45 protein-coding genes (1 of these 45 running past the window's edge) are annotated in these 57671 nt (G+C 74.0%); 24 read left to right on the plus strand and 21 right to left on the minus strand.

The window, feature by feature from the left end; genetic code table 11:
- The coding region (locus tag ACERUN_RS17225) for an aldehyde dehydrogenase family protein (RefSeq protein WP_370291277.1) at positions 1 to 579 on the plus strand (579 nt) is incomplete at its 5' end.
- 27 nt (positions 580 to 606) lie between these two features.
- Here the strand turns inward: ACERUN_RS17225 and ACERUN_RS17230 are convergent.
- From ACERUN_RS17230 to ACERUN_RS17240, 3 genes are read right to left on the minus strand one after another with little or no spacing between them, the layout of a single operon-like run.
- Complete coding sequence (locus tag ACERUN_RS17230) at positions 607 to 1926, minus strand: glycoside hydrolase family 6 protein (RefSeq protein ID WP_370291278.1); 1320 nt, start codon at positions 1924 to 1926, stop codon at positions 607 to 609.
- A gap of 57 nt (positions 1927 to 1983) precedes the next feature.
- Positions 1984 to 2913: a 2-hydroxyacid dehydrogenase gene (locus ACERUN_RS17235; protein ID WP_370291279.1), complete on the minus strand. Its 930-nt coding sequence runs from the start codon at positions 2911 to 2913 to the stop codon at positions 1984 to 1986.
- 34 nt (positions 2914 to 2947) lie between these two features.
- Positions 2948 to 3847 carry a phenylalanine 4-monooxygenase gene (locus ACERUN_RS17240; protein WP_370291280.1) on the minus strand — a complete coding sequence of 300 codons (900 nt, stop codon included), beginning with the start codon at positions 3845 to 3847 and terminating at the stop codon, positions 2948 to 2950.
- Positions 3848 to 3937: 90 nt separating this feature from the next.
- On the opposite strand from ACERUN_RS17240, the gene ACERUN_RS17245 reads away from it, so the two are divergent.
- A complete protein-coding gene (locus tag ACERUN_RS17245) occupies positions 3938 to 4363 on the plus strand; it encodes an Lrp/AsnC family transcriptional regulator (RefSeq protein ID WP_370291281.1) in 426 nt (141 codons plus the stop codon).
- A 21-nt stretch (positions 4364 to 4384) separates the two neighbouring features.
- Here the strand turns inward: ACERUN_RS17245 and ACERUN_RS17250 are convergent, their stop codons facing one another.
- Positions 4385 to 4570 (minus strand): hypothetical protein, encoded by a 186-nt coding sequence (locus ACERUN_RS17250; RefSeq protein WP_370291282.1) that lies wholly within the window; start codon positions 4568 to 4570, stop codon positions 4385 to 4387.
- A gap of 356 nt (positions 4571 to 4926) precedes the next feature.
- On the opposite strand from ACERUN_RS17250, the gene ACERUN_RS17255 reads away from it, so the two are divergent.
- On the plus strand, positions 4927 to 6135 hold the full coding sequence (locus ACERUN_RS17255; protein ID WP_370291283.1) for an NAD(P)/FAD-dependent oxidoreductase: 1209 nt from the start codon (positions 4927 to 4929) through the stop codon (positions 6133 to 6135).
- A gap of 152 nt (positions 6136 to 6287) precedes the next feature.
- On the opposite strand, the gene ACERUN_RS17260 is transcribed toward ACERUN_RS17255, so the two are convergent.
- A complete protein-coding gene (locus tag ACERUN_RS17260) occupies positions 6288 to 7169 on the minus strand; it encodes a DICT sensory domain-containing protein (RefSeq protein WP_370291285.1) in 882 nt (293 codons plus the stop codon).
- A 61-nt stretch (positions 7170 to 7230) separates the two neighbouring features.
- Here ACERUN_RS17260 and ACERUN_RS17265 point away from each other — a divergent pair, with 61 nt between their 5' ends.
- Both ACERUN_RS17265 and ACERUN_RS17270 read left to right on the plus strand, forming a co-directional pair.
- On the plus strand, positions 7231 to 7827 hold the full coding sequence (locus ACERUN_RS17265) for a hypothetical protein (RefSeq protein ID WP_370291287.1): 597 nt from the start codon (positions 7231 to 7233) through the stop codon (positions 7825 to 7827).
- Positions 7824 to 8183: a sigma factor gene (locus ACERUN_RS17270; RefSeq protein ID WP_370291288.1), complete on the plus strand. Its 360-nt coding sequence runs from the start codon at positions 7824 to 7826 to the stop codon at positions 8181 to 8183. Before ACERUN_RS17265 ends, ACERUN_RS17270 begins: the two co-directional genes overlap by 4 nt.
- Positions 8184 to 8223: 40 nt before the next feature.
- Here ACERUN_RS17270 and ACERUN_RS17275 read toward each other — a convergent pair whose 3' ends face one another.
- Both ACERUN_RS17275 and ACERUN_RS17280 read right to left on the minus strand, forming a co-directional pair.
- Positions 8224 to 8877, minus strand: a complete 654-nt coding sequence (locus ACERUN_RS17275; protein WP_370291289.1) for an alpha/beta hydrolase — start codon at positions 8875 to 8877, stop codon at positions 8224 to 8226.
- A 40-nt stretch (positions 8878 to 8917) separates the two neighbouring features.
- On the minus strand, positions 8918 to 10285 hold the full coding sequence (locus ACERUN_RS17280; protein ID WP_370291290.1) for a deoxyribodipyrimidine photo-lyase: 1368 nt from the start codon (positions 10283 to 10285) through the stop codon (positions 8918 to 8920).
- Positions 10286 to 10395: 110 nt separating this feature from the next.
- Here ACERUN_RS17280 and ACERUN_RS17285 point away from each other — a divergent pair, with 110 nt between their 5' ends.
- The 5 genes from ACERUN_RS17285 to ACERUN_RS17305 all read left to right on the plus strand — a co-directional run bounded on the left by ACERUN_RS17285 (position 10396) and on the right by ACERUN_RS17305 (position 16773).
- The gene (locus ACERUN_RS17285) at positions 10396 to 10935 is read left to right on the plus strand and encodes a GXWXG domain-containing protein (RefSeq protein ID WP_370291291.1); all 540 of its coding nucleotides are present in this window, start codon (positions 10396 to 10398) and stop codon (positions 10933 to 10935) included.
- A 193-nt stretch (positions 10936 to 11128) separates the two neighbouring features.
- Positions 11129 to 12586, plus strand: a complete 1458-nt coding sequence (locus ACERUN_RS17290) for a DUF1800 domain-containing protein (protein ID WP_370291294.1) — start codon at positions 11129 to 11131, stop codon at positions 12584 to 12586.
- Positions 12583 to 13896: a DUF1501 domain-containing protein gene (locus ACERUN_RS17295; protein WP_370291295.1), complete on the plus strand. Its 1314-nt coding sequence runs from the start codon at positions 12583 to 12585 to the stop codon at positions 13894 to 13896. The genes ACERUN_RS17290 and ACERUN_RS17295 overlap by 4 nt, the downstream gene beginning before the upstream one ends.
- Before the next feature lie 77 nt (positions 13897 to 13973).
- Positions 13974 to 15419: a DUF1800 domain-containing protein gene (locus ACERUN_RS17300; RefSeq protein ID WP_370291297.1), complete on the plus strand. Its 1446-nt coding sequence runs from the start codon at positions 13974 to 13976 to the stop codon at positions 15417 to 15419.
- Between the two features lie 7 nt (positions 15420 to 15426).
- Positions 15427 to 16773, plus strand: a complete 1347-nt coding sequence (locus ACERUN_RS17305; RefSeq protein WP_370291298.1) for a DUF1501 domain-containing protein — start codon at positions 15427 to 15429, stop codon at positions 16771 to 16773.
- Between the two features lie 15 nt (positions 16774 to 16788).
- Here the strand turns inward: ACERUN_RS17305 and ACERUN_RS17310 are convergent, their stop codons facing one another.
- From ACERUN_RS17310 to ACERUN_RS17330, 5 genes are all read right to left on the minus strand, one after another.
- Positions 16789 to 17685: an SDR family oxidoreductase gene (locus ACERUN_RS17310; protein ID WP_370291299.1), complete on the minus strand. Its 897-nt coding sequence runs from the start codon at positions 17683 to 17685 to the stop codon at positions 16789 to 16791.
- Between the two features lie 9 nt (positions 17686 to 17694).
- Entirely contained in the window at positions 17695 to 21075 is a 3381-nt protein-coding gene (cydD, locus tag ACERUN_RS17315) for a thiol reductant ABC exporter subunit CydD (RefSeq protein WP_370291301.1), read from the minus strand.
- Positions 21072 to 22187 carry a cytochrome d ubiquinol oxidase subunit II gene (gene cydB, locus ACERUN_RS17320; protein ID WP_370291302.1) on the minus strand — a complete coding sequence of 372 codons (1116 nt, stop codon included), beginning with the start codon at positions 22185 to 22187 and terminating at the stop codon, positions 21072 to 21074. Before cydB ends, cydD begins: the two co-directional genes overlap by 4 nt.
- A 56-nt stretch (positions 22188 to 22243) precedes the next feature.
- The gene (locus ACERUN_RS17325) at positions 22244 to 23704 is read right to left on the minus strand and encodes a cytochrome ubiquinol oxidase subunit I (protein ID WP_370291303.1); all 1461 of its coding nucleotides are present in this window, start codon (positions 23702 to 23704) and stop codon (positions 22244 to 22246) included.
- A 152-nt stretch (positions 23705 to 23856) separates the two neighbouring features.
- On the minus strand, positions 23857 to 24924 hold the full coding sequence (locus ACERUN_RS17330) for a hypothetical protein (RefSeq protein WP_370291304.1): 1068 nt from the start codon (positions 24922 to 24924) through the stop codon (positions 23857 to 23859).
- Between the two features lie 132 nt (positions 24925 to 25056).
- On the opposite strand from ACERUN_RS17330, the gene ACERUN_RS17335 reads away from it, so the two are divergent.
- On the plus strand, positions 25057 to 25743 hold the full coding sequence (locus tag ACERUN_RS17335) for a response regulator (RefSeq protein ID WP_370291306.1): 687 nt from the start codon (positions 25057 to 25059) through the stop codon (positions 25741 to 25743).
- A 59-nt stretch (positions 25744 to 25802) separates the two neighbouring features.
- Positions 25803 to 27464, plus strand: a complete 1662-nt coding sequence (locus ACERUN_RS17340) for a GAF domain-containing protein (RefSeq protein WP_370291307.1) — start codon at positions 25803 to 25805, stop codon at positions 27462 to 27464.
- Between the two features lie 24 nt (positions 27465 to 27488).
- Here ACERUN_RS17340 and ACERUN_RS17345 read toward each other — a convergent pair whose 3' ends face one another.
- The 3 genes from ACERUN_RS17345 to ACERUN_RS17355 form a co-directional block, all read right to left on the minus strand.
- Positions 27489 to 29498, minus strand: a complete 2010-nt coding sequence (locus ACERUN_RS17345) for an FAD-dependent oxidoreductase (RefSeq protein ID WP_370291308.1) — start codon at positions 29496 to 29498, stop codon at positions 27489 to 27491.
- A complete protein-coding gene (locus ACERUN_RS17350) occupies positions 29495 to 30103 on the minus strand; it encodes a PadR family transcriptional regulator (protein ID WP_370291309.1) in 609 nt (202 codons plus the stop codon). The genes ACERUN_RS17345 and ACERUN_RS17350 overlap by 4 nt, the downstream gene beginning before the upstream one ends.
- 170 nt (positions 30104 to 30273) lie before the next feature.
- Complete coding sequence (locus tag ACERUN_RS17355) at positions 30274 to 30891, minus strand: hypothetical protein (RefSeq protein ID WP_370291312.1); 618 nt, start codon at positions 30889 to 30891, stop codon at positions 30274 to 30276.
- 497 nt (positions 30892 to 31388) lie between these two features.
- Here ACERUN_RS17355 and ACERUN_RS17360 point away from each other — a divergent pair, with 497 nt between their 5' ends.
- The 3 genes from ACERUN_RS17360 to ACERUN_RS17370 all read left to right on the plus strand — a co-directional run bounded on the left by ACERUN_RS17360 (position 31389) and on the right by ACERUN_RS17370 (position 35529).
- A complete protein-coding gene (locus tag ACERUN_RS17360) occupies positions 31389 to 33545 on the plus strand; it encodes a DEAD/DEAH box helicase (RefSeq protein WP_370291314.1) in 2157 nt (718 codons plus the stop codon).
- Positions 33546 to 33961: 416 nt separating this feature from the next.
- Positions 33962 to 35227, plus strand: coding sequence for a DUF445 domain-containing protein (locus ACERUN_RS17365; RefSeq protein ID WP_370291315.1), 1266 nt, complete (start codon positions 33962 to 33964; stop codon positions 35225 to 35227).
- A complete protein-coding gene (locus ACERUN_RS17370; protein ID WP_370291316.1) occupies positions 35224 to 35529 on the plus strand; it encodes an RNA-binding S4 domain-containing protein in 306 nt (101 codons plus the stop codon). Before ACERUN_RS17365 ends, ACERUN_RS17370 begins: the two co-directional genes overlap by 4 nt.
- A gap of 27 nt (positions 35530 to 35556) precedes the next feature.
- On the opposite strand, the gene ACERUN_RS17375 is transcribed toward ACERUN_RS17370, so the two are convergent.
- Positions 35557 to 35925 carry an FKBP-type peptidyl-prolyl cis-trans isomerase gene (locus ACERUN_RS17375; protein WP_370291317.1) on the minus strand — a complete coding sequence of 123 codons (369 nt, stop codon included), beginning with the start codon at positions 35923 to 35925 and terminating at the stop codon, positions 35557 to 35559.
- An 87-nt stretch (positions 35926 to 36012) separates the two neighbouring features.
- Here ACERUN_RS17375 and ACERUN_RS17380 point away from each other — a divergent pair, with 87 nt between their 5' ends.
- The 8 genes from ACERUN_RS17380 to ACERUN_RS17415 all read left to right on the plus strand — a co-directional run bounded on the left by ACERUN_RS17380 (position 36013) and on the right by ACERUN_RS17415 (position 52185).
- Positions 36013 to 36882 carry a PP2C family serine/threonine-protein phosphatase gene (locus ACERUN_RS17380; protein WP_370291320.1) on the plus strand — a complete coding sequence of 290 codons (870 nt, stop codon included), beginning with the start codon at positions 36013 to 36015 and terminating at the stop codon, positions 36880 to 36882.
- A complete protein-coding gene (locus ACERUN_RS17385) occupies positions 36879 to 38138 on the plus strand; it encodes an FHA domain-containing protein (RefSeq protein ID WP_370291321.1) in 1260 nt (419 codons plus the stop codon). The genes ACERUN_RS17380 and ACERUN_RS17385 overlap by 4 nt, the downstream gene beginning before the upstream one ends.
- On the plus strand, positions 38135 to 39574 hold the full coding sequence (locus ACERUN_RS17390) for a serine/threonine-protein kinase (protein ID WP_370291322.1): 1440 nt from the start codon (positions 38135 to 38137) through the stop codon (positions 39572 to 39574). Before ACERUN_RS17385 ends, ACERUN_RS17390 begins: the two co-directional genes overlap by 4 nt.
- A gap of 66 nt (positions 39575 to 39640) precedes the next feature.
- A complete protein-coding gene (locus ACERUN_RS17395; RefSeq protein WP_370291323.1) occupies positions 39641 to 45889 on the plus strand; it encodes an Ig-like domain-containing protein in 6249 nt (2082 codons plus the stop codon).
- A gap of 44 nt (positions 45890 to 45933) precedes the next feature.
- Positions 45934 to 46902 (plus strand): AAA family ATPase, encoded by a 969-nt coding sequence (locus ACERUN_RS17400; RefSeq protein WP_370291324.1) that lies wholly within the window; start codon positions 45934 to 45936, stop codon positions 46900 to 46902.
- Positions 46902 to 48191: a DUF58 domain-containing protein gene (locus ACERUN_RS17405; protein WP_370291325.1), complete on the plus strand. Its 1290-nt coding sequence runs from the start codon at positions 46902 to 46904 to the stop codon at positions 48189 to 48191. Before ACERUN_RS17400 ends, ACERUN_RS17405 begins: the two co-directional genes overlap by 1 nt.
- Positions 48188 to 50677 carry a transglutaminase-like domain-containing protein gene (locus ACERUN_RS17410; RefSeq protein ID WP_370291326.1) on the plus strand — a complete coding sequence of 830 codons (2490 nt, stop codon included), beginning with the start codon at positions 48188 to 48190 and terminating at the stop codon, positions 50675 to 50677. The genes ACERUN_RS17405 and ACERUN_RS17410 overlap by 4 nt, the downstream gene beginning before the upstream one ends.
- Positions 50678 to 50775: 98 nt before the next feature.
- On the plus strand, positions 50776 to 52185 hold the full coding sequence (locus ACERUN_RS17415; protein ID WP_370291327.1) for a lipase family protein: 1410 nt from the start codon (positions 50776 to 50778) through the stop codon (positions 52183 to 52185).
- Positions 52186 to 52468: 283 nt separating this feature from the next.
- Here ACERUN_RS17415 and ACERUN_RS17420 read toward each other — a convergent pair whose 3' ends face one another.
- From ACERUN_RS17420 to ACERUN_RS17440, 5 genes are all read right to left on the minus strand, one after another.
- Entirely contained in the window at positions 52469 to 52900 is a 432-nt protein-coding gene (locus tag ACERUN_RS17420) for a CBS domain-containing protein (RefSeq protein ID WP_370291328.1), read from the minus strand.
- A gap of 67 nt (positions 52901 to 52967) precedes the next feature.
- Positions 52968 to 53897 (minus strand): inositol monophosphatase, encoded by a 930-nt coding sequence (locus ACERUN_RS17425; RefSeq protein WP_370291330.1) that lies wholly within the window; start codon positions 53895 to 53897, stop codon positions 52968 to 52970.
- A 70-nt stretch (positions 53898 to 53967) separates the two neighbouring features.
- On the minus strand, positions 53968 to 54978 hold the full coding sequence (gene rsgA, locus ACERUN_RS17430; protein ID WP_370291332.1) for a ribosome small subunit-dependent GTPase A: 1011 nt from the start codon (positions 54976 to 54978) through the stop codon (positions 53968 to 53970).
- 12 nt (positions 54979 to 54990) lie between these two features.
- On the minus strand, positions 54991 to 56319 hold the full coding sequence (gene aroA / locus ACERUN_RS17435) for a 3-phosphoshikimate 1-carboxyvinyltransferase (protein WP_370291350.1): 1329 nt from the start codon (positions 56317 to 56319) through the stop codon (positions 54991 to 54993).
- Positions 56320 to 56399: 80 nt separating this feature from the next.
- Positions 56400 to 56921: a DoxX family membrane protein gene (locus tag ACERUN_RS17440; protein ID WP_370291333.1), complete on the minus strand. Its 522-nt coding sequence runs from the start codon at positions 56919 to 56921 to the stop codon at positions 56400 to 56402.
- Positions 56922 to 57035: 114 nt separating this feature from the next.
- Between ACERUN_RS17440 and ACERUN_RS17445 the strand changes: the two genes are divergently transcribed.
- Positions 57036 to 57671, plus strand: partial view of an SOS response-associated peptidase gene (locus ACERUN_RS17445; protein WP_370291334.1) — the 5' portion only. 177 nt of this gene lie beyond the right edge of the window; only the first 636 of its 813 coding nucleotides appear in the window; it begins with the start codon at positions 57036 to 57038; its stop codon lies beyond the right edge, outside the window.

Below are 57671 nucleotides of genomic sequence, written 5' to 3' on the forward strand. Positions count from 1 at the left end.
GGCCCCCGGGGGGGCGCCGCCGCCGACCTCTCCGCCGTCACCAGCGCGGTGATCGACCAGCGCGCCTTCGAGCGCCACGTGGCCGCCATCGCCCGCGCCCACGCCACTGACGGGCTGCAGGTCGTGGCCGGCGGCACCACCGACGACAGCGTCGGCTGGTTCGTGCGCCCCACCATCGTGCTCGCCGACGACCCCGCCGACGAGATGTTCCGCACCGAGTACTTCGGCCCGATCCTCGTCGTCCACGTCTACGACGACGCGCGCCCCGGCGCCTTCGAGGACGTCGTGCGCCAGGCCGAGTCGGCCGCCCCTTACGCGCTCACGGGGTCGGTGCTGGCCACCGACCGTGCCGCGATCGCGTGGGCGAGCGAGCACCTGCGCTTCGCCGCCGGCAACTTCTACGTCAACGACAAGCCCACCGGCGCCGTGGTCGGCCAGCAGCCCTTCGGTGGCGGCCGCGCCTCGGGCACCAACGACAAGGCCGGCTCGATGCTCAACCTGCTGCGCTGGACCTCGCCGCGCTCGATCAAGGAGACCCTCGTGCCTCCCACCAAGCACGGCTACCCGCACCAGCGCTGATCCGGCGCCGATTCCGGCGCCAGGCCCTCAGGGCGCGGTCGGCCCCGGGTCCTGCGACGGCGCGGGGTCGCCCGACGGGCTCGCGGTCGCGGACGGCGCGGGGTCCGTCGGCGACCCGCTGGGGTCCGGAGGTGCCGGTGCGGCCGGCGCCGTGGCCTGCACGAAGCGGGTGTAGAGCGCCATGCGCACCGAGCGCTTCGGCGTCTGCGCGTCGTTGCCGCCCTGCTGCATCCAGCGCCACCCGCGACCGAACCACAGGTAGGCGTCGACGTAGGCGAGCGCCTGGCGGCGCAGCTCGGGCTGGTCGGTGCCGAGGCCGAGCTTGGCCGCCTCACCGTCGAGCACGTTCCAGGTGGGGCGGTGGCCGAGGGTCTGGCAGATCTTCTCGGTCCTCGACCCGCAGGTGGGGGTGTTGTCGAAGAGGTAAGCCTCGCTGCGGGTGCGGTCGTAGGCGGCGCCCCAGCGCTGGCGCCACTGCAGCCAGGTGAAGGGGGTGCCGTTGTCGGCGGTGTCGATCACGGCCTTCTTGCCGGGCACGCCGGCCTTCGCCAGCGCCTGGCTGAGGCGAGCGGCATAGGCGACGTTGTCGGCCACCGAGTCGTAGTGGGTGGCGCCGAGTGCGAAGCCGCGCACGTAGCCGATGCCCGCGCGCCGCAGCAGGCGCGTGGCCTCGGGCAGGGTGAGCCAGTCGGCCGAGCCGGCGTCGAGGTAGATCGAGGCGCGCGGCAGGGCTCGCGAGAGGTAGGACGCCGCCCACGCGGTGTAGGAGATGCGCTGCGCGGCGCTGGGGTCGACCATGCCGCCGCGGTGGTTGGCCGAGATCGCGAGATCGGGCTCGAGCACGATCGCCGCCCGGGCGTCGCCGATGCCGAGCGCGATCTGCTGGATCCAGCCGCGGTAGCGGGCCGGCGTCCACGACATCTTCGGCCGCTTGCCCTTGACCACCTCGCCGTCGGGCCACAGGCCGAAGATCGCCAGCTGCACGAGGGTGTCGGGGTCGTTGCGCCGGGTGTCGGCGACGTAGGTGGCCACCTGGCGGCGGATGTCGGCCACGTTGCAGCTCTTGCAGTTGGCGAACCAGCGCGCCTTGGGGGTGAACGCGATGCGCGCCAGGGCGGCACGCGTTCGGGTGTCGCGCGCCGCGTTGTAGTTGCGCAGCTCGGGGTTCGCGCGCGTGGTGATGGTCGAGTGCGCCCACGGTCCGGCCAGGGGGCTCGCGGCGCGGGTCGCTGCCGCGGGAGTCACCCGCGCCTCGATCGGCGCCAGCGCGCCCACCCCACCGAGTGCGCCGGCGAGGCCGAGGGAGGCGAGCAGGAGGACCAGAACAAGGCGGACCGAGCGTCTCATCTCCACCTCATCGGTGCGGGCGGCGTCGTCCTGAGTGGTCGACACTCGCCGGGCACGCTAGTGCGATGCGAGCTCCGGCACCGGCGTAACGAGCGAACCCGTGCGCAGGAAGGTGTCGAGGTTGCGCAGGGTGAGCTCGCGCATCGCCGCGCGCGTGGGACGGGTCGCCGAGCCCACGTGCGGGAGCAGCACGACCTGCTCCATCGCCCGCAGCGCGGCGGGCACGTGCGGCTCGTCGGCGTAGACGTCGAGGCCGGCGGCGCCGAGGCGGCCCTCCGCGAGTGCCGTGATCAGCGCCCCCTCGTCGACCACCGAGCCGCGCGCGACGTTGACGAGGACGCCGTCGGGGCCGAGGGCGTCGAGCACCTCGGCGCCGACCAGGCCGGCCGTGCCCGGCCCGCCGGGCACCACCAGGACCAGTGCGTCGACCGCGGCCGCGAGGTCGACCAGGCGCGGGTGGTAGGTGAAGGGAGAGCCCGCCACCTCGCGCCGGTTGTGGTAGCCCACCGTGCAGCCCATCGCCGCGAGCAGCTCGGCCAGCGCGGTGCCGATCCGGCCCAAGCCCACGATGCCCACCCGCGAGCCCGAGACCTGCGCGGTGAGGGGGAAGGCGCCCTCGGCCCAGCGCTCCTCGCGCACGAAACGATCGGCCTGGGGCAGGCGTCGCACGGTCGCCAGCAGCAGCCCCAGCGCCGTCTCGGCCACGGCGGCGTCGAGCACCTCGGGCGTGTTGCTCACTGCGATCCCGCGGGCGCGGCAGGCCTCGAGGTCGATGTTGTCGTAGCCGACGCCGTGGTTGCAGATCACCCGCAGGCCGGGCAGGGCGGCGATCAGGGCGTCGTCCACGCGGCCGGAGTTGGTGCACACGATGGCCTCGACGTCGTCGTGCGGGGCGTCGACGGCCGTGTGGCGCTCGGCGACGTCGTCGTGCAGCTCGGCACCCAGCGGCGGCACCCGCAGGACGACGGTGGAGGAGGGCTCGCTCATGTCCGCCAACCTACGGGCGCCGCGGTGGGCCGCCTCAGCGGGAGTAGGACGGCGTGCGGGCCAGGAGCTCGGCGATGGAGTCGTCGGTGCACTCGGCCCAGAAGGAGCCGACGACGTCCTCGAGGTGGGTGAAGGAGTCGGCGACGTAGAGGACGTCCTGGTAGTCGGTGATGTCGTAGGTGGTGGTGCCCATCGCGGCGACGTCGAGCGGGCGCAGGGTCATGCCGCGGAAGGCCTCGATCTCGCCGGGGGAGGAGAGGATGCCGGCGCCGTAGGCCTTGAGGTCGCGCCCCTCCCACAGCACGCCGAACTCGAGGGTGAACCAGAAGACCTTGCTGACGAACTCCAGCGCCTCGGGCGTGCGCACGCGGCGCGACGCCTGACCGGCGAGCTCGTAGAGGGCGGTGAAGCGGCGGTCGGCGAGGGTGTTGCCGTGGCCGACGACCTCGTGGAGGACGTCGGGCTCCGGCGTGTAAAGCGGGACCGAGTGGTGACGGACGTACTGGGTGCTCCAGAACCCGCGGTCGGCCAGCGCGCCGTAGAAGTCGGCCAGGGGCACCAGCCCGGCGGCAGGGCGGTAGGAGAAGCCGGTGAGGGGGGCGAGGGCCCGGCTGACGTCGGCCAGCTGCGGCACGTGGTCGAGCGGCAGGGAGAGCGCCTCCTTGCCGTCGAGAAACTCCCGGCAGGCGTGGGCGCGGTGCTTGGGCACGAGCGCCTCGCTGACGACCTGCCACACCCGGTGCTCGGCGTCGGTGTAGTCAGCCACCGGGCAGGGGGCTCCCGGCGTCCACGACGCGGCCAGCGTGGCGAGGGCGTCGCGACGGGCGCGGTACTCGGGGTCGGCGAAGCCGGGGTGGTCCTGGCCCAGGTGCACCTGCAGCGAGCCGTCGTCGTCGGCGGTGACGGGGGCGAAGTACTGCGCTTCCTCGAACATGGGGGCAGTCTGCGCCGAACGTCCGTGTGACGGCCACGACACCGAGACATATGGCTCGCATCCCCAGAGGTGCGTGCCAGGATGTCCGACATGGACGCGACCGACCGCCAGATCCTGGACGTCCTGCGCCGCGACGCGCGCACCTCCGTGCGCGAGCTGGCCGCCCAGGTCGGCATCGGGCGCGCCACCGCCTACGAGCGTGTGCGGCGCCTGGTGGAGTCAGGGGTCATCCGGGCCTTCACCGTGGACGTCGATCCCGCCGCGCTCGGGCTCGGGCTCCCGGCCTACGTCCACGTGCGGATCAAGCAGAACTCGTGGAAGACGTTCCGCGCCAAGGTGTGGGCGCTGGAGGAGGCTGCGCACGTGGCGCTCGTGGCCGGCGACTTCGACGCCGTCATCCTCGTGCGCGCCCGCGATGCCGCGCACCTGCGCGAGCTCGTGCTCGAACGCATCCAGGCGCTGCCCGAGGTGGTGGCCACCCAGACGGTGCTCATCTTCGAGGAGCACGCGGGCTGAGTCGTCCGGCCGTGCCCGCGCTCAGGGCCCGTCGGTGGCCGGGGGCCGCGGGGCCCGCGGCCCGAACGGCGCGCGCAGCGCACCGGTGCGCTCGCTGACCTCGCGGATGACGGCGGCCAGCTCCGGCGGCAGGTGGCGTGGGCGTCGTCCACGCGTCGGGCTCGACCCGGGCCCGGGCCCGCGGCCGTCGTCGCTCGCTGATGTCACGGTGTCCCCCTCGTCGACCGTCCGGCCTCCGAGCGGCAGCGGCTCGGAGGGTGCGCCCCGAGCGCGTGTCCCGAGCATGGGTTCGGGCGGGGGTCCCGGGCAAGGGGCGGGACGGAGGTCCAGCCGATCGCCCCGTGTGGGACCGTCCGTCGTGGCTACCGGACGGGGACCCGCGGTCCCGGCGACCAGGGACGCCGACGCGCGCGCCCGGGAGGCCCGTCTCGGCTAGGCTGCAGGAACTTCAACAGGCTGTTGATGAACTTGTGGAAGAACGGCGACGGGAAGCGGGAACGGCCATGGCGGCAGGGCAAGCAGGCGGGCGAGCAGGGGGCGCAGCCCCTACATCGGCACCGGTCGTGGTGGTCGGAGCGGGTCTCGCCGGCCTGGCCTGTGCCCGCGCGCTGAGCGCCACCGGCGCCCCGGTGCTCCTGCTCGAGGGCGGCGACGCCGTCGGCGGGCGGATGCGGACCGACCGGGTGGCGGGCTTCGCCATCGACCGCGGCTTCCAGGTGCTCAACACCGGCTATCCCGAGCTGAGGCGCGCCGTCGACCTCGACGCCGTCGACCTGCGCTACCTGCCGCGCGGGGTGCAGGTCAGGCGCGACGGGCGCCTCGAGGACCTTCCCCACCCGCTGTCGGCGCCGTCGGCCCCGTGGCGCGCTCTGACCTCGGGCGCGACCGGCCTCGGGCAGAAGATCGCCCTCGCCCGCTATGCGGCGCCCCTCGTCCTCGGCTCGGCGGCGTCGGTGAAGCGGCGCCGCGACGTCCCTGCTCGGGAGGCGTGGAGCGAGCTGCCGCCCGAGGTCGTCGACCGACTGCTGGTGCCCTTCCTCACCGGCGTGGTCCTCGAGCGGGAGATCACCACGAGCAGGGTCTTCACCGACCTGATGATGCGCATGTTCGCCCTGGGTTCCTCGGCCGTGCCCGCCCTGGGCATGCAGCGCGTCCCGGAGTCGATGGCCGCGGCGCTGCCGCCCGGCGTCCTGCGCCTCGAGGCGCCCGTGGCCTCGGTGCAGGCCGACGGTGTCACGCTGCAGGACGGCACCTCGATCGCGGCCTCGGCGGTGGTCGTGGCCGCCGACCCGTGGACGGCGGCCCGCCTGGTGCCCGGCCTCGGCGCCCCGCCCGAGCCGCGCAGTGTCACCACGCACTACTTCGCCGCCCCGGCCTGGCGCGGCCAGTCGGGCACCCTCGTGGTCGACGCCGACGGCTCGCCCGTGGCGAACTCGGTGATCCTCACCGCCTCCGCGCCCGAGTACAGCAGTGACGGACGCTCGCTCATCGCCACCTCGGTGGTGACGACCGGTCGCACCGAGCCCGTCGACCCGGCGGTGGTGCTCGCCACCGCCCGGGCCATGCACGAGGCGCCAGCGGGGGAGTGGGAGCCGGTGGCCGTGCGCGAGATCCCGCACGCGCTGCCTGCGATGACCGCGCCGCACCCGATGCGGCGACCGGCGCGCGTGGACGGTGTCTACGTCGCGGGGGACCACCGCGACACCAGCTCGATCCAGGGTGCCCTGGTGTCCGGGCGCCGGGTCGCGCGGGCGGTGCTCACCGACCGCTGAGAGGCCGACGACGAGAACGAGGCCGCGAGCGGTGCTCGCGGCCTCGTTCTCCTTCTCCGACCGCTCGCGCGGTGGGAACCGGGCCCCGGCCAGCCCCCCGGTGACCGGGGCCCGGTGGTTCGTGGTGCCGCCTCAGGCGGCCTCGGGTGGCCTCACACGGCCAGCCGGTCGACGTAGGACACGACGCGGTTGAACAGCGCCGTGACGCCGGTGGGCGTCGTGGTGCGCGGCGGCGGGCTCTCGGCGAGCTCGTAGAGCAGCGGCCGGGCGGCGAGGACGCCGCTCGACTCGGCCACGCCGGCGGCCACGCGGGCGGCGTCGCGCACGGCGACGGGGTCGACGGTCCAGATCGCCTCGAAGAGTCGCTGGCGGTCCGGGACGTCGGTCTGGCCCGGGAGTTCCCAGGCGGTGAGGCAGGCGGTGGAGTCGGCGGCGTCGCACACCACCGCCCACTCGCGGCGCATCGGCGCGTCCTCCGGCAGCGTGGCGCGGATCGGCCCGGTGGCCTCGTCGGCCGACTCCGGCCAGGAGTCGGCGAAGACGACCGCGGCGCGCGAGACGCGGGTCAGCTCGTTCCAGCGCGGTGCCGAGGGCTTGTAGTAGGCCGCCTTCTGAAAGGCGCCGAAGAGGACCGGTCGTTCGGCCAGGGCGGCGCACTCGTCCTCGATCGCCCAGGACAGGGCGATGAGGGTGGACTTGCGCAGGCGGTGGGTGGCCAGCTGCGGGTGGCGCCGGCGCAGGTCGGCGTAGATGGAGGGGTTCGTGGGGGCCAGCGTGGCCAGCGCCTCGGCGATCGCGACCTCGAGGCGGATGCCGCCGGAGCGGCGCCGCACCACCTGGGAGACGAGGGAGGCGTCCTCCTCGGTGTAGCGCCGGTGGCCGCTCGGCAGCCGGTGCGCGATCGGGAATCCGTAGCGCTGCTCCCACATCCGGAGCACTGCGGTGGTCACGCCGGTGCGGTTCGCGAGGTCGCCGATCGTGAGGGTCGCCTCACTTGTCGCGGGGGCTTGCGTCGTCGCCATGTCGTGGTCCATGCTCACATCATAAAGTTCAACAAGCCGTTCAGGGAAGTTGTTGAAGTTAGGAAGTTTCGAGATGCAGCGCAGCACCACCGATCCAGCAGCGGGCGTCGTACCGATCCTCGACTGGGTGGACGTCGTCGACGCCCTCCGCCCTTTCCTGGCGCGCGAGCGCTCGGGGATGTCCTTCCGCTTCCGCGGCTCCCTGCACCCCGAGGGTGACGTGGCCGGCATCATCCGTGCCCACGACGGCCGGGTGGTGATCCGCTTCGACGACGAGCGCTGCCTCGCCACGCCCGACCGCTCGCTCGGCCTGCGTCGCCTGGCGGCGTGCCTGAGCGGCTGGGGTGTGACCGTCAGCGTGGCGGCCGGCGACGTCGTCCACCTGCAGGTGCCCGACGGTGGTCCGCGGCCCGGCTGGCAGCCGCGCGTGATCCGCGGCGGCGAGGACGACGAGGCCCGCCGATCCACGGCGACGACCCGCGCCGCGATCGAAGCCGCCATCGACCGCGCGCTCGACCCGGAGGGTCGCTACACCGGGGCGAATCGCATGCCGGAGCCGCGGCGGCTGCGGTTGACCTGGTGGGATGGCAGACTGAAGGCGCGAGGCGGGGCCCGACCCCGACTGCGACCCGTCGGACTGCGTTCCGTCGGAGAGGACGGCACCGCATGAGCACTGCCCCACGAACCTCGGACGACGGCCCCGACGGCCAACCCAGCACGGCCGGGATCGACGACCCCCTCGCTCCCGGCCCTGTCGACCACCACCTTCCCGAGCACCTGATCGACCGCATCGCGGCCGGCGACGAGACGGCTCTCACCGCCCTCTACGACGCCTTCGTCGGACGCGTCCACGCGCTGACCACGCTCATCGCCGGCGATGCCGACGTCGCTGCCACCGCGACCCGCGAGACCTTCGTCTCGGTGTGGCGCCTGGCGCACACCTACGACGCGTCGAGCGCGTCGCCGCTCGCCTGGGTGCTCGGCATGGCCCGCGCCACGGGCCGCGGCTTGTCGACAGCCGCCTGACGCCGGCCTGACGCCCGCGCTCCTCGCGGTCGGCCGGCGCTCAGCCGGCGGTCGCGAGGATCTCGCGCACGCCCGCGACCGCGAAGGCGTTCCAGCGCGGGATGCGGCGCAGCAGGTAGTGGCCCACCGGTCCCATGTCGGTGAACGAGGCGTCGCCCACGTGGGAGGCACGCTCGACGAAGCGCCGCGTCGCGGCCGCCGAGGTGATCTTGTCGCCGCTGCCGTGGGCGGCGCGGAGCAGGCGACCGCGCAGTGCGGTGACCGGTTCGCCGTCCGGGAACCAGGGGGCGAGGGCGACGACGCCGCGCACCGAGGGATCGTCCGCCACGGCCGCCGAGGTGCGTGCCCCCATCGAGTGCCCCACGAGGACGACCGGCACGTCGCCGAAGCGCGTGCGCACCTCCTCGAGCGCCCAGCGGGCGTCGGGCAGGGGCGAGGGCTGACGGCCCCCGCCGGCGTTCCAGCCCTTGACGCGGTAGCGCAGCACCACGACCCCCACGCCCTCGGGCCCGACCTTGCGGGCGATGGCGCGGGCGAGGGCGCGCGCGCGGCGCCACGACAGGCTGCGACCGTCGACCGGCTCGGTGGTGGCCTCGGCGCCGCCGTGCAGGACGAGCGCGATCGCGCGCACCTGTGCGGGCAGGTGGAGATCGGTGAGGGCCGGGGCGATGCCGGGAGTGGTCACGGTGCTCATCGGGAGGTGTTCGGCGCCGTCGCGGACAGCGGATGGGAGATCAGTCGCCCTGGCGGGCCCGGACGGCCTGGTAGGCCGCCAGCGCCTCCTCGCGGGCGACCTTGTGGTCGACGATGGGGGAGGGATAGCCCTCGGGCGGGCCGGACTTCCACGGCTCGTGCACCAGCGGCTTCGCGAGGTCGGAGAGCTCGGGCACCCAGCGGCGGATGTAGTCACCGGACGGATCGAACTTCGAGCCCTGGGTGATGGGGTTGAAGATGCGGAAGTAGGGCGCGGCGTCGGTGCCGCACCCGGCGACCCACTGCCAGTTGTGCTGGTTGCTCGCGAGGTCGCCGTCCACGAGGTGGCGCATGAAGTGGGCCGCGCCGTGCTGCCACTCGACCTGGAGGTCCTTGACCAGGAACGAGGCCACGATCATGCGCACCCGGTTGTGCATCCAGCCCGTGGCGAGCAGCTGGCGCATGCCGGCGTCGACGATGGGGAAGCCTGTGCGCCCCTCGGCCCAGGCGGCGAGACGCTCGCGGCGCTCGTCGCCCTCGGCGTAGGGCAGCCCCTTGAGCTCGGGGCGGAAGTACTCCCGTGCGCTCTCGGGCCACTCGAACAGCACGCTGGCGTAGAACTCGCGCCACGCCAGCTCCTTGCGGTAGGTCGCGTGGTGCGGCTTGCGCGCGTCGAGGTCGGCGAGCAGCGTGCGCGGGTGCAGCTGGCCCCACCGCAGGTACACCGACATGCGCGAGGTGGCGTCGAGGTCGGGGCGGTCGCGCACGTCGTCGTAGGCGGGATCGCTGGCGATCCAGCGCTGCCAGGCCTCGCGCGCCGCGGTCTCGCCGGCCGGGGGCAGGTCGATGCCGCCCGCGCCGGGGCCCTCGGGGATCGCCTGCGTCTCGGCGCCCGCCCAGGTGGTGCGCGCCGCGTCAGAGTCCGCCGGTGCGCGCCACCCGTGGTCGATCCACGCCTTCGAGAAAGGGGTGTAGACGCGGTAGGGCTGCCCGCCGCCGGTGCGCAGGCGCCCGGGTGCCACCGCGTAGGGCGAGCCGGTGCGGACGAGCTCGACCCCGTCGGCACCCAGTGCCTGCTCGACCCGCTCGTCGCGGGCGGCTCCGTAGGGGCCGTAGTCGGCACTGATGTGCACGTGGCGGGCGCCGACCTCGCGGGCCACCTCGGGCACGACCTCCTCCGGGCGGCCGTGGCGCACGACCAGCCCCGGGCCGTGGCGGCGCAGGTCGGCGTCGAGCGCGCGCAGCGAGTCCATGAGGAACTGCACCCGCGCCTCGCCGGAAGGGGCGAGGAGGGCGTCGTCCAGCACGAAGAGGGGGAGCACCGCGCCGTCCTGTGCGGCGGCCAGGAGGGCCGGGTGGTCGTGCAGGCGCAGGTCGCGGCGGAACCACAGGATGCTCGGGGTGCTCACGCCCGCCATGCTGGCAGGTCGCTCCACGCCGTGGCGGCCACCCGGGCCCGTGGGCGAGATCCCAGCCACGATCCCGTCCGATCGGACTGATCCTCTGCGATGATGGCCCCATGAGCACCCTCACCGCCGCCGACCGCCTCGCCGCGCTCGAGCCCGCCTGCGCGCTCGAGGACGCCCTCGCGCTCTTCGACTCCCTGCCCGCTGTCCGGGCCGAGGAGCTCACCGGCCGCTACCACGGTCGCGAGCTCGCGACGGGCCACCCGATGGACGGCCTGCTCGAGGCCTCCGGCTGGTACGGCAAGCAGTTCGACTCCGTCGACGAGGTGCACCCGCTGCTGTTCCGCAGCCCCCGGGGCTCGCTCGTGGTGGTCGACCCGCGGCGCATCCCGTTCGGCATGGTCGACAAGATCCCGGACGCCGTGGTCTCCCGCGGTCGGGGCGTGATGGGGGTTGCTCTCCCCGCGCTGCGCACCCGGCGTCACCGCGCGCGCCTGCGCAACGTGGAGTACCGCGGCGTCGTCACCGCCGGCATGAGCTACGACCACCTCCCGATCATCGACCTCTTCCGTCGCGTCGACGAGCGCACGCTGCTCGGGTGCATGGACCTGCGCGGCGCTCCGCCGTACTTCTTCGTGCTGGTGGCCGACTGACCGCGGCGCCCCCGCCGCTGGCGCCGCTGGCGCCGAGCGCCCGGACGGGACCGCGGCGCTCGTCCCGACCGTCCCGCTCGCGCTGGTCACCTCGGCGACCGTGGCGGCGGTCTCCGGTGCGCGGTCGTGGGACTTCGTCCTGATCTCGGCCAGCAGCGCTCACCTCGGGGCGTCCGCGGCGGATGCTCCTCCTGTGAGCTTCACGCCGCGCCCCTACCCCCGCACCCCCGTGCCGTCGGCAGCCACGCTGCACGGCATCCAGCGCTTCACCGCCGGCTACACCCCCGCCCTCAACGCCCAGGTGAAGGCGGCCGGCGGCTTCGCCCCCTGGTTCGACCGCCAGCTCGCCGACGGCTACGACGATGCCTGGGCGCTCACTACCGCCGGCTGGTGGACGTCGGTCAACGCCTCCTTCTCCACGATCGTGCAGCGCGATCGCGACGACGTCGAAGGCTTCTGGCGCGCCGACGCCAACTACCAGTGCTGGTCGATGGTGCGCGGTCTCGGCTCGCAGCGGCAGGTGCGAGAGACGATGACCGACTTCTGGGAGCACCACTTCCACATCCCGTGCATCGGGGCGGTCGGGCCCTTCCGCTCGGCCTACGGCCGGACCATCCGCAAGCTGGCGCTCGGACGCTTCGACGCGCTGCTCCCGGCCGCCGTGCTGCACCCCGCGATGGCGGTCTACCTCGACAACGCCAACTCGACCAAGGATGCCCCGAACGAGAACCTCGGCCGCGAGCTCCTCGAGCTGCACACCGTGGGTCGCGGGCGCTACACCGAGGACGACGTGAAGGTCTCGGCCCGCCTGCTCACCGGGTACGAGATCACGACCTACGAGGACTGGGCCTTCTCGTACAACCCCGAGGGCCACTGGACGGGCCCGGTGAAGGTGATGTCGTTCACCCACCCGAACAGCGCCCCGGACGGCCGCAAGGCCCTGGCGGCCTACCTCCGCTACCTCGCGCACCACCCGGCCACGGCCCGCCGACTCGCCACCAAGCTGGCCCAGCGCTTCGTGTCCGACACCCCGCCGCCCGCCCTCGTGACCCGGCTGGCTGGGGTCTACCTGGCCAACGACACCGCGATCGTGCCGGTGCTGCGAGCGCTCGTGCGCTCGAAGGAGTTCGCCGCCTCGGCCGGGCAGAAGGTCCGGACCCCCACCGAGGACGTCGTGGCGACCCTGCGCTCGCTCGGCGTGCGCCTGGCGAAGCCGCCGACCGGCGACGAGGAGTCGGCCGCCAACGCCATCCTGTGGCAGGCCTCCACGATCGGGCTCGCGCCGTTCGCCTGGCCCCGCCCCGACGGTCGGCCCGACGTCGCCACGGCATGGTCGTCCACGTCGCGCTTCCTGGCCTCGCTCGACGTCCACTACTCGCTCTCGGGTGGCTGGTGGCCCGAGAAGGGGATCACCTACCGCCGCCCCGCCGCCTGGCTCCCGGTGCCGCGGATCCGTTTCGACCAGCTCGTCGACCACCTGTCCCGCACCCTGCAGGGACGAGGGTCGACCGCGGCGCTGCTGCAGGCGGCCTGCGAGGCCACCGGCCAGCGGCCGGCCGACGTGATCACGGCCCAGAGCGACCTCGTGCGCTACAACCTGCCGCGACTGCTCCCCATCCTGCTCGACTCCCCGAACCACCTGACGAGGTGAGCGCCGTGATCCCCGCCAATCCCTCCACCTCGGCACCGGTGACCTGCTGCGACGAGTTCGCCCGCATGACCACGCTGAGCCGCCGCTCGTTGCTGCGCAGTGCGGCCGTCGTCGGCGGCCTCACCGCGGGCCTCACCACGGCGAGCACGATCGGCGACGCCTTCCTGCAGACCTCCTACGCCGCCACCCGCTCGGCACCCGCCGTCATGGTGGTGCTCTCGCTGCGCGGCGGAGCCGACGGCATGAGCCTCGTGGTGCCGCACGGCGACCCGGTGTACTACGAGGCGAGGCCCACCATCGGCATCCCCGCCGAGCGGCTGATCGCCAAGGACGCCTTCTTCGGGCTGCACCCGAACCTCGCGCCGCTGCTGCCCCTGTGGCAGGGCGGGAGGATGGCGAGCGTGCACGCCGCGGGACTGCCCGTGCCGAACCGCTCGCACTTCGATGCCATCGAGGAGATCGAGGACGCCGACCCCGGCACCAGCGCCCGCATCGGGTGGCTCAACCGCCTGATCGGGCGCGACGACTACACCAGCCCGCTGCAGGCCATCCAGTACGGCGACACCGTGCCCCCCACGGCCCTGCTGGGTCCGCAGTCCGTGGTGGCGACCTACGACATCGGCTCGGTGCGCCTGGCCGGCGCCGACGACGAGGACGGCGCCGCGCGCCGCTCGCGGTCGCTGCGCACGCTGTGGGCGCCGGCCCGCGGTCCGCTCGCGGCGGGGGTGCGGGCCTCGCTCGAAGCGATCGAGGACTACCGCGCCGTGCAGGCGAGCTCCGACGTGCCGGCCAACGGCGCCACCTACCCCGAGGGCGGCCTGGGGGCGGCGCTGGCCGCGACCGCCCGCACGATCCGCGCCGACGTGGGCGCAGAGGTCTTCACGATCGACTACGGCAGCTGGGACCACCACACCGACGTCGGCACCCTGGACTCGGGCGAGATGCAGGGCATGGCCACCGAGCTGGCCGCTGCCCTGGCCGCCTTCTTCACCGACCTCGGCGAGCTGGGCGACAAGGTCACCCTCGTGACGGTGTCGGAGTTCGGTCGGCGCCTGCGCGAGAACGACCAGCAGGGCCTCGACCACGGCTTCGGCACGGCGATGCTGGTGCTCGGAGCAGGTGTGCGCGGCGGCTACCACGGTCGCTGGCCCGGGCTCGAGCTCCCGGAGGACGACGACTCCGACCTCGTCGTCACCACCGACTACCGCAGCGTTCTCTCCGAGATCGTGAGCCGCCGCCTGGGCGCCTCCACGGCGGCGGTCTTCCCCGGCTTCACCCCCGAGGACGTCGGCGTCATCAGCTCGCTCTGACCGACCGGGCCGTAGGACCCGGTCCTGAGTCCGGGACGACCGCTCACCGCCCGCGCCGGATGACCGATGCAGGGCGTGTGAGCTACACACCCCGCCCCTACCGCCGCACGGCGGTGCCGAGCTCGCCGACGCTGCACGGCATCCAGCGCTTCACCGCGGGGTACACCCCGGCGCTCAACGCGCAGGTGAGGGCGGCCGGGGGATTCGCGCGGTGGTTCGACCGGCAGCTGGCCGACGGCTACGACGACGCCTGGGCCGCGCAGACCGAGCAGTGGTGGTCGTCGATCACGGCGTCCTACGAGGTGACGGCACAGCGCGACCGCGACGGGGTCGAGGGCTTCTGGCGTGCCGATGCCAACTACCAGTGCTGGTCGATGGTGCGCCGGTTCGGCTCGCAGCGGCAGGTGCGCGAGACGATGGCCGACTTCTGGGAGCACCACTTCCACGTGCCGGCCGTCGGCGACGTCGGTCCGTTCCGCTCCGACTACGGACGCACGATCCGCGGTCTCGCCCTGGGCCGCTTCGACGAGCTGCTGCGCACTGCCGTGCTGCACCCGGCGATGCAGCACTACCTCGGCAACGTGAACTCCTCGAAGTCGGCCCCCAACGAGAACCTGGCGCGCGAGCTGATGGAGCTGCACACCGTGGGCCGCGGCCCCTACAGCGAGGACGAGGTGAAGGCGGTCGCGCGGCTGCTCACCGGTTACCGCATGAACAACTGGGTGGTCACCTACGACCCCACCAAGCACTGGACCGGTGCCGTGACGGCGCTCGGCTTCACCCACCCGAACACCGATCCCGACGGGCGTGCCGCCGTCCTCGCGCTGATCGACCACCTCGCCCGCCACCCCCTCACCGCGCAGCGGGTGGCCACGAAGCTCGCGCAGCGGTTCGTGAGCGACACCCCGCCCTCGGGGCTCGTGGAGCGGCTCGCGGAGGTGTACCTGGCCTCCGACACCGCGATCGCGCCTGTGCTGCGGGCGCTCATCGCCTCACCCGAGTTCGCCCGCTCGGCCGGGCAGAAGGTGCGCACCCCCGCCGAGGACGTCGTGGCGAGCCTGCGCGCGCTCGGCGTCCGGCTGGCGGCGCCGGCAGGCGCGAGTGACGCGGCGGCGAACGCGATCCTCGGCCGCAGCACCGACATCGGACTCGCCCCCTTCGCCTGGCCGCGCCCTGACGGGCGCCCCGACGAGGCCGCGGCTTGGTCGTCGGCCTCGCGCTTCCTGGCCTCGCTCGAGACCCACTACAGCTTCAGCGGTGGCTGGTGGCCGAAGAAGGGCATCGTCTACCGCACGCCCCGCTCGTGGCTGCCCGCCTCGCGCATCCGCTTCGACCTGTTCGTCGACCACCTCTCGCGCACCATGCTCGGTCGGCCCTCCACGGCGAAGCTGCTGCGGGTGGCCTGCGAGGCGAGCGGCTGCAAGCCCGCCGAGATCATCACCGCCCAGCACCGGATCGTGAAGTGGGACATGCCGCGCCTGATCACCACCTTCCTCGACTCCCCGACCCACCTGACGAGGTGACCTCCCGATGACTTCCCGGACCGAGACCGCTGGCCGCGCCACCCACGTCACCGGGGATCCAGCCCCCGCCACCACGGCGCCGAGCTGCGCCGAGGTGGGCTGCGACGACTTCGCGCGGGTCGCGATGAGCCGGCGCTCGCTGCTGCGCAGCGCCGCGGTGGTCGGTGGACTCACCGCCGGCGCCACCACCCTCACCACCGTGGGTGATGCGTTCCTCCAGACCTCCTACGCCGCCACGCGGTCAGTGCCGGCGGTGCTGGTCGTGCTGTCGATGCGCGGAGCGGTCGACGGCATGAGCATGGTGGTGCCGCACGGCGATCCGGTGTATTACCAGGCCCGGCCGAAGATCGGCATCCCCGCCGAGACCCTCCTGGCCAAGGACGGCTTCTTCGGTCTGCACCCGAACCTCGCGCCCCTGCTGCCCCTGTGGACCTCGGGCCGGATGGCGGCCGTCCACGCGGCCGGCCTGCCGGTGGCGAACCGCTCGCACTTCGCCGCCGTCGAGCTCGTCGAGGACGCCGATCCGGGCTCGCGAGAGCGCATCGGCTGGATCAACCGGCTCATCGGGCGCGACAGCTACGCGAGCCCGCTGCAGGCGATGCAGCTCGGCAACTCGGTGCCCGCCACGGCCGTGATCGGCCCCCAGCCCACCCTGTCGGTGCGGGGCCTCAACCAGGTGAAGCTCGCCGGTGCCGACCAGTGGGACAAGCAGGGACGGCGACCGCGATCGATGCGCACGATGTGGGGCGACGTCGGCGGGCCGCTCGGACAGGGCGCCCGGGCGGCTATGCAGGCCGTGAGCCAGTTCGGTGCCGTCACGGCCACCTCGACGACCCCGGCTAACGGCGCGGTCTACCCGACCGGTGGCTTCGGCGACGCGCTGGCCGCTGCGGCCCGCACCATCCGTGGCGACGTGGGTGCGGAGGTCATCACCATCGACCAGGGCAACTGGGACCACCACGTCAACCTCGGCACGCTCGAGTGGGGCTCGATGCAGCAGATGACCACCCAGTTCGCGGCGGGCCTGGCGGCCTTCTTCACCGACCTCGGGCCGCTGGCGTCGAAGGTCACGGTGGTGACCCTGTCGGAGTTCGGCCGCCGCACCCGCGAGAACGCCAACTACGGCCTCGACCACGGCTACGGCACGGTGATGATGCTGCTGGGTGCGGGCGTGCGCGGCGGCTACTACGGGCGCTGGCCCGGGCTCGTCAACAACGACAACAACGACCTGCAGGTCACCACGGACTACCGCAGCGTGCTGGCCGAGGTGGTCACCGCCCGGCTGGGCGCCTCCTCGGCCCAGGTGTTCCCGGGCTTCACCCCGACCCCCGTGGGCGTCGTCAGCGGGCTGTGAGCACGCCGACCCGGCTCAGGCCTCGCGCTCCAGCAGTGTGGCGAGGTCCGTGGCGGGGCGTCCGGTGAGGTGCGCGACGTGGTCGCTCACGCCGGCCATCTCGCCAGCGGCGATCGCGGTGTAGGTCGACACCCAGGCGTCGTACTGCCACGGGGGTGCGGGCCAGCGGCGTCGTGAGGCGTAGGCCTCCTCGACGCTCTCGCGGTGGTACGACACCTCACGTCCCAGGCGGGCCCCGACGATGCGCGCGACGTCGTCCAGGCCGAGCTCCTCCGGCCCGGTGAGGTCGTAGGTGGCTCCGCGGTGACGGTCCGGATCGAGCAGGACGGCCGCCGCGGCGGCCGCCACGTCGTCGCGCGCGACCCCCGACATCCGGCCCTCGCCGGCAGGGCCGCGGATCACGCCGTCCTCGCCCACCAGGCCGGGCAGGAAGTCGAGGTACAGGTTGTCGCGCAGGAAGGTGAACCCGAGTCCCGTGCGCTCGTGCAGGGCGAGCGCGTGCTGCTCGGTGGCCCAGTGGTCGCGGCCGAGGGTGAAGGTGCAGGTGGGGGAGGCGCCGTAGAACGAGGTGTAGACGACGTGGCGCACGCCCGCCGCCGCGGCGGCGTCGAGGAAGGTGCGGTGCTCCTCGAGTCGGTCGGCGGCCTCCGCGGCCGACACCATCAGCAGGGTCGTCACCCCCTGCAGCGCCCGCTCGGACGACGCGCGGTCGCGGTAGGCGCACTCCGCGACCTCGGCGCCGCCGATCTCCGGTGCCCGGCCCGCGTCGCGCACGAGGAGCCGCTGGCGTCGTCCGGCATCGGCGAGGAGGCCGGCGACCCGGCCGCCGATCGCCCCGGTCGCGCCCGTGACGCCGATCAGCTGGCCGGAGTCGTCGGTGTCGGGCGTCGGTGCGGTGGGGGTGGCCGTCATGGGGCGAGCCTAGTGAGGCGCCTCCACGCGGACCTCGCGCGCCGCGGTCGGCTCACCGAGCACGACCACGCGGTCGACCAGGTCGAGCCCGACCCGGTCGTGGGTGATCCACAGGACCGCGCGATCCCCGCCCGCAGCGAGCACCTCCTGGGCCAGCGCCGAGGCGGTGGCGTGGTCGAGGTGCGCGGTCGGCTCGTCGAGCACCAGCACCCGCTGGTCGGCGAGGAGCGAGCGGGCCACCGCCAGGCGCGCCCGCTCGCCGCCGGAGATCGACGCGTGACCGGTGCCCAGCCACGTGTCGATCCCGTCGGGCAGGCTCGCCGCCCAGGCGCCGAGACGTGCGCGGCGCAGGGCGTCGAGCACCGCTGCGTCGTCGGCGTCGGGGCGGGCCAGTCGCACGTTCTCGGCCAGGGTCGTGGCGAAGACGTGGGGCCGGTCGTCGACCAGGCCGACCTCGGCGCGGACGAGCTCGGGCGAGGTAGCGGTGAGGGGAGCGTCGCCGAGCAGGACCTGCCCCGCGCAGGGGTCCAGGAAGCGCAGCGCGAGCGCGGCCACCGTGCTCTTGCCGGACCCCGAGGGGCCGACCACCGCCACGCGATCGCCGGGCTCCAGGCGCGCGGTGAGCGGCGCCGTCGCGGGGGAGCGCGTCGTCCACCGTGCCGACGCCGCCTCGAAGCGGAGTCCTGCGTGGGCCGGCACGAGAGCGCCGGGGCGGTCCGGCACCGCCGGCTCGATGCGTTCGAGGGCCAGGAGGCGATCGGCGGCCGCCGACGTGCGCACCGACAGCGCCCCCGCGTCGGCGAGCGGCAGGGCGACGTCGGCGAGCGCCAGGGGGATCAGCACCAGCAGTGCCGCCACCGGGCCGCTCAGCCGACCGGTCGCCACGTCGTCGGCGCACACCGCGGCCACCAGCACCATCGTGGCACCGGTGGCGGCGAGCACCACGGCCCGAGCGGCTGCGGCCCAGCCGGCCGCCACGGTGGTGGCGCGCCCCAGCCGGGCGCTGGTGCTCCGCAGCTGCGCGCTCGCGCGGTCGGTGGTCTGCCACAGCCGCAGGTCGTCGGCCAGGGCGAGACTCTCCACCACGCCGGAGGAGAGACGCGAGCGCAGCTCGACGGCGCGTGCCTCGGCGCGACGGGCGCCCGCGCGGGCGAGCAGGGGTGCCGTGACACCGACGACGAGCGCCCCCACCGCGATCTCCGCGCCAGCGGCCGGCTGGAGCGCAGCGGCCACCAGGGCCGCGAGCGCGGCGACGCCGGTGTACTGCCACATCGGCTGCCGCACGCGCAGGGCGCGGTCGACCACGCTGTCGACGTCGTCCACGACCGCGGTGAGCAGATCGCCGCGGCTGCGGCCGGGGCGGCCGAGTCGGCCCGGCACGAGCGGCACGAGCGCGTCGTAGACCGCCACCCGTCGCTCGGCGAGCAGGCGCAGCGCGGCGTCGTGGGCGATGAGGCGCTCCGCATAGCGCAGCACCGGGCGCGCGAGGCCGAAGGCGCGCACCCCGACCACCGCCACGAGCAGCGTCAGCACGGGCGGACGGGAGGAGGCCTGCACGATGAGCCACCCGGCGGTGGCCGTCAGCGCCACGCCGGAGGCGGAGGCTAGCGTGCCGAGCGCGGTGGCCAGGGCCAGCGGACGACGCGGGCGCGCGGCGGTCGGGTCCGTCGCGTCCACCTCGTCCCCCCGGCGGTTCCGTTCCTGCTGCAGGAGATCATCGGACGCGACGGCCGCCTCGGTCGTCGGCGAAGGACGCGCGACCGTGCTCAGCTCGAGGTGATGGTCGGCGAGCTCGAGCAGGCGGGGGCGGTGGGCCACCACCACGATGCCGCGGTCGCGGGCGAGGGCCACGATCGTGTCGGCGACGACCTGCTCGGTGAGGTCGTCGAGGTGGGCGGTGGGCTCGTCGAGCAGCACCCACGGGCGATCGGCGAGCACGACGCGGGCGAGGGCGAGGCGTGCCCGCTCGCCGGCGGAGAGTCCGGCGCCGTCCTCGCCGAGCTCGGTGGCCAGGCCGTGCGGCAGGTCGCGGACCCGCTCGGCGAGGGCGACCTCGGCCAGCGCTGCCCACAGCTCGTCGTCGGCGGCGTCCGGCCGCGCGAGGCGCAGGTTGTCGGCGACCGATCCGAGCAGGAAGTGCGGCTCCTGCGGCGACCACGCCACCTGGCGCTGCCAGCCCACGCCGACGAGCTCCTCGCCGTCGCGCGAGAGCGAGCCCCCGTGCGCGACGAGGCCGGCCAGGGCGGCGAGGAGGGTCGACTTGCCGCAGCCCGAGGGGCCGGTCACCGCGGTGATGCCGCGGGCCGGGATCAGCGCGCTGAGCCGGTCGATCACCGGGAGCGTGCGCCCCGGGTAGGTCACCGTGAGGTGGTCGAGCACGAGAGGGGCGTGGTCGCCGGCGTGCGCGCGGCTCCGGTGCACTGTGGGCGGCACTGCGGCGGACGCATCGTCCTCGTGCAGCAGCTCGTCGGCGGCGGCGAAGGTGGCGGCGCCCTCGGCGGCGGCGTGGAACTCCGCGCCCATGCGGCGCAGCGGCCAGTACGCCTCGGGGGCGAGCAGGAGCACGACCAGGGCCGTCGGCAGGTCGACGCCGCCGGCGGCCAGACGCACACCGACGGTCACCGCCACGAGCGCCACCGACAAGGTGGCCACGAGCTCGAGCACCGCGGAGGAGGCGAAGGCGATGCGCAGCGTGCGCAGGCTGGCCCTGCGGTAGCGGTCGGTGATCCGCGCGATGGTGGCCGACTGCGCGTGGGCACGGCGGTGGGCCACCAGCGTCGGCAGGCCGCGCACGACGTCGAGGAAGTGGCCCGACAGCACGCCCATCGAGCGCCACTGCTCCTCCGCCCGGTCGCGGGTGGCCAGGCCCACGAGAGCGCCGAAGAGCGGGATGAGCGGCACGGTGGCCACCACGATCACCGCGCTCAGCAGGTCGCGGGAGCCGATCGCGACGATCGCCAGCGGGGGCACGACGACCGCCAGCGCTACCGCGGGCACGTACCGGGTGAGGTAGGGCTCGGCCGCCGCGACGCCGCGGGTGAGCAGCAGCGCCGCCCGGTCGTCGTCCACGGTGCGGGGTTCGTCGACGCGACGCTCGAGCAGGCGCGTGAGGAGGCGGCCGCGCAGCTCGGTGCCGACGACGCTCGCGGCCCGCGCGGCCGCCAGGTCGCCCAGCAGGGAGCTGGCCCCGCGGGCGAGGAGCACGGCCGCCAGCGCCAGGCTCGGCCCGAGGAGCGGGGAGTGCTGAACGACGCCGAGGACGAGACCACTTACCGCCCACGCCTGCGCGATCACCAGCAGACCGTTGGCCAGGCCGGCGGCCGCGACGCCGCCCAAGGGCAGCCGGGCGGGTCGCAGCGGTGCGCGCAGGCGCGGGTCGGTGGGTCTCATGCCGCCGAGACCGTGCCCGCCGCGGCGGGGCGCCCGCTCTCGGAGCCCGACGGCGCGGTGGCGTCGGTGCCACCCGTGTGGCGACCGGCGGTCTCATCGGTGCGCGACGGAGCGGTGGAGGCGGGGATGTGGTGGCTGGCGATCCGGCGGCGGAAGACCCAGTAGGTCCAAGCCTGGTAGGCCAGGACGACGGGGGTGAAGACCACCGCGACGATCGTCATGATGCCCAGCGTGTAGGGCGTCGCGGCGGCGTTCGCGGTGGTGAGGCCGGTGCCGCCCGCCAGTGTGGTGGGCATGACGTCGGGGAAGAGGGCGAGGAACAGCCCGGCCACCGCAACCGCGATCCCCGCGAAGGTGCCGGTGAAGGCCCAGCCCTCACGACCGCGCAGCACCGCGGCCAGTGCTCCCACGAGGGCGAGGGCGGCGACGACGAACGCGACCCCGGAGGCCAGCGTGCCGGTGGCGAGCTGGGTCCAGGCGAGGAAGGCCAGGGAGAGACCGGCCGCGACCACCAGGGCCGGTGCGGCCAGGCCGCGGGCGCGCAGGCGGATCGGGCCGTCGGACTTCAGCGAGACGAACACCGCGCCGTGGGCCACGAAGAGGGCCAGCGTGGTGAGACCGCCCAGCAGGGCGTAGGGGTTGAGCAGGTTGAAGAACCCGCCGACGTACTCGCGGTCGGCGTCGATCGGCACCCCGCGCAGGATGTTGGCGAATGCCACGCCCCACAGCAGGGCGGGCACGAAGGATCCGGCGATGATCGCGCGGTCCCACCAGGCGCGCCAGCGGTCGTCGTCGCGCTTGGCGCGGTACTCGAAGGCCACGCCGCGGGCGATGAGGGCCACGAGGATCAGCAGCAGCGGCAGGTAGAAGCCGCTGAACAAGGTGGCGTACCACTCGGGGAAGGCGGCGAAGGTGGCGCCGCCGGCGACGAGCAGCCACACCTCGTTGCCGTCCCACACGGGGCCGATGGTGTTGATCATGACGCGGCGCTCGGTGTCGTCGCGGGCGAGCACCGGCAGCAGCATGCCGACGCCGAAGTCGAAGCCCTCGAGGGCGAAGTAGCCCATCCAGAGCACGGCGATCAGGCCGAACCAGACGGTGGTGAGCTCCATGGTTCTCGTCTCCTGGGTGACGTAGCGGGGGTCGGGTGGGATCGGGTGGGGGCTGGTCAGTACGCGACGGCGAGGGGCCGGTCGGCGTCCGCGAGTGGAGAGCCGGAGCCCGGTCCGTCGTCCTCGGGGGTGGGCAGGGGATCGGCGCCGCGGCGGATGTAGGTGAGGAGGAGTCGCACCTCCACCACCGCGAGCACGCCGTAGACGGCGGTCAGAACGATCAGCGAGGTGAGCACCTCGAAGGCGCTGACGCCGGGGGAGACGGCGTGGTCGACGGTCATCAGGCCGAAGACGGCCCAGGGCTGGCGACCGATCTCGGTGAAGATCCATCCGGCGGAGTTGGCCAGCAGCGGCAGGAGCGGCAGGGCGATCGCGGCACCCAGGCCGAGGCGGGTGCGCGGCACCCGGCCCGCACGGGTGGCCCAGAGGACCCATCCCGCCACCGCGGCGGCCGCGAGGCCGAGACCGATCATGATGCGGAAGGTCCAGTAGGTCAGCGGGATCACGGGTGTGTAGTCGCCGGGGGAGTAGTAGGCGGCGCCCGGGTCGCTGCCGTACGTGCTCCGGTACTCCGCGCGCAGGTCGTCGATGCCGCGGACCTCGCCCTGCGAGCTGCCCGTCGCGAGGTAGGACAGCAGCCCCGGCACCTTGACCGCGAACGTCTCGCGGCTGCCGTCGAGCGTGCCGAGGGTGAGGATCGAGAAGTCGGCGGGCGACTGGGTCTCGTAGAGGCCCTCGGCGGCGGCCATCTTCATCGGCTGCACCTCGGTCATCACCTTGCCCTGGAGGTCGCCGGTGATCGCGACGCCGAGGCCGGCCACGAGCACGAGCGCGGCGGCCGAGCGCAGCGCGCCCCGGTACAGGCGACGTTCCTCCGCGGCGTCCTCGCGGGTGCGGCGCAGCTGCCACAGCGACACGCCCACCACGAAGGCCGCGCCCGTCATGTAGGCCGAGAGCACCACGTGCGGGAAGGTCACCAGCTGGACCTTGTTGAGCAGCACCGCGGCGAAGTCGTTCATCTCCGCGCGCCCGGTCTCGGGGTTGTAGGCGAAGCCGACGGGGTGCTGCATCCAGGAGTTGGCGGCGAGGATGAAGTAGGCCGAGAAGAGCGTGCCCACGTGGGTGAGCACCATCGTCGCGGCGTGCAGGCGCGGGGAGAGCCGGTCCCAGCCGAAGATCCAGAGGCCGAGGAAGGTCGACTCCAGGAAGAAGGCCAGGAGCCCCTCGACCGCCAGCGGCGCTCCGAAGATGTCGCCGACGAAGCGCGAGTAGTCGCTCCAGTTCATGCCGAACTGGAACTCCTGCACGATGCCGGTGACGACGCCGAGGGCGAAGTTGATGAGGAACAGGCGGCCGAAGAACTTCGTGAGTCTCAGCCACCGCTCGTCGCGGGTGCGCAACCACGTGATCTCGTAGCCGGCCACGATCGCCGAGAGGCCGATCGTGATGGGCACGAAGAGGAAGTGGTAGACGGTCGTGATGGCGAATTGCCAGCGTGCGATGTCGGTCGGGTCCACGTCTCCACGCTAGGAATCGCGCGCCCCGCCGCCCACGGCCCGGCGACCGCCCACGGGCGGGACCTTCGCCCTCCACGCCCCGGGCCTCCCGCCGCCGAGGGGGCGCGGTTGGTGCGCCGAGGGGGCGCAGATGGTGCGCCGAGGGGGCGCGATCAGCGCACGAGGACGTCGGCCAGCGGGCGCCGCGGGGTGCGCGGCAGGTCGCTGCGCCCGATCGACTGCCAGCCCACCCGCAGCAGCAGGTGCGGACGGAAGGCACCGCCCGCCAGCCGCTGCTCGATCTCCTCGCGAACGGCGGCCACCTCGATCACCTGGCTCACCGGGACGACCGACAGCCCTGCGCGGGTGGCCTCCAGCCAGAGCGCGCCGAGGGCCTGGCCCGTGCGCAGCCAGCCGGCGGGTGCGTCGTCCTCGGTGCCGAGGAGGAGCAGACCCTCCCCGGAGCCGAGCGCCGACGACCGGTCGTCGAGAGTGCCCGGGCCGAACCGGTCGGCCAGGGCGGTGCGGGCGGGCAGCACGCCGAGCGGCACGCCGTCCACCTCGCTGCGATCGACCCACGCGCGCTGCTCGGCCAGGCGCGCGGCGTCCAGCGAGAGGACGTCGTCCACGCGGTGCAAGAGGGCCTCGAGCCGGAAGCGGTCGGAGGTGCCGACGATGCTGGCCACCGCCACGCCGCGCGAGCGTGCCGCAGCGGCGACCGGGGCCAGACGCTCGGTCGGCACCGGCCAGCCGGTGAAGCGACGGCGGTCGGTGCAGCGGTGGAGGAGGAGCGCGAGGTCGTCGGCGCGCTCGGCGCTCTCGAGCGGGCCGAGCGGCCACGGTCCGTCGAGCTCGATGCGGGCGACCTCGTGCAGGCCTTCGCTCGCGCCCGCCGGGAGCATGGCGAAGGACGCCGGGCCCGGCGCCGGTCGCACATGGGTGAGCCAGCCGCGGCAGCGCGCCGCCCACGTGAGGTGCTGGAGCGCCGCCCCGCAGCTAATGAGCAGGCCGCGTCCGTCCGGGTCCTCCGCGGGGAGACCGCGCGAGGTGTCGGCGAACAGCGTGACGGAGGTGGAGGACACCTGCCACGCCCACGGCTGGGTGTTGTGGATGCTCGGCGCGCGGCAGGCCAGCAGCACCAGATCCTCCAGCGCGGCGCGGCGCCGATCCGGCGACAGGTCGACAGGCGCGGCGGAGGGCGTCTCGCCCCGCGCCACGTCGCGCGCACTGCTCGTCGTCATCGCCTGCTCCACTCTGCTCACCCTCGTTCTCCAGCGTGCGGTGCGACGACAGGCGGCTGCAGGGTCGAAGGTCCCGCGGCGATGGGCCGATGAACCTCCCCCCGCACCGGCCCCACGTACTACGTTGGTCGCGTGAGCGAGACACGGGCCGCTGCCGGCACCAACGAGGCGCAGGGAGTCATCCGGGTCTTCCTGCTCGACGACCACGAGATGATCCGTCGCGGCATCCGGGGCCTGCTCGAGGCCGAGTCCGACATCGAGGTCGTCGGCGAGTCCGACTCCGCCGCCGAGGCCACCCGCCGGATCCCGGCGCTGCGCCCCGACGTCGCCATCCTCGACGGTCGCCTGCCCGACGGCTCCGGCATCGACGTGTGCCGCGACATCCGCTCGCAGGACCCCTCGATCCGGGCGCTCATCCTCACCTCCTACGACGACGACGACGCGCTGTTCTCCGCGATCATGGCCGGCGCCGCGGGCTACGTGCTCAAGCAGGTGCGCGGCAACGACCTCGTCGACATGGTCCGCCGGGTGGCGGCCGGGCAGTCGATGCTCGACCCGTCGGTGACCGCCCAGGTGCTCGAGCGCATCCGCTCCGGGCCCAAGGTGGACGCCGGCCTGGCCTCGCTCACCGACCAGGAGCACCGGATCCTGGACCACATCGGCGCCGGCCTCACCAACCGCCAGATCGCCCGCGAGATGCACCTGGCCGAGAAGACGGTGAAGAACTACGTGTCGTCGCTGCTGGCCAAGCTCAACCTCACCAGTCGCACCCAGGCTGCGATCTACGCGGTCAAGCACGGCGACGGCGGCGCCGTCTGAGGCACACCGGGCACGCCCAGTCCGCACCGCAGCGGCCCTCCGCACGGTAGCGTCGGACCGTGTCCTACCGCTCGCAGCGCATCGAGGAGGCGGGATTCGAGGACCTCGTGCGTGCCGTGCAGGACCGCATGAACGACGCGGTCGACCAGCAGGCGCGTCTGCGCCTGCTCCTCGACGCGGTCGTGGCGATCTCCGCCGACCTCAGCCTCGACGGCGTGCTGGCTCGCATCGTGGCGATCGCGAGCCGGCTCGCGGGCGCCCGCTACGCGGCGCTCGGTGTGCTCGCTCCGAGCGGTGGCCAGCGCCTGCGGACCTTCGTGCACCACGGCATCACGGACGCCGACGCGGCGGTCATCGGCGACCTGCCCACCGGCCACGGCATCCTCGGCCTCATCATCGACCGCCCCGAGCCGCTGCGCCTGCACGACATCGCGCAGCATCCGGCGTCCTACGGGTTCCCCCCGAACCACCCGCCGATGACGTCCTTCCTCGGCGTGCCGGTGCGCATCCGCGACCGGGTCTTCGGCAACCTCTACCTCACCGAGAAGGTCGGTGGCGGCGACTTCTCCGCCGACGACCAGGAGATCGTGGTCGCCCTCGCCTCCGCGGCCGGCGTCGCGATCGAGAACGCCCGGCTGTACGAGGACCTCCGCTCGCGCGAGGCCTGGCTGGTGGCCACCGCGGAGGTCGTCGCGGCCCTGTCCGACCCCGGCTCGGGTGCCGGCGTGACCACCATCGCCGCCCGTGCGCGCGAGGTCGCGGGCGCGGACGCCGCCTGGGTCTGTGCCCAGGCAGAGGCGCCGATGGTGCTCGCCGCCGTCGGCGACCTCCCCACCGTGCCCGAGGACGACGCCCTGGCGGCCGTGCTGGACATCGCGCACCGGGTCGCCGTCGACGCCGAGCCCTCCGAGCCCGCGGTGCGCGACGACGCGGTGGCGCCCCTCGTGGCCGTGCGGCTCGACCCGACCGCCAGCGGCCGTGGCGCCCTGGTGCTCGGATGGGCGCCGCACCACGACGCGGCGGACGCCGCGGGCTTCGTCGACGGCACGGACCGCCCGCTGGCCAACTTCGCCGAGCAGACCGCCCTGGCCCTGCAGCTCGCCGAGACGCGGGAGGACCGCCAGCGCCTCGCTCTGCTCGAGGACCGTGACCGCATCGGTCGCGACCTGCACGACCTGGTGATCCAGCGCCTCTTCGCCGTCGGGCTGGGGCTGCAGGGCGTCTCGCGGCGCGTGGGTCCGCCCGAGGTGGTGGCGCGTATCGAGCAGGCCGTCGACGACCTCGACGCCACCATCAAGGACATCCGGCGCGCGATCTTCGGCCTCGGGGTGCTCGACACCGACGGCGACGTGCAGGCCGAGGTGACCCGCCTGGTCGACCGCGCCGCCGCCACGCTGAAGTTCCGCCCGTCGCTGCGCTTCGAGGGTCCGGTGCGCACGCTCGTCGACCCGGACGTCGTCCCGGACCTGCTGGCGGTGCTAGCCGAGGGCCTCTCGAACGCGAGTCGGCACTCGGGTGCGCGCACGGTGGAGGTGATCGTGGCCGCCGGGGACGACGTCGTGCTCACCGTGGGCGACGACGGCCGCGGCATCGACCCGGAGGCCGTGGAGTCGGGGCTTGCGAACATCCGCCGCCGCGCCGAGCAGCGCGGCGGCACGCTCGAGATCACCTCCGCGCCCGAGCGCGGCACCCGCCTGGTGTGGCGGGTGCCGCGTCGCTGAGGGCTCGTCCGGCTGGTCGGCGGCTCAGAGGGCGGCGGCGAGCTCCGTGCCCTGCTTGATCGCGCGCTTCGCGTCGACCTCAGCGGCCACGTCGGCGCCGCCGATGAGGTGAACCCCGCCGTCGAAGCCCACCGCGAGGAGCTCGTCGTACAGCCCCCGCACGGACTCCTGGCCGGCGCAGACGACGACGTGGTCGACGTCCAGCACCGTCGGGGTGCCGTCGACGGTGATGTGCAGGCCCTCGTCGTCCACGCGCTCGTAGGTGACGCCGGTGAGCTGGTGGACGCCGTTGTCCTTGACCACGGCGCGGTGCACCCAGCCGCTGGTCTTGCCGAGGCCCTTGCCCTGCGCCGACTCCTTGCGCTGCAGCAGCCAGACCTCGCGGGCAGGGGTGCGCGGCGTCTTCTCGCCGACGCCGCCCGGCACGTCGTCGGGGTCGACGACGCCCCAGTGCGCCTTCCACTGCTCGAGGCTCTCGCCCTCGGCCGGGTGGGTGAGCAGCTCGGTGACGTCGAAGCCGATGCCGCCGGCGCCCATCACGGCCACGCGGCGTCCGACCTCGACGGCGCCGGTGATGGCGTCGGCGTAGGAGACGACCTTGGGGTGCTCGATACCGGGGATGCGCGGCACGCGGGGCTCCACGCCAGTGGCCACGACCACGTGGTCGAAGCCGGTGAGGACGTCGGGGGTGGCCCGGGTGGCGAGCTTGACGTTGACGCCGAGCACCTCCATGCGGCGCCGGTAGTAGCGCAGCGTCTCGGCGAACTCCTCCTTGCCGGGGATGGCCATGGCGAGGCGGAACTGTCCGCCCAGCGAGTCGGAGGCCTCGAACAGGGTCACGTCGTGACCGCGCTCGGCGGCGGTGACGGCCGTGGCGAGACCGGCGGGGCCGCCGCCGACCACCGCGACGCGGGCAGCGCGTCGGGTGGGGCCGATCACCAGCTCGGTCTCGTGGCAGGCGCGCGGGTTGACCAGGCACGAGGCGCGCTTGGCCTGGAAGGTGTGGTCCAGGCAGGCCTGGTTGCACCCGATGCAGGTGTTGATCTCGTCGGCGCGGCCTTCGCGCGCCTTGGCGACGAGGTCGGGGTCGGCGAGGAACGGGCGCGCCATCGAGACGAGGTCGACTCCCTGCTCGAGCACCTGCTCGGCGAGCTCGGGGGTGTTGATCCGGTTGCTGGCGCACACCGCGATGCCGACCTCGGCCTTGAGGCGCAGCGTGGAGTCGACCCAGGCGCCGCGCGGCACGCTCGTGACGATGGTGGGCACCCGCGCCTCGTGCCAGCCGATGCCGGTGTTGATGACGCTCGCGCCGGCGTTCTCGATGCGGTGCGCGAGCTCAGCGATCTCGCCCCAGGTCTGGCCGCCAGGGACGAGGTCGAGCAGCGACATGCGATACATGACGAAGAAGTCGGGCAGCTCGTCGCGGATGCGGCGCACGATCTCGACGGGGAAGCGCATGCGCTTCTCGGCCGTGCCGCCCCAGGCGTCGGTGCGCTTGTTGGTGCGCGCGGCGAGGAACTGGTTGATGAGGTAGCCCTCGGAGCCCATGATCTCGACGCCGTCGTAGCCGGCCTTGCGCGCGAGCTTGGCGCTGGCGACGAAGTCGTCGATCGTGCGCTCGACCATGCGCGCGCTCATCGCCGAGGCCTTGAACGGCGTGATCGGCGACTTCGTAGCGCTGGCCGACACGCTGAAGGGGGTGTAGCCGTAGCGGCCGGCGTGCAGCAGCTGCAGCGCGATCCGGCCGCCGTGCTCGTGGACGGCGTCGGTGACCCGCTGGTGGCGGATCGCGTTGAGCCGGGTGGTCATCTGCGAGCCGAACGGCAGCAGCCAGCCGCGGACGTTCGGGGCGTAGCCGCCGGTGACGATGAGGCCCACCCCGCCCTTGGCGCGCTCGGCGAAGTAGGCGGCGAGCTCGTCCACGTGCCAGGGGCGGTCCTCGAGACCGGTGTGCATCGAGCCCATGACGGCGCGCGACTGCAGTTGCAGGCCGCCCACGACGGCGGGGCTGGTGAGGAGCGGGTGGTCGGTCATCGGTTCTCCTGGTCGTCCGGGCTGGAGGGCAACGGGGCAGCGGGTGGGGCAGCGGGTGGGGCAGCGGGTGGCTGCGGGGAGTGGGCCTCGAGGTACTCGGTCAGCCACGCCACCCAGAACTGCTCGAGGAGCAGGCCGCCGCGCAGCACGAGGTAGACGTCGAGCGCGCGCCCGTGCAGGGCACTCGGGTCGGGGAAGTCGCGCGCTGCCATGAACTCGAAGAGGGAGAGTCGCTTGGTGTGGTCGTCGAGTTGGCGGCGCAGGTCGTCGAGCAGCGCGGCGCGATCGCCGTAGGAGGCCGCGCGCATCTTCACGCCGAGGCTGCTGCGCATCGCCTCCGTCGGCGTCGGCTCACCGATCCAGCGGTGCAGCTCGGCGCGCCCGGCGTCGGTGACGGCGTACACCTTCTTCGTCGGTCGGTCCGGCTGGGGCACCGCCTCGGAGGTGATCCAGCCGTCGGCCTCCATCCGCCCCAGCACGCGATAGATCTGCTGGTGGGTGGCGGTCCAGAAGTAGCCGATGGAGGCGTCGAACCGGCGGGTCAGGTCGGAGCCCGATGCAGAGCGCTCGCTGAGCGAGACGAGGATCGCGTGCTCCAGTGCCACCCCCTCAGGGTGCCCGAGCGCCGAGCAGTATGCAACGAGTTGCAGAGCGGTGTGACGCACGCCATGCGTCCCGCTTCGAGCCGGTGGACGACGAACGGCCGGGACCCCGATCGGGGTCCCGGCCGTCGTGGTGCGGTGCCGGAGTGGTGGTGCCGCAGTGGTGAGCCGGGTCAGCGGGGCCCGAGCACGCCGGCGTAGAAGGCCTTGAGCACCGAGGCCTTGTCGGCGGCGGTGAGCTTGTCGGCGCTCACCGCGGCGTCGAGGCGCTTCTCGAGCTCGGTGCGGTGCTCGGCCTGGTGGGCCGCGCGCACCGAGGCGAGGGCGTCGGTCACCTTCGCGACGTCGATCTTCAGCTCGGCGGCGAGAGCCTTGGCGAAGGCGGCCTCGCGCTGCGCCCGCTCGGCGTCGGTGGGCGGGGTCGGCTTCGTGCCGTTCGTCGGCGGCGTCGGCGGCTTGAGCTGGTCGCGCACGGCGTCCAGCGCCGCGGTCAGCTTGGCCTCGGTCACGCCGAGCGCCTTGGCCAGCGCTGCGGTGTCCTCGGCCCCGGGCGCTCCACGGCCCGGGCCGCCGGGGCCGCCGTGACGGCCGGGCCCGCCGTCCGCGGGGGCCTTGGGCGGGGTCGGCGTGCTCGAGCTGCTGCTCGTCGGCTTCGCCGAGCCGCTGCCGGCCGCGTCGGCGGTGAGGCTGGCGGCCGTCACGCCGCCGGCGACGGCGCCGGCAGCCAGCAGCGCCGCGGCGCGCAGGCGCAGCGTCGTCCGCGGGGAGCGGGTGGTCGGTGCGGGTGCCATGGTGGTGTCCTCTCTCGTCGTCCCCTCCGATGGGGACGACTCATCTGGTCGGTGCCATGACTCTCGCCGCCGCGTCTGGGCGTCGGCTTCGTCGCGCCTGTCAGCAGCCTGTGGATCTGTGGCGCGGATCTGTGGGGCCGGGCGCGACAGCCGGGACTGACCGACCAAAACTCGTGCTTCTCGTATGAAGTTTCAGCCGAGAAGGTGGGGATTCGCCGGGTCACCGGCGAATCCCCACCGCCGCGCCCCACCGCTGCGCCCCACCGCCGCGCCCCACCGCCGCGCCACGCCGCCGGGGTGGGTGGCGGGGAGGGGTGCGCTAGGGTGTCGGCACTGCCCGCGCCGCGTCGTCCCCACGCTGAGCTCGGGCTCGGGTGGGTGGCTTCCGCAGCAGCGCAGGTCGCCTGCCGCACCACTGCGATTCGACTCCGTGCGGCGACGCGCCGTGCGAATGAACCCCGTGCCGCCTCGTCGAGGCGCACGTCGGAAGGACACCTGTGGCTCGAGGAGGCCAGCGGGGTGCGACGCAGCAGCGCCGCAACCCCCAGTCGGCGCGGACGCGTCGCAACGAGGAGGGCATCATCCCGCAGCTCGCCCGCGCGGTGCGCGAGGTCGAGGCGGCGGTGGCCCGGCGCTCGGCGATGCCGGAGGTCCGGGCCAAGTTCCAGGTCGTCGCCCTGCTGGCGCGCGAGGAGCGCACCCGGGTCAAGACCGATCCCGCGCTCTCGGAGGGGCGGCGCGGGGAGGAGCTCAAGCGTCTCGACGGGATCGCGACGATCCTGGCGCAGACCGCCGCCCGCGACAGCACCCTGTTCACCCTCCTCGACGAGAACGCCGAGATCTCCGAGGCCGCCCGCGAGGTGCGCCGCGACCTGCTGCGTCGTGCCGGGGTCGACGAGCCCGAGGCCGAGCCCACTGTGGCGGAGCCGGACCCCGAGGCGCTGGCCGCCGCGGAGCGGCGCGTCGTCCCCCTGTCGGTTCAGGCGCGCCAGCTGGCCAACCCGTTCCTGGTGCCCGACTTCACCCACGCCCGGGCGCACGTGCGCCCTCGCCGACTGGCCGGCTGGGAGCTGCTCGACCCCCTGTTCCGCTCCTTCGAGCGGGCCGCTCCCGACGCGCCCGCCTGCATGGCGCTGCCGGAGGCCGAGCAGCTGCAGGCGCTCACCGGACTGCGCGGGCCCGCCGCGCGCGAGCTGATGCCGCACCAGGCGCAGCTGATCGCCTCGGCCGCGGCCGGTCACCGCACCTACCTGCTGGCCGACGAGCCCGGCCTCGGCAAGACCGCCCAGGCGCTCCTGGCGGCTGAGGCCGCCGACGCCTTCCCCCTGCTCGCGGTGGTGCCCAACGTCGTCAAGACCAACTGGGCCCGCGAGGTGCAGCTGTGGACGCCGAACCGCCGCGCCACGGTGCTGCACGGTGACGGCGAGGACGTCGACGGTTTCGCCGACGTGTTCGTCGTCAACTACGAGATCCTCGACCGCCACGTCGGTTGGCTCGGCACCCACGGCTTCCGCGGGATGATCGTCGACGAGGCCCACTACATCAAGAACAAGACCTCGCAGCGCTCGCAGAACGTGCTCGAGGTGGCCGACCGCATCCGCGCCCGCATCGCGCGTCCGCTGATGATGGCGCTCACCGGCACCCCTCTCATCAACGACATCGAGGACTTCCGCGCGATCTGGCAGTTCCTCGGCTGGATCGACGAGGTGCTGCCGCAGGGCGGGCTGATGGAGGCGCTGGAGGAGTCCGGCTTCACCCCCGCGGACGCCGGCTTCTACCCGGCCGCGCGTCGCGCGGTCGTCGACCAGGGCATCGTGCGCCGGCGCAAGATCGACGTCGCTGCCGACATCCCGGCCCGTCGCGTCGCCGACATCCCGGTCGAGCTCGAGGGGGAGGCCGGCCGCTCGATCCGCAAGGCCGAGCAGGAGCTCGCGCGGCGCATGGTCGAGCGCTACGACAAGGCCATCGCCACGCGCCGCACCGGTGCCGTGGTGGAGGGCATCGACCACCGCCTCGTGCGCCAGGTCGCCGGCTGGGAGCGCGAGGACACGGTCGCGAAGACGGGCGAGAACGTCTTCACGATGATGCGCCGCATCGGCCAGGCCAAGGCGGGCCTGGCGGCCGACTACACGGCCCAGCTGGCCCGCAACGTCGGCAAGGTCGTCTTCTTCGCCAAGCACATCGACGTCATGGACGCTGCCGAGGAGGTCTTCGCCGACCGGGGACTGCGCTACACCTCGATCCGAGGCGACCAGACGTCGTCCGCGCGCCAGAAGGCGATCGACGACTTCGTCAACGACCCGGACGTGCAGGTGGCGGTGTGCTCGCTCACCGCGGCGGGCGTGGGCCTCAACCTCCAGGTCGCCTCGAACCTGGTGCTGGCCGAGTTGTCGTGGACCGACGCGGAGCAGACCCAGGCCATCGACCGGGTGCACCGCATCGGTCAGGCCGAGCCGGTCACCGCGTGGCGCGTCATCGCCACCCAGACCCTCGACACCCGCATCGCCGAGCTGATCGACAAGAAGGCGGGGCTCGCCGCCCGCGCCCTCGACGGTGCCGGCGAGGACGTCGACGGCGGTTCGATCGACCTGCAGACCGAAGCCCTGGTGGCGCTGCTCACCGCGGCGCTCGTGGAGCGCGGCGACCGGGCCTGACCCGCTCCACGCCGGGCGCTGCGCTCACGGTCGGCCCGGGACCGTCCCGGGACCCCCGGGCGCCCCAGAACGTGACTCACGCCACTCCCGATCACTGTTTTCTTGGCAAAACGGGACCAAAGCCCCATCGGATCCGATGGTTTTGCCTCTGTGAGCGTCACCACCCGTGACCTTCCGGGACCAGGTGCGTTGAGACGGGTGAAGGTCGCAGCGCTTCGGCGTGAGCGACCCGCGTGTTGCGGTGACTGGGGGGTTCCACGACACGGGGGTGGTCCCGGATTCGTCCGGGGCCACCCCGCTCTCGGTTTTCGGCCCGGATCGATCAGCGTCGGGCGGGTCCGTCGCCTATGTCCGTCCCGATGTCCGTCCCGAGGTCGGACGCCGGGGCGCCGGGCTTGGTGGGGGTCGGCAAGGATATGGCCGTGGCCGCTCCCTTCGTCTCCGCTGATCCGTCCGCCGACGCCGTGCGGCGCAGTGCGCTGCGCCGGATGCGCACGGTCGCCGTCTCGCTGCTGCTGTTCGCCGCGGCCGTCTACGTGGCGACCCTGGGGCAGGACGGCTTCCTCGGCTTCGTCAACGCTGGTGCGGAGGCCTCGATGGTGGGCGCGATCGCCGACTGGTTCGCCGTGACGGCGCTCTTCCGCCACCCGCTCGGGCTGCCCATCCCGCACACCGCGCTCGTGCCGCGCCGCAAGGACGAGCTGGGCCGCGGACTGGAGGAGTTCGTGGGCGAGAACTTCCTCCAGGAGGCGATCATCCGCGAGCGCGTCGACGCCGTGGGCGTCTCGCAGCGCGTGGGCGACTGGCTGGGCAAGCCCGCCAATGCCGAGCGCGTCGTCCGCGAGGGCACCGAGCTCGCCGCCCTCGCCCTCGGCAAGGTCCGCGACGAGCACATCGAGGCGCTCGTCAACGAGGCGCTGCGTCCGCGCTTCCACGAGGAACCCATCGCGCCCCTGCTCGGCGGTCTGCTCGGCGAGGCGCTCGAGGACGACCTGCACCACGGGCTCGTCGACCTCGCGCTCGAGGAGCTGCACAGCTGGCTCGTCGCCAACCCCGACACCGTGCAGGAGGTCATCGGCGAGCGCGCCCCGTGGTGGGCGCCGGAGCGGCTCAACGAGATGGTGATCGACCGCCTCCATGTCGAGATGGTGCGCTGGGTCGGCGAGATCCGCCGCGAGCCGACGCACCGCGCGCGCCTTGCGCTCGACTCGCTGCTGAAGCGCCTGGCCGACGACCTGCTCACCGACCCCGACACCCAGGCCCGGGCCGAGCGCCTCAAGGACCGGCTGCTCGACCACCCCGCGGTCATCAACACCGCCATCTCGCTGTGGAAGGCGCTGCGACGGGCGCTCCTCACCTCCCTGGAGGATCCGCAGGGGGCGGTGCGCCACCGGTTGCTGAGCGAGATCGAGCGCGGCTCGCAGCGCCTGCGTGAGGACGCCGCGCTCCGCGAGCGTCTCGACCGCCGCGCCGCTGACGCGGTGGTGTTCGCCGTCGACCGCTACGGCGCCGAGCTCACCTCGGTGATCACCCAGACCATCGCGCGCTGGGACGGCAAGGAGGCGGCCGAGCGCATCGAGCTCCACGTCGGTCGCGACCTGCAGTTCATCCGCATCAATGGAACGATCGTCGGCGGCCTGGTGGGCGTCGTGATCCACGCGATCAGCGTGGCGCTCCCGTGAGCCCGCGGCTCCCGCGCTTCGGGCGCAGCCGACGTGACGACGCCGACGGACCGGCCGCGCCGGTGCCGGTCGACGTCCCCATCCGCGACGAGGTGATCCGGCTCGGACAGTTCCTCAAGCTCGCCAACCTCATCGACACCGGCGCCGAGGCGAAGGTGGTGCTGGCCGAGGGGCTCGTGCAGGTCAACGGCGAGCCCGAGGCCCGCCGCGGTCGCCAGCTGCGGCGCGGCGACGTGGTGGAGCTGAACGGGCAGGCCGCCCGCGTGGCCGACGAGGCCAGTGCGGACGACCTGCCCTGGTGAAGCAGTCGTGCGAGGTGGGCTCGCGCCTCAGCTGACCGCGAGCAGGTCCACCACGAAGATGAGGGTCTCGCCGGGCTTGATCACGCCGCCCGCGCCGCGGTCGCCGTAGCCCAGGTGGGGCGGGATGACGAGCTGGCGACGGCCGCCCACCTTCATGCCCTGCACGCCGGTGTCCCAGCCGGAGATGACCTGGCCGATGCCGAGGCGGAACTGCAGGGGGGTGCCCCGGTTGTAGGAGGCGTCGAACTCCTCACCGCTCGACAGCGCGACGCCGACGTAGTGCACCGACACGGTGCTGCCGGCGGTGGCCTCCGCGCCGTCGCCGACGGTGATGTCGGTGATGACGAGGTCGGTGGGGGGAGTGGGGTCGACGAACTCGATCTCGGGCTTCTCCATGACTCCACCCTAGGCCCCGCCCGGCGTTAGGCTCCCCCCAGCGTCATCGCGGTCGGGTGCGGTGGCACGAGTGCTCGGGGGTCCACGGTGCAGGTCGCGGTCGACGACGCCGGTGCGTGGACGACGCCCGACGGCCGCGCCCGGCTGGCCCACGCCAGCGCCACCCACCCCGGCGCCGTGCGCTCGGTCAACGAGGACGCCGTCCTGGCCGCGCCGCCGATCTTCGCCGTCGCCGACGGCATGGGGGGCCACGCCCGGGGTGATCGGGCGAGCCGTCTCGTCGTCCAGGCGCTCGCACCCCTCGCGGCGCAGGCGGTCACCGCCGACGACATCGAGCGGGCGATCCGATCCGCCCAGGCGGGGGTCGAGCAACTGGCGGCCGAGTTCACCTCGGCGCCCGGGTCGACCCTCGTGGCGGCCGCCCACGTGCTGGAGGACGGTCGCGGCTACTGGCTGCTGGCCAACCTCGGCGACTCGCGGGCCTACGTGTTCGCCGAGGGCGCGCTGAACCAGGTCTCCACCGACCACTCGGTCATCCAGGAGCTCATCGATGCCGGCCGGCTCACCCCCGACGAGGCGCTGGTTCATCCCGAGCGCCACGTCATCACCCGCGCCATCACGGGCCTCGCGCGTTACCAGGCCGACTTCGCGCTGGTGCCCGCGGCGCCGGGCTCGCGGCTGCTGCTGTGCTCCGACGGGCTCACCACCGAGCTCTCCGACGTCGCGATCTCGCACATCCTGGGCGACCCGGCACCGCCCGAGGTCGCCGTGCTGCGCCTGGTCGACGCCGCGGTGGCCGCCGGCGGACACGACAACGTGAGCGTGGTGGTCGTCGACGTCCTCGAGGCCGGCGCCGACGGCACCGCGGTCGCCGGCCCGGAAGCGGAGCTGATCGGGTTCCTGCACCGGCTCGACCCCGACATCGAGGACACCCGCCCCAACGGCGGTCCGCGGTGAACGCCCGCTACCTCCCGGGCGCCTGCCCCACGCTCGTCGCGGACGACGCCGTGGTGCTCCTCGCGCCCGGCCCGGCCGCGCCGCTCGGTGCCGAGGTGCTCACCGCCCTCGCGGCGATGCTCGCCGTGGACGACGAGGGCCGCGCCCGCCTCCGGATGCCGGGCCGCGAAGCCGTCACGCCCTCCCCGCGGGAGATCGCGGACGCCCTGACGGCCGGCCGGCTGGGCCAGGTGCCCCTCGCGATCGCGACGCCGTCGGGCGCTGGCGTCGATCTCCTGGTGCGCGGTGCCGTCGAGGTGCGCGTGGACGGCGTGCTCGCGGCGAGCGGCCTCGGCGCCGGCGGCGCCTCCGAGGTGAGCCTCCCGCGCGCCGCTGCGGTGGAGCTCGTGCCGGCCGGCGTCGTCCCGCGGCCCGACGCCCTGCTGCCCCTCCTCGGCGGCGTGGTGGCCTCCGGGGGAGTCCGGTGGGCGCTCGTCGCCACCGATGAGGGCGCCGTCACCGCGGCGAACCTGCCGCCCCCGCCCGCCGCGCCCCCCGTGCCCGAGCACACGGTGCTGCGCGGCGGTCCGCGCACCAGCCCGCTGCCGTCCGCCCCGCCGCCGTCCGCTCCACCCCCGCCGGGGCCGCCGCCGTCCGCCCCACCCCCGCCGGGGCCGCCGCCGTCCGCCCCGCCCCCGCCGGGGCCGCCGCCGTCCACTCCACCGCCCCTGGGCCCGCCGCCGTCCACTCCACCGCCGCCGGGTCCGCCGCCGTCCACGCCACCGCCGCCGGGCCCGCCGCCGTCCACTCCACCGCCGGGCCCGCCGCCGGTCGACCCCGACCACGACGGCCGCACGATCACGCCCGCACAGCTGGCCTCGCTCCAGCGGGAGCGATCGGCGATGGCCGGCGTCACGACGCCACCTCCTGCCCCTCCGTACGCGCTGCGCTTCTCCAGCGGACGCGTGGTGCGCGTGCGCCGCCGGGTGCTGGTGGGTCGCAGCCCCCGGGTCCAGCAGGTCGGCGGCAGCATCAACCTGCCCGCCCTCGTCACGGTCGACGACCCCTACGTGTCGAGCACCCACCTCGAGCTGCGCGTGCAGGGCGACCACCTGGTGGTCACCGACACCTCCACCAACGGCACGCTCCACGCGCGCGGCGGCGAGCGGCCGCTGCCGCTGGAGCCGGGGGTGCCCACCGAGATCGCCGTGGGCGACCTGCTCGTGCTCTCCCAGGGGCTCAGCGCCACCGTCGTCCTCGCGGAGGAGGGGTCATGAGCCGGGCGCCCGACATCGCCGGCTTCGCCTTCGTCGACCGGATCGGGGAGGGCGGCTTCGCCGACGTCTTCCGCTACACCCAGGACCTCCCGAGCCGCCAGGTCGCCATCAAGGTGCTGCGCAGCGGCACCGACGCCGCCGCGCTCGAGCAGTTCCGTGCCGAGGCCAACGTGATGGCCCAGCTCTCGAGCCACCCCTCGATCGTGCCGATCTACCAGGCCGGGGTGAGCTCCGACGGGCGGGCCTACCTGGTCATGGAGTACTGCCCTCCGCCCCACGTCGCCCAGCGCTACCGCACGAGCCCGCTGCCCGTCGAGGAGGTGCTCGACATCGGCGTGCGTATCGCCAGCGCGGTCGAGACCGCCCACCGCGCGGGCATCCTGCACCGCGACATCAAGCCCCACAACATCCTCACCAGCACCTTCGGCATGCCGCTGCTCACCGACTTCGGCATCGCCTCGGTCGTCGGCGAGACGGCGGCGAGCGGGCAGGGCTTCTCCGTGCCCTGGTCGCCGCCGGAGGCGTTGAACGCCGAGAGCCACGACGTCCGCGCCGACGTCTACGGTCTCGCCGCCACGCTCTGGTCGCTGCTGCAGGGTCACTCGCCCTTCGAGCGACGCGAGGGCCCCAACGACACCCCCGCGCTGATCGCGCGCATCGAGCGCGGGCAGCTGACCCCGCTGCGCCGCCCCGACGTGCCGGCCTCCCTCGTCACCGTGCTCCAGCGCGCCCTCGACCGCGACGTCAACAGCCGCCCGGCCTCGGCGCTGCAGCTCGGTCGCCAGCTGCAGGACGTCCAGATCGAGCTGCGCCGCTCACCGACGCGGCTCGAGGTCATGGACGCCTCGCCGGCCGCCGAGCGCACCGCCTCCGCGGACGACGACCGCACCCTCATCCGGCCGGTCTCGGTGATCGTGCCGGCGGCCGCCGCCCCCGTGCCGTCCGCCGGTGCGACCCCCGCATCGGCGACGACCGATGGCGCGCCGTCCGATGCCCCCCGACGCGAACCCACCGGCAGCGGACGACGCGGACGCCTGGTGGCGGCCGCCCTCGGTGTCGTCGTCGCGGGCGCGCTCGGCATCGCGCTGCTCGGCGGCGGCGACGACGACCCGAGCGGCGACGGACCGCTGCGCGGGGAGGCGCCGCCCGACCCGGTCGCCCTCGCCGACGTGCCGCCGGCGCCCTCGGTCACCCGCACGGGATCGGGGAGCGAGTGGACCTTCCGGTGGCGGGCCGAGGCCCCGGCCGAGGGCGACGAGTTCAAGGTCGTCTTCAGCGGCGACGGCGCTCCGACGACGGAGCCCGAGTACACCGAGGACACCGCGCGATCGGTGACGCTCCCGCCCGGTCGCACCGTGTGCGTGCGGGTGTCGCTCTCGCGGGTCGGCTCCTCGCCGTCCCCGCCGTCGGAACAGGTGTGCGCGGTCGGGCAGTGACGCCGCCGGCGGCGGGTACGACGTGCGGCTGGGAGGCCGGAGGAATCACTCGGGGATGAACTGGGCATGAAGGTCGAGATGAAGAACGCGGTGGGCGGCGCGATGGGCGCGCTGCGAGGATCACGCGGACGCGCTCCTGGCGCGCCCGCGGACGGGCGCGCGACCTCACGTCGTCGCTGGAGCCGCGCCGCCTCGGGCACCGTGCTGGCCCTGCTCGTGGGCACCCTCGTCGTCCTCGCCTACCGCTACGAGGGCAAGCCCTTCACCGAGGTCGACCTCAACGACGGCAGCGTCTGGGTGACCAACCGCGACCTCGGCCTGGTCGCCCGACTGAACCCCCAGATCGAGGAGCTCGACCTGGGCGTGGACGCGACCACGGCCGACTTCGACATCTTCCAGCGCGCCGGCGACCTCTTCGTCGACGACGACTCCTCCGACCGATCGGTCAAGCCGATCGACATCCCCCGCGCCTCCGTGCGCGAGGCCACCTCGCTGCCCACCGGCGCCGTGGTGGCCCACGGCGGCGACACCTTCGCCGTCGTCGACCCCGTGAGCGGGAAGGCCTGGGTGCGCCCGCAGGCCTCCTTCGGCAGCTTCTCGGCCAAGGGCACGCCGCCCGACCTCACCGGCGCGCTGAGCGCCGCGGTCGGCGACGACGGTCGGGCCTACGTGCTGGGCCGCGACGGTACGGTCACGGCCCTGCGCACCGCCGGCGCGGCGCCGGCGGTCGACGACGGCGAGCAGCGCCTCGGCGGCGGCGACGCCACCCTCGGCACCGACCCGGCGCTGGTGGCGATGACGGTGGTGGGCGACGTCCCCGTGCTCTACGACCGCACGTCCGGCGAGCTGCGTCGCCCCGGGCAGGAACCGCTCCGCGTGCAGGTGCAGAACTCCGCCGACGTCCGCCTACAGCAGCCGGCCGCCTCGGGCGACGCCGTCTACGTCGCCACCCCCGAGGGCCTGCTCCGCGCGCCGCTCGAGGGCGGTTCGCTCGAGTCCGTCAGCCGCGGTCCGGTGCAGGGCCTGCCCGCCGCCCCCGTCGTGCTGCTGAGCACCGGCTGCGTCTACGCCGCCTGGTCCGATCCGTCCTCGCCCCACAACTACCTGCGCGACTGCGCCGACGACTCCTTCGACGACACCGACCCGATCGCCTCGATGCAGCCGGGCGCCCGCCTGCAGTTCCGGGTCAACCGCGACGTCGTGGTGCTCAACGACGACGTCACGGGCGACACCTGGCTCGTGCAGCAGCCCGGCAAGGCGAAGGTCGACAACTGGCCCACGGTCGACCCGCGCAACGAGAACCGCTCGAAGCTCAAGGAGACCACCGAGGAGGTCCCCGAGCAGGAGAACCGGCCGCCCGAGCCCCAGGACGACGACCTGGGCGCGCGCCCCGGCCGCTCCACCGTGCTGCCCGTGGTCGCGCTCAACGACCACGACCCCGACGGCGACATCCTCAGCATCTCCAAGACCCAGCACGTCAGCGGACCCGAGCTCGAGGTGCGCATCGTGGGCGGCGGCACCCAGCTGCAGGTGGCCGTGCCCGCCGACGCCACGGGCACCTCGGTCTTCCGCTACTACGTCACCGACGGCAAGGTCAACGACGAGGTCTTCGCCCTCGTGCGACTGCGCATCCGCACCGACGGCCAGCACGCCAAGCCCAAGCTGATGCCCGACCGGGAGCCCCGACTGCGCGTGGCGAAGGGGGCCACGGCCAGCTACTTCGTGCTCGCCGACTTCTACGACATCGACGGCGACGACCTCACCCTGCGCGAGGCCACCGCCCGCGGCGGCGAGGTCGAGTTCCGCCCCGACGGCACCATCACCTTCAGCGACACCGGCGCCGGCGCCAAGGTCAGCGAGATCGACTACGTCGTGGACGACGGCATCGACTCCTTCTCGGGCAGCCTGCCGGTCGACGTGCTCGCCGAGAAGGCTCCGCCCGAGCTGGTGCCCGACCTGTCCTCCGGCGTGGCCGGCACGCGGGTCGTCGTCCAGCCGCTGGCCAACGACCGCAACCCCGAGGGCACCGACCTGACCCTAAAGAGCGTCAAGGTCGTGGGCGACGACACCGGCACCCAGGTGACCCCCGACCTGGAGTCCGGCACCTTCACCTTCGTCGCCCGCCGCGCCCGCAGCTACTACCTGCAGTACGCCGCCTACAACTCCTCGGCCACCGTCACCTCCACGGTCCGCCTCGACATCGAGTCGCCGCCGAAGGACAACCGGCCGCCGGTGGCGGTGCGCGACAAGGCGGTGGTGGCGCCGGGCGGCAGCACGCAGGTCGACCTCCTGCTCAACGACCTCGACCCCGACAACGACGTGCTGGTGGTCAAGCGCGTCGGGCGCCCCTCGATCCCGGGCCTGAAGGTCTCGGTGGTCGACAAGCGTCTGGCCGTCGTCTCGTCCGCCTCCGACTTCGCCGGGCAGCAGGCCACGGTGGAGTACGTCGTCTCCGACGGCCGAAGCTCGACCACCGGCTACCTCGTCATCACCCAGCGGCCGGCCACGACCAACAGCCACCCGGTGGCCAACAAGGACCAGGTCACCGTGCGCGCCGGCTCCGTGACCACCGTCCCGGTGCTCGCCAACGACTCCGATCCCGACGGCGGCAAGCCGCGGCTGTTCCAGTCCGACCTGGTCAACGAGCAGGACCTCGACGTGTGGGTCTCCGGCGACACCCTGCGTCTGCGCGCGCCCGACGAGCCGGGCACCTACTCGGTGATCTACGGCGTGCGCGACGACGACGGGCTCAAGGCCACCGCGGAGCTCAGCGTGTTCGTCGTCCCCGACTCGGCGAAGAACAACCGCCCGCCCGTGCCGCAGCCGATCATCGACCGGGTCATCGGCGGGCGTCCCAAGGTCATCTCGGTCGACCTCGTCGGCGCCGATCCCGACGGCGACTCGGTGGCGCTGCGCAGCATCCTGACGGCGCCGACCCTGGGCCGCGTCGTCGACACCGGCGTCGACTGGATCCGCTACGAGGCCTTCGAGGGGCGCACCGGCACCGACTTCTTCCAGGTGCTCGTGCAGGACAAGTTCGGGGCCACCGGCGTGGCCGACGTCCGCGTCGGCGTGGTCGCCGCCGAGGAGGTCAACCAGCCGCCCGTCGCCCTCGACGACACCGTGCTCGTGCAGCCCGATCGCACGATCACCTACAACGTGCTCACCAACGACGTCGATCCCGACGACGACCCGCTGCGCGTCGACGACATCAACGCCGCCACGAAGGTGCGCCACGAGGGCGGCCTCGTGGAGGTCGCCGTGGGCGAGGCGCCGGCGGCGACCACGGCGGTCACCACGATCGGCTACTCGGTGCGCGACGCCGCCGGCGCGCGCGACGACGCCGTCCTCAAGGTGGCGGCCAGTCGCACGGCTCCTTTCTACGCACCGATCGCGCGCGACGACGTCGCCGACCTCGGCGACATCATCGGCCGCGAGCCGGGGGAGCAGGTGCGCATCCCGGTGCTCGACAACGACATCGACTTCGACGGCGCGAAGGCCGACCTCCGCGTCGTGGGGTGCGACGCCGGCCGCGGCGGCCGGTGCACGGTGGACGACGACGGCTCGGTGCGCGTGGCCCTGCGCGCGACCGACCAGGTGGTGCTCTACCGCCTCGACGACGCCGACGAGGAGTCGACCGACACCTTCGGCGTCGTCTACGTCACCGGCACCGACAACGTGCCTCCGCAGCTCACCACCGACCCCGACCGCGTGCCCGTGAAGGTCGACGCCGGCCAGGACGCCGTCATCGACCTCACCGACCTCGTCGTCACCCGTGCCGGGCGCACCCCGTCGATCGCCCCCGACGCCTCACCCACCGCCGTCAACGGCGCGGTCTCGCCGGTGGAGGGGGCCACCACGTCGGTGCGCTTCACGCCGGCGCGTGATCACGTCGGACCGGCCTCGATCACCCTCGCGGTGAGTGACGGCCGCGACGGTGACGCCGGCGCGCTCACCTCGCTGCTCACCATCCCCATCGACGTCGTGCCCACCGCCAACGTCGCACCGGTGATGCGCGACGCTGCCGTCGACCTCGGCCTGGACGACGAGCCGGTGCAGCTCGACCTCGCGGGACTCACCCGCGACGCCAACAGGGGCGATCTCGACTCGATGACCTGGACGGCGACGACCACCAGCGGCGAGGTGGAGGCCTCGGTGGACGCCGAGGCCGGCGTGCTCACCCTCGAGCCCACCGGGTCGGCGGAGGCCGACGAGAGCGCACGGGTCGAGGTCGTGGCCACCGACGCCGCCGGTGCCACCGACACGGGCACGGTGAGCGTCCGCCTCGTCGACAGCGACCGGCCGCTCGTCCACGTGCCGCTCATCACCGTCAACGCCGACGAGGACGAGCCCACCGAGGTCGATCTCGCCTCCTACGCGGTCAACCCCTACCCCGGCGAGCCGATCACCGTGAGCTCGCCGGTGCAGGAGGGGCGCGGGCGCCTGCGCGACGTCGCCGTCGACGGCTCCGTCGTGCGCTTCACGCCCAGCTCCTCGGGCACCTCCGCGCTGCGCCTGCGCGTCGGCGACGCCTCGGGCGACCGCTCGCGCGAGGTCACCGCCCGCATCGCGATCACGGTCATCGACGTCCCGGACGCCCCGGCGCGTCCCACCCTGTCGTCGGTCGAGGCCTCCTCGGCGGTGCTGTCGTGGCGCGAACCCGACGCCAACGGCGCCCCGATCGAGGAGTACGAGGTCGCCGGCCCCGGCGGGTTCACGCAGCGCTGCACGGCCACCACGTGCCGCCTGGTCGACCTGACACCGGGCGAGAGCTACACCTTCACCGTGCGCGCCCGCAACAGCGAGGGCTGGAGCGAGCCGAGCCCGGCCACCGAGAAGATCGTGCCGAACCGCGCCCCCGACCTGATGACCCCGCCCGAGGTCGTCATCGAGGCGCCGCCCACGGGCAGCCGCATGGATCGCCGACTCACCCTGCGGTGGACGCCGCCCACCAACGAGGGATCCGAGATCACGGCCTACGAGATCAAGGAGGCGGGCAGCGCCCGCACCTGGCAGGCCGCCGGCACCGCGCGTGAGACGGTGATCCCCGGTCTGGCCAACGGCACGCCCTACGCCTTCGAGATCCGGGCGATCAACGCGGTCGAGCCCCGACGACAGTTCTCCGCGCCGTCCCGGGCGGTCGCGCCGTTCGGCGTGCCCCTGCCGTCCGGAGCAGCGCCCTCGCTCACCGCCAGCGAGGCCGACCCCTACAACCAGGCGCCCTTCGTGCGCATCGACTGGGCCGCGTGGTCGGAGTCGCAGAGCAACGGCAACCGCGTGACCAGCTACCGCATCACCTGCAGCGGCTGCCGCCGAGGCGTCTACGACGTCGACGCCTCGACGACCTCGCGCACCTTCGGGGCCGCCGACGGCATCACCAAGGGCCGCACGTTCACCTTCACGGTGGCCGCCACCAACGACGCCGGCACCAGCGACCGCAGCCCGAGCGTGTCGGGACGTCCGTTCACCAAGCCCGGCCCCGTGCGCAACCTCGGCGAGGTCGGCTCCTCACCCAGCGACCGCACCGCGCTGATCGGATGGGACGGTCCGGCCGACGACGGCGGTCTCCCGATCAGCCACTACCTCGTGCAGACCGACGGCGGCGGGACGACGACCGTGCCCGCCACACCCGGGGCCGGCGGCGTCCCGATCACCTTCGCCGGCAACGGGGCCCACACCGTGAGCGTCCGCGTGGTCACCCGCAATGGCGACCGACTCATCGAAGGCGACCCGGTCGGCATCCGCGACGTCCGCACGTGGGGCAAGCCGCAGCCGCCCAACGACACCTCCGCCATCTCGGGCGACTACTACTCGGTGTCGGTGCCGCTGCAGGCCGGCGGCGAGAACGGCCAGCCGGTGCTCGGCGTGCAGTTCAGCGACAACGACGGTGCCTCGTGGCAGAACCGCCGATCCGGTGAGCCCTACAGCGCTCAGGTGCCCCAGGGCGGCACGGCCCGCTCGATCCTCGTGCGCACCGTCTCCGCCGCCGAGGGCGACCGCAAGTACAGCGACGCGATCCGCGTCACCGCTACGAGCCGAGCGCGCGACCTGAGCATCGCGATCAACTGCGTCGCCGGCTTCATCAACTGCACCGCGCAGGTGCGCGGTGACGGCTTCGTGCGCGACGACTCCCGCACCGCCACCGTCACGTTGTCGGGCGGCCTCGAGCGCCAGAACCCCGACAGCTGCACCTCCTTCTCACGGCAGGTGTCGGGCAGCTTCTTCTACAACGCCGGCGGCGACAACTGCTACGTGCGCGGCAACGGAGTGGCGCGCGTGGAGGTCGACGGCGCCACCGCCGAGGTCACCCGATAGCTCCGCCCCACCCGCCCCAGCACCAGCCCCAGATAGGAACCGACATGAGTGTGACCACCGAGCAGGCCGAGTGGTTCTCGCAGACCTTCGAGCAGCTCGTCGCGAACGTCGAGCAGGCGGTGGTGGGCAAGACCGAGGTCGTGCGGCTGGCCTTCGTCACCCTGCTCGCCGAGGGTCACCTGCTGCTGGAGGACTTCCCGGGCACCGGCAAGACCTCGCTGGCGCGCGCGATCGCCCAGACCATCCAGGGACGCCACCAGCGCATCCAGTTCACCCCCGACCTCCTGCCGAGCGACGTCACGGGCGTGACGATCTTCGACCAGCGGGCCCAGGAGTTCGAGTTCCACCGCGGGCCGATCTTCGCCAACGTGGTGCTCGCCGACGAGATCAACCGCGCCTCGCCGAAGACGCAGTCGGCCCTGCTCGAGGTGATGGAGGAGAGCCAGGTCACCGTCGACGGCGTCACCCACCGCGTCGAGCAGCCCTTCATCGTCATCGCCACCCAGAACCCCATCGAGCAGGCGGGCACCTACCGGCTCCCCGAGGCCCAGCTCGACCGCTTCCTGGTGAAGACCACGCTCGGCTACCCGGCCCACGACGACACGGTGCGCATCCTCGCCACCGCACCGCGCGGCAAGGCGGCCACCGTCGTCAACCCGATCATCAGCGGCGAGAACGTGCTGCACCTGATCAACCTCGCCCAGCAGGTGCACGTGGAGCAGCCCATCCTCGAGTACGTCGCCGCGCTCACTGAGGGCACCCGCACCGCCCCCGAGGTCGTGCTCGGCACCAGCGTGCGCGCCGGCCGGGCGCTGGTGCGGGCCGCGCGCGCGTGGGCGCTCTCCTACGGTCGCACCTACGTGGTGCCCGACGACGTCAAGGCGCTCGCAGTGCCGGTGCTGGCCCACCGCATGGTGCTCGACCCCGAGGAGGACTTCCGCGGCACCACCAGCGAGGAGGTCGTGCGGCGCGTGCTCGAGCGGGTGCCGGTGCCGATGCAGCAGGTGAGCTGATGGCGCTGGCCCTGCGCTCCGTGCCGCAGCGGCTGCGCCGCGGCGCGGTCGAGCTCTCCCGCCGTCGCCGAGCCGTGGTCGGTGCCGCGGTCGACGACGCGCGCCGGCGCACCGAACAGATCCGACGACGGCTCGCCCCGATCACCGACACCGTCACCGGCGCGGGGTGGCTGGCCGGCGTCCTCGCGCTCGTGCTGCTCGTGGCGGGTCCGCTCCTGCGCTGGCCCGAGCTCGTGGCGGCCGGCGCCTTCCTGGCCTTCGCCCTGCTCATCGCGATCGGGTTCGTGGTGGGCCGCCAGCCGCTGGTGGCGCGCCTCGACCTCGCCCGAGAGCGCGTGGTCGTGGGGGAGCGCGCGAACGGCTACCTCATGGTCACCAACCCCACCCAGCGCCGCACCCGGGCGCTCAGCGTGGAGTTCCCGGTCGGCACCGGCCGCGCGGTCTTCGACCTGCCGCCCCTCGACCCCGGCGCCGTGCACGAGGAGCTGTTCGCGATCCCCACCGCCCGCCGCGCGGTCCTGGACGTCGGCCCGGTGGTCGCCGTCCGCGCCGACCCGCTGGCGCTGCTGCGCCGCGAGCGCGAGCTCAACGAGCTCGACCAGCTCTACGTGCACCCGCAGACCCTGCGCGTCGACGGCTCGGCCGCCGGCCTGGTGCGCGACCTCGAGGGCCGCACGGTGCCGAAGGTCTCCGACAACGACGTGTCCTTCCACGCCCTGCGCGGCTACGTCGCCGGTGACGACCGGCGCCACATCCACTGGAAGTCCAGCGCCAAGACCGGCGCGCTCATGGTGCGGCAGTTCGAGGAGACCCGACGCTCCCACCTGCTCACGATGGTCAGCTCGCGCCTGGAGGACTACGCCAGCGACGACGAGTTCGAGCTCGCGATCTCGGTAGCCGGATCCCTCGGCACGCAGGCGCTCGCCGACGGTCAGCAGCTCACCGCGGCCTCCTCGCACGGCAGCCTGCCGGCCGGTGGCCTGCAGCGCTTCCTCGACGGCCTCTCGGGACTCTCCTACGACTGGCGCGCTCGGCGGCTCGTCGAGGTGACCCGCCGCTGGGGGCACGACGAGCTCTCGGCCAGTGTGATGGTGCTGTGCGTCGGTGCCGGCGTGTCCATCACCGACCTGCGCCAGGCGCGCCGCCAGCTCCCGGTCGACACCCGCGTGATCGCGATGCGGTGCCTGGTCGGCGCGGAGCCGTCCGTGCGGTGGCTGGGCGACCTCGCCGTGGCCACCGTGGGTCGCCTCGACGAGCTCGGCGTCGCGGTGCGGCGGGTCTCGGCATGAGCGCCCCGCATCCCTCCGACGCGGGTGCGGCGAGCGGTCCCGCGCGCTCGGCGAGCCGCTCGGTCAGCCGCACCGGTCCGCAGCTGGTGGGGCTCGGCACCCGCGGCGCCGGACGGCTGCCCGCCACCTGGGTCGTGCTGCTCGACGCCGCGCTGCTCGTCGTCCTCGGGCTGGCGGCGCTGTGGCCGCTCGGCGTCGCCTACGCCGGCCGCCAGTGGCTGGTGGCCTCCCTCGCCGGACTGGTGCTGGGCGCCGCGCTGGCCTGGGCCGGTGCCCGCCTGCGCTGGGGCGTGTGGCTGAGCGTGCTCGCCCTGGTGGCGACCTACCTGGTCGTCGGTTCGGCCGCAGCGCTGCCGGACGACGCCCGCCGGCGCTTCCTGCCCACCCCCGAGACGCTGCACGACCTCGTGATCGGCGCCGTGCAGACCTGGCGGCAGGCGCTCACGCTGCCCACCCCGCTCGGCGAGAGCGGCATCGTCGTACTGGTGCCGTTCATCAGCGCCCTCGTGGGCGCCTTCGTGGCCGGCGTGTGGCTGTGGCGCTCGCGACTGCCGGGCCTGGCCGGCCTCACGCTCGGCCTGCTGCTCGTCGTGGCGTGCGCCTTCGGCGACATCGAGGCGGGCGCCGCCGTGCTGCGCGGCCTGGCGCTCGCGGTCGTCGGCGCGGTCTGGCTGCGGTGGCGCTCCGCCACCCCCGCCCGTGGACGACGCACCCGCCGCGCCGTCGCCACGGTGCTCGTCGTCGGTGCCGCCGCCGCCCCGGCCGCAGGTCTCGCGCTGCTCGGCGGCGAGCAGCCGCGCGTGGTCCTGCGCGACCACGTGGTCACTCCCTTCGACCCGCGCGACTACCCGAGCCCGCTCGCGAAGTTCCGCGCCTACCGCAAGGAGCCCGTGCGCACCGGCTCCACGCTCTTCACCGTCGACGGCCTGGAGAGCGGCACGCTGGTGCGCCTCGCGGTGATGGACACCTACGACGGGGTGGTCTGGAACGTGTCGGGCGGCCCGGGGTCGGCGCACGACTCGGGCACCTTCCGCCGCCTGCGCAACGATCCCGAGGCCGAGACCCGCGAGGCGGTCCGCGGGCGGATCACGATCGGCGACTACACCGGCGTCTGGGTGCCCAGCGTGGGCGAGACCCTGGCGATGACCCCCGAACGCGACGGCCGCCTCGACTCCGCCGCGGCCGCGGAGCTCGTCATCAACCGCCAGACCGGCACCGTCGCCGAGATCGGCGGGGTGCGGCAGGGCACCACCTTCGACGTCGTGGCCGCGCTCCCGCCGACTCCGCCGGAGGAGGAGATCAGCCAGCTGCAGGCCGACACCTCGCTGGTGCTGCCCGCCCCGGCGATCGTCCCGGAGGAGCTCACCGACCGCATCCAGCGCTGGCAGAGCGAGGCCGGTTTCACGGGCGGCACCGACGGCGAGCTCGCCCAGTTCCTGCGCGACTCCTTCCGCGAGCGCGGCTACTACTCCGACGGTGTCGACGACTTCACCCCCGCCGGGCACGGCGCCAGCCGCCTGGCCGTGCTCACGAAGACGCCCACGCCCGTGGGCAACGCCGAGCAGTACGCCGCCGCCATGGCGTTGGCCGGCCAGCGCCTCGGGCTCCCCAGCCGCGTCGTCCTCGGCTTCAAGGTGCCGCCCGGCGGGGGAGCAGTGCGCGGCGAGAACGTCACCGCCTGGACCGAGGTGCGGTTCAAGGGGGTCGGATGGGTCGCCTTCGATCCCACGCCCCCGGAGGACCAGAAGCTGCGCCAGCCCAACGACGAGCCCAACGAGGAGCCCCAGCCGCAGGTGCTGCAGCCGCCGCGCGTGCCCGGTGAGCCGCAGGAGGCCACCGACAACCTGCAGCAGGGGCAGGGCCGCAAGCAGCGCATCGATGTCCTCGGAGTGATCGGTGCGGTGCTCGGCGTCGTCTGGGACGTCGCGCAGGTGCTCGTGCTGACCTCGCCGCTGTGGGGCGTGCTGCTCTACAAGGCGCTGCGTCGGCGTCGCCGCCGCCGAGCAGCCGACCCGACCGCCCGGCTCACCGGCGCGTGGCAGGAGCTGGCCGACCGCACCCGCGACCTCGGCGTGCGCCCCGGGCCCGGAACGACGCGGCGCGAGGGCGCCTACGCTGTCGCGGAGCGCTACGCCGACACCGATGTCGGCGTCGTCGCCCTGGCCCACACCGCCGATCGCCACGTCTACGGACCCGACCGGCCGAGCGAGGAGGAGGCCCGGGCCTACTGGAGCGACGTCGACAGCGCGCTGCGCCGCATCCGCCGGGCCAGCCCGTGGTGGCGGCGCCTGCTGGCGCGCTTCTCGCTCGCCTCGGTGCCCTGGCGGGCCGAGGTGCGGCGGCGTCGCGCAGGCCTGCTCCGCCGGGCGCGAGGGTTGCTGCATCGGCTCGCCCAGGTTCCCCCTCTGCCGCGCCTGCGTGCGGCGCTCGCGCGGCGACCGGGGGGTGGGGACGACGCCCGCGCCCACCGCCGCTCGCGCGACTGAGCTGCGCGAGACACCCTCGCGCTGCGCCGCGTCCTGCGCCATCATCGGCTCAGGTGCCGCTGACATCCGTCACCGGCCACGACGGGGAGGGTCGGATCATGGGGATCGTTACGCGCTCACACGCACGGAGGACGACGCCGCGCTGGCGCCGCTGGACGGTGGCCGCCGCCACGGCCGTGGCCACCGCTGCCGGAACGGGGGCGCTGGCGGCCGTGCCGGCCGCGGACGCCGTCGCGCCGCGATCGGTCGCCGCGGTCGTGGCGCCGAGCGACCCGTTCTACGTCTACCGCGGCACCACGCCGCTGGCCTCGCTCGCCCCCGGCACGGTGCTCGCGACCCGCACCAAGCCCTACCACCTGCTCGGCCTGCCGCTCCCGCTGAAGGTCGTCCAGATCCTCTTCCGCACCACCGACCAGCAGGGTCGCGCGGTCGCCGGGGTCACCTCCGTGGTGAAGCCGCTGTTCGGCACCTCCACCCGCGTGGTCAGCTACCAGTCGTTCTACGACTCGCTCAACCCCGAGGACGGCCCGTCGCGCGCCATCGCGGGCGACGTCCGATTCGGAGGCCTGATCGCGAACGTCGAGACCGGCTTCGTTCTCTCCTTCCTGCTGCAGGGCTTCGCGGTCAACATCGCCGACACCCAGGGGCCCACGGCCGACTTCGCGGCCGGTCCCGAGTACGGCATGGTCACCCTCGACTCGCTGCGCGCCGCGCTCGCCACGCCCAGCACGGGCATCGCCCCCGGCGCCCAGGTGGGTCTGTTCGGCTACTCGGGTGGCGCGATCGCCACCAACTGGGCCGCCACGCTCGCGCCGAGCTACGCCCCCGAGGTGAACAGCCGTCTCGTCGGTGCGGCCGAGGGCGGAGTCCTCGTGCGCCCGCACCAGAACCTGCCCTACGTCGACGGCAGCCTGGTGTGGGCCGGCGTGGCCCCGATGGCCATCGTCGGCGCGGCCCGCGGCTTCGGCATCGACTTCTCCCGCTACCTCAGCCCCTACGGCCGGCAGGTCGTGGCGAAGCTCGAGAACGCCAGCATCGGCGAGGTGCTCGGCGCCTACCCCGGCCTCACCTTCGCCTCGCTGGTCAAGCCCGAGTACGCCGACCCCGCCTCGATCCCCGAGTTCGTCGCCGCCGTCAACCAGCTCAACCTGGGCACTCGGCCGAGCCCGACCATCCCGATGTTCATCGGCCAGGGTGCGAGCGGCGAGATCGAGGGCACCCGGGGCGACAAGCCGGGCATCGGTCCCGGTGACGGCGTGATGGTGGCCGGCGACGTGCGCAGCCTGGCCCGCAAGTACTGCGGCGACGGGGTGAAGGTCACCTACCGCGAGTACCAGGCCAGCCACGTCGGCACGGTGGCCTTCTGGGCCCCGGAGGCGGTGCTGTGGCTCTCCAGCCGCTTCGGCGCCAACCCCTCCGACCCCGGCTCCAACTGCGCCTCCATCGCCCCCGGCAACCCCCTCACCCCGCTCGCCGCGAAGTCGGCGAAGCGCCCTGTCGGACGCTGACGGCTCGTCCGCCGGCGGGGATGGCCCGCCGGCGGCGTCCGACGTGGGTCGGCGCCCGGAGCCGGCTTCGGGCAGAGCCCTCGGCGGCTCAGAGCGGGGACCCCGCCGCCCGGCGCAACTCCTCGCGCCTGATGTCGATGTCCTTCCAGCGCCGGGCGGCACCCCGAGTCGCCGCCGAGGGCTCTCCCTGCGCCGGCTCCGGGCGCCGCCCTGGCCGTCGGACGCCGCCGTCGGGCGCCTCGGTACCGGTCACGGTGGGCGCCCCGAGCGGGGCGCGGGCACCTCAGCCGTGCACGTAGCTGTCGAGCTGGTCGCGCTCGAACTGCAGGCGGTCGATCTTGTGCTTGACCACGTCGCCGATGCTGACGATGCCGACGACGCGACCGTCGGCGTCCACGGTGGGCACGTGGCGGAAGCGCTCGCGGGTCATGGTCTGCATGACGTCGTCGAGGTCGTCGTCGGGGGAGCAGGTGTGCACCTGGGCGGTCATGATCGAGCGCACGTCGTTGTTGATCACCGTGCCGTCGTGGTGGAGGCGGCGGACGACGTCGCGCTCGCTGACGATGCCCTCGAGGCGCCCCTCGGGCCCGGTGACGACGACCGCGCCGATGTTGTGCTCGGCGAGGGTCGCGATCAGCTCGCGCACGCCCGCCTCGGGGGAGATGGTGACGATCCCGGCGTGCGCCTTGGCGCCCATGACCTCGCTGATCCGCATGTGACGCAGATTACATTCGCGCCAGGTTGGCGTCACCCCCTCGGGACGATGCCCTGAGCTGAGGGGGTCAGGCGTCGGCGGGCCCGTCCGCGTCGTCGGCGCGGTCGTCGGGGTCCGCGTGCCGCGCGCGGTGGGCGCGCAGGTCGGAGACGCTGCCCGGTCCGGTGCGCGGCCAGTCGGCGTCGCCGGCGTCGTCGGCGACGCTGCCGAGGTACGACATCGCCACCTCGTGCAGGTGGCCGTTGCTGGCCAGGGCGTTGCCGCCCCAGGGGCCGTCGCGGCCGTCGAGCGAGGTGAAGCGCCCGCCCGCCTCGCGCACGATGATGTCGAGTGCCGCCATGTCGTAGACCTCCAGCTCCGGCTCGGCGGCGAGGTCGACCGCGCCCTCGGCGAGCAGCATGTAGCTCCAGAAGTCGCCGTAGGCCCGGGTGCGCCACACCCGCCGCATCAGGCCGAGCACGTCGTCGCCGAGCCCGCGGTCCTCCCAACCGCTGAGGGAGGAGTAGGAGAACGAGGCGTCCTCGAGGCGCCGGACGTCGGAGACCTGGCACCGGGTCGCCTTGAGCAACGACCGGCCGGTCCACGCGCCCTGCCCGACCGCGGCCCACCACCGGCGCTGGAGCGCGGGGGCCGACACGACGCCGAGCACCACCTCGTCGTCCACGACCAGCGAGATGAGCGTGGCCCACACGGGCACGCCGCGCACGAAGTTCTTCGTGCCGTCGATGGGGTCGATGATCCAGCGGCGCTGCGAGTGCCCGGAGGTGCCCTCCTCCTCCCCGGTGATCGCGTCGCGGCTGCGCGCGCGACCAAGGGTGCGGCGGATGGACTCCTCGACCGAGGAGTCGGCGTCGGTGACGGGCGTCAGGTCGGGCTTGCTCATCACGTGCAGGTCGAGCGCCTTGAAGCGCGCCTGGGTGAGTGAGTCGGCGTCGTCGGCCAGCAGGTGGGCGAGGCGCAGGTCGTCGGTGTAGTCCGGGGTGGCCACGCCTGGCACCCTATCGGCGCGCCGATCGCCGTCCTCGTCGGCGAGCGCTCGACGGCCCGACGCGCTCGCGCTGAGAGAGTCAGTACTCCGTGATGGAGCGGGCGGCGAGCAGGCGCCGGAAGGAGGCGACGCGCTCGGGGTCGGCGACGCCGTCGCGCAGGGCGTCGTCGAGGCCGCACTCGGGCTCGTCCTCGCTGTGAGTGCAGCCGCGCGGGCACTCCTCGGTCATCTCGTCGAGGTCGGGGAAGGCCTCGATGAGGTGCTCGGGCTGCACGTGGGCCAGGCCGAAGGAGCGGATGCCCGGGGTGTCGACGATCCACCCCTGCTCGCCCCACTCGGCCGGCAGCGGCAGGAGGATGGCCGAGGTGGAGGTGTGGCGGCCGCGGCCCGTGACGGCGTTGACGTGCCCGGTCTCGCGGCGTGCGTCGGGCACGAGGGCGTTGACGAGGGTCGACTTGCCGACGCCGCTGTGGCCCACCAGCACGCTGATCTGGCCGGCGAGCCGCTCGCGCAGCGCATCGAGCCCGTGGACGACGCGATCCTCGCCGCGGTGCGTGACGACCCACGGCACGCCCAGCGACCGGTAGGTCGAGAGCAGCACCTCGGGGTCGGCGAGGTCGGCCTTCGTGAGGGCGAGGAGCGGCGACAGCCCGGCGTCGAAGGCCGCCACCAGCGCACGGTCGATGAGGCGGGGGCGGGGCTCGGGGTCGGTGAGCGCGGTGACGACGACGAGCTGCGTGGCGTTGGCGACGATGACGCGCTCGACCGGGTCGTCGTCGTCGGCCGTGCGCCGCAGCACCGTGCTGCGCTCGGTGACCTCCACGATGCGGGCCAGGGCGCCGTCCTCGCCGGAGACGTCGCCGACCACCCGCACGCGGTCCCCGACGACCACGCCCTTGCGACCGAGCGGGCGCGCCTTCATGGCCGTCACGACCGTGTCGCCGACCAGCAGCGTGAAGCGCCCGCGGTCAACGGTCACGACCATGCCGTCGACGGCGTCCTCGTGGGCGGGGCGGTCCTTGGTGCGGGGGCGCGTGCGCCGGCGGGGCCGGTCGTAGTGCTCGACGTCGTGATCGGTGTAGCGCGGCACGCGGGTCCCCGATCAGGCCCGGGCCGGGAGCAGCCGCGACCAGTGGCCGGCGAAGTCGGTGAACGTCTTGCTGGTGGTGGCGATGTCCTCCACGAGCACGCCGTCGACCGCTGCCCCGATGATCACGCCGGCGTGCGCCATGCGGTGGTCGGCGTAGGTGCGCCAGAGTCCGCCGCGCAGCGGCGCGGGTCGCAGCACGAGGCCGTCGGGCAGCTCGTCCACGTCGGCCCCGAGCCGTCCCAGCTCGGTGGCGAGGGCGGCGAGCCGGTCGGTCTCGTGGCCGCGGATGTGCGCGATCCCGGTGAGGCGCGAGGGCGTCCTCGCGAGGGCGCACAGGGCGGCGACGGCCGGTGCGAGCTCGCCGACGTCGTGCAGGTCGGCGTCGATGCCGCGCAGGCCGGAGACACCATCGAGAGGGCCGGTGACGCGCAGGCCGTCGGGCACCCGCTCCACGGTGCAGCCCATCGCTGCCAGCAGGTCGCGCAGCGCGTCACCCGCCTGGGTCGTGGACGACGGCCAGTCGCGCACCGTGACCGAGCCCCCGGAGACGGCGGCGAGGGCGAGGAAGGGGGCGGCGTTGGAGAGGTCGGGCTCAACCACCTCGTCGCGTGCGGCCACCGTGCCGGGTGCCACGCGCCAGCGTTCGGCGCCGTGCTCTTCCACCTCGACGCCGCGCGCGCGCAGCATCGCCACGGTCATGTCGATGTGGGGCTGGGAGGGGATCGGGTCGCCGCTGTGGCGGATGTCGACGCCGTCGTCGAAACGGGCGCCGGCGAGCAGGAGCGCCGAGACGAACTGCGACGATGCCGACGCATCGACGGTGACCTCGCCGCCGCGCACCCGGCCGGTGCCGTGCACGGTGAAGGGGAGCGCGCCGGGCGTGCCCTCGGCGTCGTCCACCTCGACACCGAGGTCGCGCAGCGCCTCGAGCACGGTGCCGATCGGGCGGGTGCGCATGTGCGGATCGCCGTCGAAGGCCACCGCGCCGGTGACGAGGCCGGCGACGGGCGGGACGAAGCGCATGACGGTGCCGGCCAGTCCGCAGTCGACCGTCACCTCGCCCGCCCCGGAGGCGGGGGCGAGGGCGAGGGGGCTCACGGCCCAGTCGTCGCCGGTCGTGTCGACCTGCGCGCCGAGGCTGGTCAGGGCCCGCGCCATCAGCAGGGTGTCGCGTGAGCGCAGGGCCTGGCGCACCGTCGAGGGCCCCTCCGCCAGCGCGGCCAGCACGAGCGCCCGGTTGGTGATGGACTTGCTGCCCGGCAGGCGGACGGTCGCCTCCACCGGCGTCGTCGCCCTCGGAGCGGGCCAGGGGTCGGCAGGGGCGGCGATGTCGTGGCTCATGTCGAGCGGCAGTCTAGTGACGTGCTCGACCCCGATGGCGGTGAGCACATCGGGGCCGAGCACGGCAGGCACGCCGTGCCTCAGGTCGCCTGGGCGACCTTGGCCCGCATGCGCGCCCCGACCAGTGCGGCCTCGCGCTTGGCGTCGTGGGTGGCGTGCTGCGCGCGCCAGGCCAGGCCCGGGCGCCCCTCGGTGTCGAGGGCGGCGATGAGGAGCCCGCCGGTGAGCGAGACGTTCTTCGCGAAGTGGATGAGCTGCTGGTTGCGGGTGGCGCTGTCGGAGGCCTCCCAGAAGCGGTGGCGTGCGGCGGTGGCCGGCACGAGCGTGCCGGCCAGCACGGCGGCCGACAGGCGCGGCGCCTTGCCGGTGGCCAGGGCGAGACCGGCGGCCAGCTGCAGCGCTCCGCTGATGCGCACCCACGTCTGCGGGTCCTCCGGGACGTGCACGCTGGCCGGGGCGACGGCCTCCACGGCGGGGGCGAGCGTGTCGGTCACGGGAGCGGCGTCCACGGCCAGGGCCGGGGCGTTCTGGAGGGTCTGCACGCCGTTGGCGAGGAAGTACGTCGACAGCAGCGGGCGGGCGAGGAGTCTGCTCAGAGCCATGCCGCGCAGGTACCCCGACCTCCGGCGTCCATCCGCCGTCCGCCGCCCGGCGGCTGCCGCGAAGCCCGTCCCGAGGCCGTCACTGGCCCGGCGCTGCGCGATTAGGCTGCGGCCATGTGCGGTCGCTACGCGTCCAGCCGGTCACCGGAGGATCTCGCCGAGGAGTTCGAGGTGCTCGACCCGCGCCTCGAGCGTGCCCTGCCACCCTCGTGGAACGTGGCCCCCACCGCGGAGGTCTACGCGGTGTTGGAGCGCGTCGCGAAGGATCCCGACGGCGGCAGCGACGTCGGCGCCACGGCGCGTCAGCTGCGCACCGTGCGCTGGGGCCTGGTGCCCTCCTGGGCGAAGGACCCCTCGATCGGCAGCCGCATGATCAACGCCCGCGCCGAGACGCTGGCCGAGAAGCCGGCCTTCCGCAAAGCCCTGCAGGTGCGCCGGTGCATCGTGCCGGCCGACGGTTACTACGAGTGGTACGTCACCGAGCGCACCACCGCTCGGGGCAAGCCCGTCAAGCAGCCGTACTTCATCACCCCGAGCGACGGGTCGGTGCTCGCGATGGCCGGCCTCTACGAGATCTGGCGCGACCCCACCCGCGCGGACGACGACCCCGACCGCCTGCGCTGGACCTGCACCGTCATCACCACCTCGGCCACCGACGAGCTCGGCCGCATCCACGACCGCATGCCGCTCATGGTGGGTCGCGACGCGCGTGACGCGTGGCTCGACCCGACCCTGACCACGCCCGACCTC

The organism is Nocardioides sp., from assembly GCF_964229035.1.
Lineage (GTDB): Bacteria > Actinomycetota > Actinomycetes > Propionibacteriales > Nocardioidaceae > Nocardioides.

Bases quoted from the DNA above. Each gene is read 5' to 3' on its own strand.
- cydB (WP_370291302.1), bottom strand. From the start codon at position 22,187: ATGGAGCTCACCACCGTCTGGTTCGGCCTGATCGCCGTGCTCTGGATG.
- ACERUN_RS17275 (WP_370291289.1), bottom strand. From the start codon at position 8,877: ATGAGCACCGTGACCACTCCCGGCATCGCCCCGGCCCTCACCGATCTC.
- cydD (WP_370291301.1), bottom strand. From the start codon at position 21,075: ATGAGACCCACCGACCCGCGCCTGCGCGCACCGCTGCGACCCGCCCGG.
- ACERUN_RS17390 (WP_370291322.1), top strand. From the start codon at position 38,135: ATGAGCCGGGCGCCCGACATCGCCGGCTTCGCCTTCGTCGACCGGATC.
- ACERUN_RS17245 (WP_370291281.1), top strand. From the start codon at position 3,938: ATGGACGCGACCGACCGCCAGATCCTGGACGTCCTGCGCCGCGACGCG.
- ACERUN_RS17395 (WP_370291323.1), top strand. From the start codon at position 39,641: ATGAAGGTCGAGATGAAGAACGCGGTGGGCGGCGCGATGGGCGCGCTG.
- ACERUN_RS17440 (WP_370291333.1), bottom strand. From the start codon at position 56,921: ATGGCTCTGAGCAGACTCCTCGCCCGCCCGCTGCTGTCGACGTACTTC.
- aroA (WP_370291350.1), bottom strand. From the start codon at position 56,319: ATGAGCCACGACATCGCCGCCCCTGCCGACCCCTGGCCCGCTCCGAGG.
- ACERUN_RS17240 (WP_370291280.1), bottom strand. From the start codon at position 3,847: ATGTTCGAGGAAGCGCAGTACTTCGCCCCCGTCACCGCCGACGACGAC.
- ACERUN_RS17415 (WP_370291327.1), top strand. From the start codon at position 50,776: ATGGGGATCGTTACGCGCTCACACGCACGGAGGACGACGCCGCGCTGG.
- ACERUN_RS17355 (WP_370291312.1), bottom strand. From the start codon at position 30,891: ATGGCACCCGCACCGACCACCCGCTCCCCGCGGACGACGCTGCGCCTG.
- ACERUN_RS17330 (WP_370291304.1), bottom strand. From the start codon at position 24,924: ATGACGACGAGCAGTGCGCGCGACGTGGCGCGGGGCGAGACGCCCTCC.
- ACERUN_RS17230 (WP_370291278.1), bottom strand. From the start codon at position 1,926: ATGAGACGCTCGGTCCGCCTTGTTCTGGTCCTCCTGCTCGCCTCCCTC.
- ACERUN_RS17235 (WP_370291279.1), bottom strand. From the start codon at position 2,913: ATGAGCGAGCCCTCCTCCACCGTCGTCCTGCGGGTGCCGCCGCTGGGT.
- ACERUN_RS17345 (WP_370291308.1), bottom strand. From the start codon at position 29,498: ATGACCGACCACCCGCTCCTCACCAGCCCCGCCGTCGTGGGCGGCCTG.
- ACERUN_RS17375 (WP_370291317.1), bottom strand. From the start codon at position 35,925: ATGGAGAAGCCCGAGATCGAGTTCGTCGACCCCACTCCCCCCACCGAC.
- ACERUN_RS17310 (WP_370291299.1), bottom strand. From the start codon at position 17,685: ATGACGGCCACCCCCACCGCACCGACGCCCGACACCGACGACTCCGGC.
- ACERUN_RS17420 (WP_370291328.1), bottom strand. From the start codon at position 52,900: ATGCGGATCAGCGAGGTCATGGGCGCCAAGGCGCACGCCGGGATCGTC.
- ACERUN_RS17285 (WP_370291291.1), top strand. From the start codon at position 10,396: ATGAGCACCCTCACCGCCGCCGACCGCCTCGCCGCGCTCGAGCCCGCC.
- ACERUN_RS17305 (WP_370291298.1), top strand. From the start codon at position 15,427: ATGACTTCCCGGACCGAGACCGCTGGCCGCGCCACCCACGTCACCGGG.
- ACERUN_RS17410 (WP_370291326.1), top strand. From the start codon at position 48,188: ATGAGCGCCCCGCATCCCTCCGACGCGGGTGCGGCGAGCGGTCCCGCG.
- ACERUN_RS17405 (WP_370291325.1), top strand. From the start codon at position 46,902: ATGGCGCTGGCCCTGCGCTCCGTGCCGCAGCGGCTGCGCCGCGGCGCG.
- ACERUN_RS17400 (WP_370291324.1), top strand. From the start codon at position 45,934: ATGAGTGTGACCACCGAGCAGGCCGAGTGGTTCTCGCAGACCTTCGAG.
- ACERUN_RS17270 (WP_370291288.1), top strand. From the start codon at position 7,824: ATGAGCACTGCCCCACGAACCTCGGACGACGGCCCCGACGGCCAACCC.
- ACERUN_RS17260 (WP_370291285.1), bottom strand. From the start codon at position 7,169: ATGGACCACGACATGGCGACGACGCAAGCCCCCGCGACAAGTGAGGCG.
- ACERUN_RS17365 (WP_370291315.1), top strand. From the start codon at position 33,962: ATGGCCGTGGCCGCTCCCTTCGTCTCCGCTGATCCGTCCGCCGACGCC.
- ACERUN_RS17265 (WP_370291287.1), top strand. From the start codon at position 7,231: ATGCAGCGCAGCACCACCGATCCAGCAGCGGGCGTCGTACCGATCCTC.